The sequence below is a fragment of the Methylobacterium sp. Leaf93 genome (assembly GCF_001422345.1).
In the GTDB taxonomy this organism is placed as follows: Bacteria; Pseudomonadota; Alphaproteobacteria; order Rhizobiales; family Beijerinckiaceae; genus Methylobacterium; species Methylobacterium bullatum.
In genome coordinates this window covers 1-56,089 of record NZ_LMMS01000003.1, presented here as the reverse complement: position 1 = coordinate 56,089, position 56,089 = coordinate 1, and the positions used below count along the sequence as shown (strand labels likewise).

Annotated in this window: 55 protein-coding genes, 1 tRNA gene and 4 pseudogenes (1 of these 60 cut by a window edge); 34 read left to right on the top strand and 26 right to left on the bottom strand. The window is 66.5% G+C overall.

Annotated elements, in window-relative coordinates:
* Together ASF26_RS04660 and ASF26_RS04655 are read right to left on the bottom strand one after the other, a co-directional pair.
* Window positions 1-253, bottom strand: partial view of a branched-chain amino acid ABC transporter substrate-binding protein gene (locus ASF26_RS04660; protein WP_056250252.1) — the 5' portion only. Its footprint begins 839 nt before the window's first position; only the first 253 of its 1,092 coding nucleotides appear in the window; the start codon lies at window positions 251-253; its stop codon lies off the left edge, out of view.
* Window positions 254-530: 277 nt separating this feature from the next.
* Window positions 531-1,700 (bottom strand): polysaccharide biosynthesis/export family protein, encoded by a 1,170-nt coding sequence (locus ASF26_RS04655; RefSeq protein WP_056142397.1) that lies wholly within the window; start codon window positions 1,698-1,700, stop codon window positions 531-533.
* Window positions 1,701-2,071: 371 nt separating this feature from the next.
* Here ASF26_RS04655 and ASF26_RS04650 point away from each other — a divergent pair, with 371 nt between their 5' ends.
* The 8 genes from ASF26_RS04650 to ASF26_RS04615 all read left to right on the top strand — a co-directional run bounded on the left by ASF26_RS04650 (window position 2,072) and on the right by ASF26_RS04615 (window position 9,123).
* Entirely contained in the window at window positions 2,072-3,292 is a 1,221-nt protein-coding gene (locus ASF26_RS04650; RefSeq protein WP_082477512.1) for a hypothetical protein, read from the top strand.
* Window positions 3,293-3,333: 41 nt separating this feature from the next.
* A complete protein-coding gene (locus ASF26_RS04645; protein WP_056250513.1) occupies window positions 3,334-3,846 on the top strand; it encodes a gluconokinase in 513 nt (170 codons plus the stop codon).
* Window positions 3,846-4,670 carry a Cof-type HAD-IIB family hydrolase gene (locus ASF26_RS04640; RefSeq protein ID WP_056250511.1) on the top strand — a complete coding sequence of 275 codons (825 nt, stop codon included), beginning with the start codon at window positions 3,846-3,848 and terminating at the stop codon, window positions 4,668-4,670. Before ASF26_RS04645 ends, ASF26_RS04640 begins: the two co-directional genes overlap by 1 nt.
* A 227-nt stretch (window positions 4,671-4,897) precedes the next feature.
* Entirely contained in the window at window positions 4,898-5,809 is a 912-nt protein-coding gene (locus tag ASF26_RS04635; protein ID WP_018044048.1) for a transglycosylase SLT domain-containing protein, read from the top strand.
* A gap of 434 nt (window positions 5,810-6,243) precedes the next feature.
* The gene (locus ASF26_RS04630) at window positions 6,244-7,200 is read left to right on the top strand and encodes a helix-turn-helix transcriptional regulator (RefSeq protein ID WP_081612664.1); all 957 of its coding nucleotides are present in this window, start codon (window positions 6,244-6,246) and stop codon (window positions 7,198-7,200) included.
* A gap of 217 nt (window positions 7,201-7,417) precedes the next feature.
* A complete protein-coding gene (gene cysE / locus ASF26_RS04625) occupies window positions 7,418-8,278 on the top strand; it encodes a serine O-acetyltransferase (RefSeq protein ID WP_018044046.1) in 861 nt (286 codons plus the stop codon).
* 121 nt (window positions 8,279-8,399) lie between these two features.
* Window positions 8,400-8,612, top strand: a complete 213-nt coding sequence (locus ASF26_RS04620; RefSeq protein ID WP_018044045.1) for a DUF3126 family protein — start codon at window positions 8,400-8,402, stop codon at window positions 8,610-8,612.
* A gap of 184 nt (window positions 8,613-8,796) precedes the next feature.
* Complete coding sequence (locus ASF26_RS04615) at window positions 8,797-9,123, top strand: hypothetical protein (RefSeq protein WP_056250250.1); 327 nt, start codon at window positions 8,797-8,799, stop codon at window positions 9,121-9,123.
* Window positions 9,124-9,226: 103 nt separating this feature from the next.
* Here the strand turns inward: ASF26_RS04615 and ASF26_RS04610 are convergent, their stop codons facing one another.
* The 4 genes from ASF26_RS04610 to ASF26_RS04595 form a co-directional block, all read right to left on the bottom strand.
* Complete coding sequence (locus ASF26_RS04610) at window positions 9,227-9,910, bottom strand: transglutaminase-like cysteine peptidase (RefSeq protein ID WP_018044043.1); 684 nt, start codon at window positions 9,908-9,910, stop codon at window positions 9,227-9,229.
* Between the two features lie 153 nt (window positions 9,911-10,063).
* On the bottom strand, window positions 10,064-10,690 hold the full coding sequence (locus ASF26_RS04605) for a transglutaminase-like cysteine peptidase (protein WP_026175982.1): 627 nt from the start codon (window positions 10,688-10,690) through the stop codon (window positions 10,064-10,066).
* Window positions 10,691-11,080: 390 nt separating this feature from the next.
* Window positions 11,081-11,707, bottom strand: coding sequence for a PilZ domain-containing protein (locus tag ASF26_RS04600; protein ID WP_056250248.1), 627 nt, complete (start codon window positions 11,705-11,707; stop codon window positions 11,081-11,083).
* A 112-nt stretch (window positions 11,708-11,819) separates the two neighbouring features.
* The gene (locus ASF26_RS04595; protein WP_056250246.1) at window positions 11,820-12,437 is read right to left on the bottom strand and encodes a PAS domain-containing protein; all 618 of its coding nucleotides are present in this window, start codon (window positions 12,435-12,437) and stop codon (window positions 11,820-11,822) included.
* A gap of 315 nt (window positions 12,438-12,752) precedes the next feature.
* Here ASF26_RS04595 and ASF26_RS04590 point away from each other — a divergent pair, with 315 nt between their 5' ends.
* Complete coding sequence (locus ASF26_RS04590) at window positions 12,753-13,577, top strand: rhomboid family intramembrane serine protease (protein ID WP_056250244.1); 825 nt, start codon at window positions 12,753-12,755, stop codon at window positions 13,575-13,577.
* A 127-nt stretch (window positions 13,578-13,704) separates the two neighbouring features.
* A complete protein-coding gene (locus ASF26_RS04585) occupies window positions 13,705-14,136 on the top strand; it encodes a CBS domain-containing protein (protein ID WP_026175981.1) in 432 nt (143 codons plus the stop codon).
* A 59-nt stretch (window positions 14,137-14,195) separates the two neighbouring features.
* On the opposite strand, the gene ASF26_RS04580 is transcribed toward ASF26_RS04585, so the two are convergent.
* The 3 genes from ASF26_RS04580 to folE are packed head-to-tail and all read right to left on the bottom strand — an operon-like array spanning window position 14,196 to window position 16,542.
* Complete coding sequence (locus ASF26_RS04580) at window positions 14,196-15,260, bottom strand: patatin-like phospholipase family protein (protein WP_156462863.1); 1,065 nt, start codon at window positions 15,258-15,260, stop codon at window positions 14,196-14,198.
* On the bottom strand, window positions 15,257-15,697 hold the full coding sequence (gene hisI, locus ASF26_RS04575; protein WP_056250243.1) for a phosphoribosyl-AMP cyclohydrolase: 441 nt from the start codon (window positions 15,695-15,697) through the stop codon (window positions 15,257-15,259). The genes ASF26_RS04580 and hisI overlap by 4 nt, the downstream gene beginning before the upstream one ends.
* 17 nt (window positions 15,698-15,714) lie before the next feature.
* Window positions 15,715-16,542, bottom strand: coding sequence for a GTP cyclohydrolase I FolE (gene folE / locus ASF26_RS04570; RefSeq protein WP_056250241.1), 828 nt, complete (start codon window positions 16,540-16,542; stop codon window positions 15,715-15,717).
* Window positions 16,543-16,773: 231 nt separating this feature from the next.
* Between folE and ASF26_RS04565 the strand changes: the two genes are divergently transcribed.
* From ASF26_RS04565 to ASF26_RS04555, 3 genes are read left to right on the top strand one after another with little or no spacing between them, the layout of a single operon-like run.
* A complete protein-coding gene (locus tag ASF26_RS04565) occupies window positions 16,774-17,217 on the top strand; it encodes an iron-sulfur cluster assembly scaffold protein (protein ID WP_056250240.1) in 444 nt (147 codons plus the stop codon).
* A gap of 4 nt (window positions 17,218-17,221) precedes the next feature.
* On the top strand, window positions 17,222-17,554 hold the full coding sequence (gene yidD / locus ASF26_RS04560) for a membrane protein insertion efficiency factor YidD (RefSeq protein WP_056250238.1): 333 nt from the start codon (window positions 17,222-17,224) through the stop codon (window positions 17,552-17,554).
* A gap of 40 nt (window positions 17,555-17,594) precedes the next feature.
* Complete coding sequence (locus tag ASF26_RS04555; RefSeq protein ID WP_056250235.1) at window positions 17,595-18,065, top strand: OsmC family protein; 471 nt, start codon at window positions 17,595-17,597, stop codon at window positions 18,063-18,065.
* Here the strand turns inward: ASF26_RS04555 and ASF26_RS04550 are convergent.
* Window positions 18,052-19,413 (bottom strand): 2-hydroxycarboxylate transporter family protein, encoded by a 1,362-nt coding sequence (locus ASF26_RS04550; protein WP_056250232.1) that lies wholly within the window; start codon window positions 19,411-19,413, stop codon window positions 18,052-18,054. The genes ASF26_RS04555 and ASF26_RS04550 overlap by 14 nt on opposite strands.
* A gap of 350 nt (window positions 19,414-19,763) precedes the next feature.
* Between ASF26_RS04550 and thrS the strand changes: the two genes are divergently transcribed.
* A complete protein-coding gene (thrS, locus tag ASF26_RS04545; RefSeq protein WP_056250230.1) occupies window positions 19,764-21,791 on the top strand; it encodes a threonine--tRNA ligase in 2,028 nt (675 codons plus the stop codon).
* Between the two features lie 295 nt (window positions 21,792-22,086).
* Here thrS and ASF26_RS04540 read toward each other — a convergent pair whose 3' ends face one another.
* From ASF26_RS04540 to ASF26_RS04515, 6 genes are all read right to left on the bottom strand, one after another.
* Window positions 22,087-23,208 carry a branched-chain amino acid ABC transporter substrate-binding protein gene (locus ASF26_RS04540; RefSeq protein ID WP_056142544.1) on the bottom strand — a complete coding sequence of 374 codons (1,122 nt, stop codon included), beginning with the start codon at window positions 23,206-23,208 and terminating at the stop codon, window positions 22,087-22,089.
* 76 nt (window positions 23,209-23,284) lie between these two features.
* Window positions 23,285-23,641 (bottom strand): DUF6867 family protein, encoded by a 357-nt coding sequence (locus ASF26_RS04535; RefSeq protein WP_056250227.1) that lies wholly within the window; start codon window positions 23,639-23,641, stop codon window positions 23,285-23,287.
* Between the two features lie 214 nt (window positions 23,642-23,855).
* Entirely contained in the window at window positions 23,856-24,626 is a 771-nt protein-coding gene (locus ASF26_RS04530; protein ID WP_056250224.1) for an ABC transporter ATP-binding protein, read from the bottom strand.
* On the bottom strand, window positions 24,623-25,435 hold the full coding sequence (locus tag ASF26_RS04525) for an ABC transporter ATP-binding protein (RefSeq protein ID WP_051074405.1): 813 nt from the start codon (window positions 25,433-25,435) through the stop codon (window positions 24,623-24,625). The genes ASF26_RS04530 and ASF26_RS04525 overlap by 4 nt, the downstream gene beginning before the upstream one ends.
* A 104-nt stretch (window positions 25,436-25,539) precedes the next feature.
* The gene (livM, locus tag ASF26_RS04520; protein ID WP_056250503.1) at window positions 25,540-26,868 is read right to left on the bottom strand and encodes a high-affinity branched-chain amino acid ABC transporter permease LivM; all 1,329 of its coding nucleotides are present in this window, start codon (window positions 26,866-26,868) and stop codon (window positions 25,540-25,542) included.
* Window positions 26,869-26,893: 25 nt separating this feature from the next.
* Window positions 26,894-27,811, bottom strand: coding sequence for a branched-chain amino acid ABC transporter permease (locus ASF26_RS04515; protein WP_056142360.1), 918 nt, complete (start codon window positions 27,809-27,811; stop codon window positions 26,894-26,896).
* 314 nt (window positions 27,812-28,125) lie between these two features.
* Between ASF26_RS04515 and ASF26_RS04510 the strand changes: the two genes are divergently transcribed.
* The 3 genes from ASF26_RS04510 to ASF26_RS04500 all read left to right on the top strand — a co-directional run bounded on the left by ASF26_RS04510 (window position 28,126) and on the right by ASF26_RS04500 (window position 29,887).
* Window positions 28,126-28,752, top strand: coding sequence for a GNAT family N-acetyltransferase (locus tag ASF26_RS04510; protein WP_056250222.1), 627 nt, complete (start codon window positions 28,126-28,128; stop codon window positions 28,750-28,752).
* 120 nt (window positions 28,753-28,872) lie between these two features.
* The gene (locus ASF26_RS04505) at window positions 28,873-29,022 is read left to right on the top strand and encodes a hypothetical protein (protein ID WP_244475828.1); all 150 of its coding nucleotides are present in this window, start codon (window positions 28,873-28,875) and stop codon (window positions 29,020-29,022) included.
* Between the two features lie 250 nt (window positions 29,023-29,272).
* Complete coding sequence (locus tag ASF26_RS04500; RefSeq protein WP_056250217.1) at window positions 29,273-29,887, top strand: PRC-barrel domain-containing protein; 615 nt, start codon at window positions 29,273-29,275, stop codon at window positions 29,885-29,887.
* A gap of 270 nt (window positions 29,888-30,157) precedes the next feature.
* Here the strand turns inward: ASF26_RS04500 and ASF26_RS04495 are convergent.
* Both ASF26_RS04495 and ASF26_RS04490 read right to left on the bottom strand, forming a co-directional pair.
* A tRNA-Leu gene (locus ASF26_RS04495) sits at window positions 30,158-30,242 on the bottom strand.
* 115 nt (window positions 30,243-30,357) lie between these two features.
* On the bottom strand, window positions 30,358-30,663 hold the full coding sequence (locus ASF26_RS04490) for a FliM/FliN family flagellar motor switch protein (protein WP_018044018.1): 306 nt from the start codon (window positions 30,661-30,663) through the stop codon (window positions 30,358-30,360).
* A 110-nt stretch (window positions 30,664-30,773) separates the two neighbouring features.
* Between ASF26_RS04490 and lipB the strand changes: the two genes are divergently transcribed.
* Together lipB and ASF26_RS04480 are read left to right on the top strand one after the other, a co-directional pair.
* Entirely contained in the window at window positions 30,774-31,454 is a 681-nt protein-coding gene (gene lipB / locus ASF26_RS04485) for a lipoyl(octanoyl) transferase LipB (RefSeq protein ID WP_056250215.1), read from the top strand.
* Between the two features lie 386 nt (window positions 31,455-31,840).
* Complete coding sequence (locus ASF26_RS04480; RefSeq protein WP_056250213.1) at window positions 31,841-33,001, top strand: PepSY-associated TM helix domain-containing protein; 1,161 nt, start codon at window positions 31,841-31,843, stop codon at window positions 32,999-33,001.
* Window positions 33,002-33,051: 50 nt separating this feature from the next.
* Here ASF26_RS04480 and ASF26_RS21825 read toward each other — a convergent pair.
* The 4 genes from ASF26_RS21825 to ASF26_RS04455 form a co-directional block, all read right to left on the bottom strand.
* A protein-coding gene (locus tag ASF26_RS21825; RefSeq protein ID WP_156462862.1) for an IS5 family transposase occupies window positions 33,052-33,809 on the bottom strand; the annotation gives its coding sequence in 2 pieces (ribosomal slippage) (window positions 33,052-33,473 and window positions 33,473-33,809; 759 coding nt in all).
* Window positions 33,810-34,212: 403 nt separating this feature from the next.
* Entirely contained in the window at window positions 34,213-35,805 is a 1,593-nt protein-coding gene (locus ASF26_RS04465; protein WP_082477511.1) for a tannase/feruloyl esterase family alpha/beta hydrolase, read from the bottom strand.
* Between the two features lie 134 nt (window positions 35,806-35,939).
* On the bottom strand, window positions 35,940-36,692 hold the full coding sequence (locus tag ASF26_RS04460) for an NAD(P)-binding domain-containing protein (RefSeq protein WP_056250206.1): 753 nt from the start codon (window positions 36,690-36,692) through the stop codon (window positions 35,940-35,942).
* Between the two features lie 113 nt (window positions 36,693-36,805).
* Entirely contained in the window at window positions 36,806-38,128 is a 1,323-nt protein-coding gene (locus ASF26_RS04455) for an NtaA/DmoA family FMN-dependent monooxygenase (protein WP_056250204.1), read from the bottom strand.
* A 128-nt stretch (window positions 38,129-38,256) separates the two neighbouring features.
* Between ASF26_RS04455 and ASF26_RS04450 the strand changes: the two genes are divergently transcribed.
* A complete protein-coding gene (locus ASF26_RS04450) occupies window positions 38,257-38,850 on the top strand; it encodes a TetR/AcrR family transcriptional regulator (RefSeq protein ID WP_056250499.1) in 594 nt (197 codons plus the stop codon).
* 233 nt (window positions 38,851-39,083) lie between these two features.
* Here the strand turns inward: ASF26_RS04450 and ASF26_RS22480 are convergent, their stop codons facing one another.
* The gene (locus ASF26_RS22480; protein ID WP_156462861.1) at window positions 39,084-39,356 is read right to left on the bottom strand and encodes a hypothetical protein; all 273 of its coding nucleotides are present in this window, start codon (window positions 39,354-39,356) and stop codon (window positions 39,084-39,086) included.
* A 324-nt stretch (window positions 39,357-39,680) separates the two neighbouring features.
* Window positions 39,681-40,020 (bottom strand): annotated as a pseudogene (locus ASF26_RS21820) (transposase); the annotation flags it as partial.
* Window positions 40,021-40,076: 56 nt separating this feature from the next.
* Between ASF26_RS21820 and ASF26_RS04445 the strand changes: the two are divergent.
* The 14 genes and pseudogenes from ASF26_RS04445 to ASF26_RS04380 form a co-directional block, all read left to right on the top strand.
* Window positions 40,077-40,490: pseudogene (locus tag ASF26_RS04445) on the top strand (IS5 family transposase); the annotation flags it as partial.
* A 759-nt stretch (window positions 40,491-41,249) separates the two neighbouring features.
* Window positions 41,250-43,442, top strand: coding sequence for a hypothetical protein (locus ASF26_RS04440; RefSeq protein ID WP_156462860.1), 2,193 nt, complete (start codon window positions 41,250-41,252; stop codon window positions 43,440-43,442).
* 503 nt (window positions 43,443-43,945) lie between these two features.
* A complete protein-coding gene (gene gspD / locus ASF26_RS04435) occupies window positions 43,946-46,093 on the top strand; it encodes a type II secretion system secretin GspD (protein ID WP_244475827.1) in 2,148 nt (715 codons plus the stop codon).
* Entirely contained in the window at window positions 46,090-46,689 is a 600-nt protein-coding gene (locus ASF26_RS04430; protein ID WP_056250196.1) for a prepilin peptidase, read from the top strand. The genes gspD and ASF26_RS04430 overlap by 4 nt, the downstream gene beginning before the upstream one ends.
* The gene (locus tag ASF26_RS04425; protein WP_056250194.1) at window positions 46,689-47,903 is read left to right on the top strand and encodes a type II secretion system F family protein; all 1,215 of its coding nucleotides are present in this window, start codon (window positions 46,689-46,691) and stop codon (window positions 47,901-47,903) included. Before ASF26_RS04430 ends, ASF26_RS04425 begins: the two co-directional genes overlap by 1 nt.
* Before the next feature lie 9 nt (window positions 47,904-47,912).
* Window positions 47,913-48,392, top strand: a complete 480-nt coding sequence (gspG, locus tag ASF26_RS04420) for a type II secretion system major pseudopilin GspG (protein WP_244475826.1) — start codon at window positions 47,913-47,915, stop codon at window positions 48,390-48,392.
* 5 nt (window positions 48,393-48,397) lie between these two features.
* Entirely contained in the window at window positions 48,398-48,844 is a 447-nt protein-coding gene (locus ASF26_RS04415) for a prepilin-type N-terminal cleavage/methylation domain-containing protein (RefSeq protein ID WP_056250191.1), read from the top strand.
* Complete coding sequence (locus tag ASF26_RS04410; RefSeq protein WP_082477510.1) at window positions 48,834-49,364, top strand: prepilin-type N-terminal cleavage/methylation domain-containing protein; 531 nt, start codon at window positions 48,834-48,836, stop codon at window positions 49,362-49,364. The genes ASF26_RS04415 and ASF26_RS04410 overlap by 11 nt, the downstream gene beginning before the upstream one ends.
* A complete protein-coding gene (locus tag ASF26_RS22925; protein WP_056250186.1) occupies window positions 49,361-50,131 on the top strand; it encodes a hypothetical protein in 771 nt (256 codons plus the stop codon). The genes ASF26_RS04410 and ASF26_RS22925 overlap by 4 nt, the downstream gene beginning before the upstream one ends.
* Window positions 50,131-50,991 (top strand): type II secretion system protein GspK, encoded by an 861-nt coding sequence (locus ASF26_RS22920; protein ID WP_056250184.1) that lies wholly within the window; start codon window positions 50,131-50,133, stop codon window positions 50,989-50,991. Before ASF26_RS22925 ends, ASF26_RS22920 begins: the two co-directional genes overlap by 1 nt.
* Complete coding sequence (locus tag ASF26_RS04395) at window positions 50,988-52,766, top strand: GspE/PulE family protein (RefSeq protein ID WP_244475825.1); 1,779 nt, start codon at window positions 50,988-50,990, stop codon at window positions 52,764-52,766. Before ASF26_RS22920 ends, ASF26_RS04395 begins: the two co-directional genes overlap by 4 nt.
* Complete coding sequence (locus tag ASF26_RS04390; protein ID WP_056250182.1) at window positions 52,753-53,868, top strand: PilN domain-containing protein; 1,116 nt, start codon at window positions 52,753-52,755, stop codon at window positions 53,866-53,868. The genes ASF26_RS04395 and ASF26_RS04390 overlap by 14 nt, the downstream gene beginning before the upstream one ends.
* The gene (gene gspM, locus ASF26_RS04385) at window positions 53,865-54,428 is read left to right on the top strand and encodes a type II secretion system protein GspM (protein ID WP_056250180.1); all 564 of its coding nucleotides are present in this window, start codon (window positions 53,865-53,867) and stop codon (window positions 54,426-54,428) included. The genes ASF26_RS04390 and gspM overlap by 4 nt, the downstream gene beginning before the upstream one ends.
* Entirely contained in the window at window positions 54,425-55,030 is a 606-nt protein-coding gene (locus ASF26_RS04380; protein WP_056250178.1) for a hypothetical protein, read from the top strand. Before gspM ends, ASF26_RS04380 begins: the two co-directional genes overlap by 4 nt.
* 36 nt (window positions 55,031-55,066) lie before the next feature.
* Here the strand turns inward: ASF26_RS04380 and ASF26_RS21810 are convergent.
* Together ASF26_RS21810 and ASF26_RS22475 are read right to left on the bottom strand one after the other, a co-directional pair.
* Window positions 55,067-55,680: pseudogene (locus ASF26_RS21810) on the bottom strand (IS3 family transposase); the annotation flags it as partial.
* A 318-nt stretch (window positions 55,681-55,998) separates the two neighbouring features.
* A pseudogene (locus tag ASF26_RS22475) lies at window positions 55,999-56,089 on the bottom strand (IS5/IS1182 family transposase); the annotation flags it as partial.

The following is a 56,089-nucleotide window of genomic DNA, read 5'->3' as shown; positions in this document are numbered from 1 at the left end:
TCAGGGCGTAGTGCTTGGCCACCGCCACGGCCTTGTTGGAATCGCAGGCATCGTCCTGGACATCGAGCTGGATGGTCTGGCCGGCGAGGCCGCCCTTGGCGTTGGCGTCCCGCACGGCGGCGCGGACCCCGCGAAGGACCTGCTCGCCGACGGCGACATACGCGCCCGATTGCGGCACCGCCACGCCGACCGTGACATCGGCTCGGGCGGAGGAAACGACGGAGAGGACGATCAGGAACCCGGAAGCGAGCATGCTCGGCGCGCCGCCCGTCCGCCCCGGCAGGGACCTCCGAACGCCCCCGCTCGCCGGCCCGAAGAAGCGGGCCACCCGTCTCATCCTCATGTCGCCCCGCCCCAACGCCCGTCCGGCCCACTGAAAGACAAGCGAGCCCCGCGAGTGACCCCAGGCCCCCATGGCATCGCGGATGCCGTGCGGCAAGGCCAGCGAGAACGCAAGTCCCCCGGCCCTTCCGCCCAATCCGGCGGCTCCATCGAAGGGCCTATCCCGATCCGTGAGGATCGGGACGGCTTCAGTCAAACGCGCTGCCCACGCGAACGCCGGTCGTGATCGGCTGAGACGCGGCGGCGAAGACGGACAGGACCTTCTTGATCTCGGTGAACGGCGCGTTCGAGACGTAGATCATGTCGCGGTTGCGCATGCGGAAGGCCTGGGTGAGGAACAGGCTGTTCGGGTCGCGCATGTCGACCCGGTAGACCACGGGGACGAGCGGCGTTCCGAGGAGGGGGCTTCCCGGCTTCAGGCGACGGACCACCGCCGCCGGCTCGAAGCGGAAGATGAAGGTCCCGGTCGGGTCGGCATCAGCATCGCGCTGACCGCGCGCCTTGGCCAGTGCCTGCGCCAGGGTGATGCCCTCGGCCTGGAACGGGATTTCGGTCGCCTGCCCCAGCGCGCCCACCGCCAGGAAGGTCTGGGGATCGCGCACCAGGGTGAGGTTGTCGTTGGGGCGCAGGTAGATGTTTTCCTTGGGGTTCGACACCACGGTGGTCAGCGGAACCGTCGCCGTCGTGCCGCCCCGCGACAGGCGCACGAAGGTCTCGTTGACGGGCGTCTTGACCCCGCCCGCGGTGGCGATGACGTCGAGAATGCGATCGCCCTGGGTGCCGAGCGGGACGCGGGCGCCGCCGATGGATTCCCCACCGACCGTCACCGATTGCGAGACAGGCCGGGTCACGGTGACGATCACCTGAGGCTGGATCGCCTTGCCGGCGAGCTCGGTCTCGATCAGCGACTGGACGTCCTGCGTCCGCCGTCCGGCCACTTGGATCCGGCCGGCATAGGGCACCGAGATCGCGCCGTCGCGCGAGACGATCTGCTCGGGCAGCTGTGCCGCCTTCGAGCCGGCGGAGAACGAATTGACCGTGAGCGGGCCGGAGAACAGGCCGCCCGAACCGGCTTCGAACACCGAAACGGAGACGGCGTCGCCGACGCCGATCACGGATTCGGCCGGAGCGCGACGATCGCCGAAGGATGCGAACAGGCTATCGAGGGAGCGCCCGCGCAGGGCCTCGACCACGGCGGAGTTCATGTCGATGAGTTCGTAGCGGGCGAAGGTTCCTTCGCTCGTCGCCTGATCCGCGCCGTCGACGACGGCCGAGGTCGACGGGCCGGCGGCGGGCAGGAAGGCGCCACATCCCGACACCGAAAGCGTGGTGATAAGGACGATAGGCAGAGTGCGCATGCAGTTTCGCCTGTCGGTTTCTCTCATCCGCTGCCTAAACCAAAGCCTTGTCACTGTCCGTGGCGGGTTGGACACAGTGCCGTCCCGTCGGGACGCGTGCAACGGATCGTCCCCGATACCCACATGCCGACCTTCTGGACTTGCCATTGAGGCTTCGCGACGGACGACGTACGGGGCGAATTGGCCGCATCCGCCTCGTCTTGCTGCCGAAATCGCTCGACGGTGGGCGGATCGGCATGCGAATTTCCCAACCTACGAGCAGGGGGCACCTGCGAGGACAGCCGAGCAGGATGCCTTTGTCTGACACGATTCCCGACCGCCCTCCCGGAGCGCGCGCCGCACGGACCCACGATGACGGCGCACGAGGCCCGGTGCGGCGCCGGCACGTCTTCTATGTGCCGGGCTACGATCCGGAAGGGCGCACCCGCTACCGCATGCTGTTCGTGCGGGAGCTGACGCTTCATGCCAAGAGGTTCGGTGAGCCCAAGCGCCGCCCCGGACGCGCGGTCATGGGAGCGGACGGGCTTTCCCAGCGCTGGACCGTGGCCGCCGAACCGACGGTCGGCGGAGCGGAGACGAGCTACGACGTCCTGCTCTGGGACGACATCGTGCTCAAGGACTTCGCCCGCTGGCGCATCGTCAGCGTCCTCCTGCTGTTCGCCGGCGGCCTCCAGGCCATCGTCTCGGGCATGGCGGTCAAGTTCTACCGGCTGAACTGGAAATACGGCAACGTCATCCTCTATCCGCTCGGCCTCATCCTCCTCCTCACCCTCGTGAGCGGCCTGATCGCGCATCAGATCCATGCTCATCTGGGCGACGGATTCGGGCACAGCCTGCAATGGCCGGCCTGGGTGACGATGCCGCTGGGCCTCGTGGCCGGCCTCGTCTGGATCAAATCCCTCGATGTGCTGCTGGAACGCGCGTTCTTCTGGCAATTGCTCAACGACTGGGTCTTCAACTGGCAGCACGGCCAAGGCTGGCGGCGCGACTACGAAACCCGCGTCGACGCGTTCGCCGCCCTGGTGGTGGACCGCCTCGCGGCATTCCGGGCGGAGGGCACCGAGCTCGACGAAGTGCTCATCCTCGGCCATTCGACGGGCGCGCTCACGGCGGTGGAAGTCGCCGCCCGCGTGCTCGCCGCCGATCCAGTGATCGGCACGGGAACGACGGCCTTCTCCTTGCTGACCCTCGGCTCGGGCCTGCCCATCGTCGCGCTGCAGAAGGAGGCGCGCCGGGTGCAATTGGATATCGCGAGCCTCGTCGTCTCGGAGCGGATCGTCTGGGTCGATTATTATGCTCCCCAGGACTGGATGAACTTCCCCGATTTCGATCCGGTGGAGCGCCTGCCCCTCGACCTCGGCGGTCGCCCCCCGCGCAACCCCCTGGTGCGCTCGGCCAAGTTCCGTGAGATCATCGACCCGGAGACCTACCTCAAGGTGCGATGGCGGCCGTTCCGGATGCATTTCCAGTTTCTCTTCGCCAACGATCGCCGCGGCGAGTACGATTTCTTCGCCATGGCGCTCGGTCCACAGCGCCTGCGGGAGCGGGTGACCGGACCCCGGATCGACACCGGCGCGGCGACCCGGCCTTGAGCGCGGAACCGGAGACGGGTCTGCCCCGAATCGTCATCGTGATGGGGGTCTCGGGCTCGGGCAAGAGCACGGTGGCCGGCTTGCTGGCCGAGCGCCTCGGGTGGGATTTCGTCGATGGCGACGACTTCCACAGCCCGGACCACGTGGCCAGGATGCGGGACGGCCACGCCCTCGACGATGCCGACCGCGCGCCGTGGCTGGCGGCGATGGCGGCCTGGATCGGCACCCGCCTTGAGACCGGCAAGCCGGGCGTTCTCGCCTGCTCGGCCCTTAAGCGGGCCTATCGCGATGCGCTCATCCAGGGCCGGGCGGGCATTCGCATCGTCTATCTCGACGGCGACCGCGACCTGATCGCGGCCCGCATCGCCCGCCGGACCGGCCATTTCATGCCGGCCGCCCTCCTCGACAGCCAATTCGCCACGCTCGAACCGCCGCGTCCGGAGGAGGGAGCACTGACGGTGCCGATCGTCGGCAGCGCGAAGGCCGTCGTGGCAACGATTCTGGACCGGTCGGGTTTGCAGCCTGTCGATCCCATCAGACGGGACACAGCATGATGTCGGGCCCTCCCTCCGGCGATCAGGCGATCGCCTTCGTGATCTCCGACGTGGACGGAACCCTCGTCACCTCCGACAAGAGCCTGACTCAAGGCAGCCGGGACGCCGTCCGGCGGCTCGACGCGGCCGGTATCGGCTTCACCATCGCTTCCGCCCGGCCGCCGATGGGACTCGCCTCGCTGATCGCCGACCTCGGCCTGCGTCATCCGATCGGCGCGTTCAACGGCAGCACCCTGCTCGCCCCGGATGGGCACATCCTGGCCGAACATCTCATCCCGGAAGAGACGGCCCGCCAAGCCGTGCGGCTCCTCGACGGGTTCGGTCTCGATATCTGGGTGTTCGCACGGGGGCGGTGGAACCTGAACGACCCCCATGGGCCCTACACCGATCTCGAACGCAGGACCTTGCAGGCAGAGCCCACCCGCGTCGAGGATCTCGGCCCCCTCCTCGTGGGCGCATCGAAGATCGTCGGCGTCAGCGCCGATACCGATCATCTGGCCGCATGTGAGAGCTGGGTCGCCGAGGCGCTGGGACTGGGGGCCGACGTCCATCGCTCGCAGGCCTATTATCTCGACGTGACCCCGTACGGGTGGGGCAAGGGGACGTTCGTCGACGAGATCGCCCGTCGCCTCGGGATTCCCCACGCGCGGATCGCAACCCTGGGCGATGCCGCCAACGACGTGGCGATGTTCGCGCGCAGCGGGTTCTCGGTGGCCATGGGCAATGCGACGGAGGCCGTGAAACGGGCCGCGTCGGCGGTCACGTCGGGAAATGACGACGACGGGTTCGCAAATGCGGTGGATGAATTTCTCTTGACGCGTTGACGGGCAAATTCCGTCGATCCTCGTCCCGTACGGCCCAGCTCCTTGGCATCGTTCGCGAATCTTTCGGGCCGATGCGCGGGCTCGCGTTCCGCGCCTGTGCCATGTGCGCCACAGCACGCGGAGAAACGGCTCCGCTTCCCCGCAATCATGGCAGTGGAGCCGCCTTCCGGCCTCAATTGGCCTCGACCCTGAGCGTCAGATCAAGAACGACGCCACCGGGTTTCCGAATGAATCAGCGCCTTCTGCTCCTCGCCGTGGTTGCGGCCGTCCTGCCGGGTCCCGTTCTCGGCCAGGGAACCCCGGCCCGCGACAACATCGATGCGCTGATCGAGGAGCAGGCAAAGGCAAACGGCGTCCCGGCGAGCTTCGTCCACCAGGTCGTCAAGCGGGAAAGCAACTACAATCCCAACGCGAAGGGCGGCAGCGCCCTCGGCCTGATGCAGATCAAGCATGCGACCGCACGCGGCATGGGATATCGCGGGGATGCAGCGGGTCTCTACGATCCAAAGATCAATCTCCGCTATGGCATTGCCTATCTGGCCGGCGCCTATCGTACCGCCAAGGGCAACACCCACCAAGCCTATACGTATTACAACCGGGGCTATTACTACGCCGGCAAGCGCCAGGGCACTCTGGTCGCCGGCCTCGAGGACACCACGGCCGCCTCGCCGCAATCGAGCGCGGCCTTCAGCGACGTGTTCACCCGTGGCTTCGGCACGCAGCGCAAGGCGCAGCCCGATGCGAACGTCACCGCTGCCGGAACGGCCCTGGCCTATGCTCCGAGCCTGACCACTCCGCCCGTGCCGACCGAGCTGGTGGAAGTCCCGCTGCCGCCGCGCCGCCCGGCCGCCTTGTCCGGCCTCGCGCCCGCCGTGGCGGAGATCGGCCCCGCCCATGCGCCGGCCATTACCCCCCAGGCCACGGCTTTGGCCGCCCTGTCGGTCAATCCGGCAATGCCGCAGCCCGCCGCCGTTACGGCCGCCGCCGAATTCTCCGTGACGGAGAAAGTGGAAGTGCCGCTGCCGCCGCGTCGTCCCTCGGCCATCGTCCTCGCCTCGGTCGGACGGCCGATCGTGGCCAAGAAGGCGCCGACCCCCGGTACGATCATGGAAGCCTCGGCTCTTCCGCCGAGCCAGTAGGCCCGCAAGGGTCCTCTGCACCCGACGTATCGCCTCACCGGGCCGGTCGATCCTCCCCACTCGAACCGGCTGTGTGTCTCAGACCCAGACAAGCGAATATCGTTTTTCGAAACCACGCCACGCAAAAGCTCCCTCGGCCACGCTGATTGCGGCAAAGCCAACACATGTTTCGCTTGCGTATGACGCAAGCCCACATCACATGGTGCAGTGCGGCATTCAGAGACCACGGTCTTGCAAGATCGGGCTTCCAACGTGAAGCGTGAAGTGCAAGTCTTGGACATCAAGCCCAACGCCGACGATAGTGAAGCGTAGTCGCGAGCCTGATCTTGGTCGAACGACCATGGAACAAAGGACCGCGACCGGCGCTCGGGAGCCCGCTGCAATCGATCTCGCCAGCACGATCTTCGTGCCGAGTGAGGATCGCGTGGCGGGATATGGTGAGGTCATCAGCCTCCGGGACGGTCAGGTCCGGGACGCGAACACGGAAGACGGACGACGGCATGGCCGGCGCGGCTGAACAAGAATCGATTTTCCTGGCCGAACTCGGTCGGCGTGTCAGGCACGCGCGGACGGTGCGTGGCCTTTCACGAAAACTCCTCTCCCAAACCTCGGGGCTGTCGGAGCGCTACATCGCCCAGCTCGAGAGCGGGCAGGGCAACGTCTCGATCATCCTGCTGCGCCGTGTGGCGGATGCGATGGGCGTGCGGCTCGACGACATGATCACCGTGCAGGACACCCCGCCGGACTGGCACGTGATCCGCGATCTCCTCGCAACGGCATCGGCGGAACAGATCACGCTGGCGAAGGGCATCCTGTCCGGCCACGCCACGGCCAACGGCGAGACCCCGATGCCGCGGGTGGCCCTGGTCGGCCTGCGCGGAGCGGGGAAATCGACCCTCGGCCGCCGGGTAGCCGAACGCCTGGGCTGGACCTTCATCGAGCTCAACGCCGAGATCGAGCGCGAGAACGCGCTGTCCGTGAAGGAAATCTTCGCGATCTATGGCCAGGAGGGGTATCGCCGCCTCGAACAGGCCGCCCTGCGACGGCTGACCGAACATCCCGGCCCGATGATCCTCGCCACGAGCGGAGGCATCGTCGCCGAGCCCCTGACATACGACCTCCTCCTCCAGGCCTTCTTCACGGTCTGGCTTCGGGCCAAGCCCGAGGAGCACATGCAGCGCGTGCGCGACCAGGGAAAACTCGCCACCACGGGGGATCATGCCTCGGCCATGCAGGAGCTGCGCGCCGTGCTGCTCAGCCGCGAGCCACTCTATGCCCGTGCCCCGGCGGTGGTGGACACATCCGACGTCGCCTTGGAAGAGATGATCGACCGGCTCGCCGCCGTGATCGACGCGCGTTTCGGATCGGCGGATTACCGGCGCAGTGCCTGACCGGCCTTCGGTACGGGCGGGAACCCCTTGATACCGGGGATGCCTTTCCCCACGCTATGGGGAGAGCCCGAGGGAACGGAGTGCTCCGTCCGCCCTTGACCTCGGGGGAGAGTGTTCTCCCGTATCGGTTCCCGACAAGGCCGTCCGCGCCTGGACGAGGGGATCCAGCCGTCCGGGCCGCGCCGTTCGCCTCAGATTCCGCATTGCGGAGGAGTCCATGTCCGCCAGCCCACTCTCGAATCCCGCGATCGGACACGAATCCATCGCCGGGACCGTCGATCCGGTCTGGTCGCGCCTGCGCGGCGAGGCCGAAGCCGTGGTTCGCGAGGAGCCTCAACTCGCCTCGTTCATCGTGGCGACCATCCTTAACCAGGCGACGCTCGAAGCCGCCGTATCCCACCGCGTCGCCGCGCGTCTCGGCCATCCCTCGCTGCCGGCGGAACTCGTGGCGCATGGCTTCCACGAGGCCATCGCCGCCGATCCACGCATCGGTGACAGCTTCCGCGCCGATATCGGGGCCGTGCTGGATCGCGACCCCGCGGCGGCGCGGGCCATCGAACCCGTCCTGTACTTCAAGGGCTTCCACGCCATCCAGGCCCATCGTCTCGCGCACTGGTACTGGACCAGCGGCCGCCGCGACCTCGCGCTCTACCTGCAGAGTCGCTCGTCCGAGGTCTTTCAGACCGACATTCATCCGGCCGCCCGCATCGGGCGTGGCATCTTCCTCGATCACGCCACCGGCGTCGTCGTCGGCTCCACCGCCGTCATCGAGGACGACGTCTCGATCCTGCATGCCGTCACCCTCGGCGGCACCGGAAAGCAGGGCAGCGACCGCCACCCCAAGATCCGTCGCGGCGTCATGATCGGTGCCGGTGCCAAGATCCTGGGCAACATCGAAGTGGGCGAGTATGCCCGCGTTGCCGCAGGCTCCGTGGTCCTGCGCCCGGTTCCGGCCCATACCACGGTGGTGGGCGTGCCCGCCCGCGTGGTCGGCACCGCCGGCTGCGCCGAACCGGCCCGCGCCATGGACCAGTTCGTCAATATCGACCAGTTCATTCACATGGCCGAAGGCATATGAACCCGTCCGCCCGCGCTTGCCCGGCGCGAAGCGGCATGGCAAGCGGTGCCCATCCCGAGGCGCTGGACCGCTCGAACCGGTCCCGCCTCCACCGACCACCGACGAAGCAAGAGGCGAAAGCGTGAACAAGACCGACATCGCGAAGGTCCAGGATTTTATGCGCCGGACGTTCGCCAACACGAATATCCGCCTCGTGGCCCGCCCCAAGAAGGACGATTCGGCCGAAGTCTATATCGGCGAAGAGTTCCTCGGTGTGGTCTCCGTCGACGACGAGGACGGCGATCGCTCGTTCAACTTCGCCATGGCGATCCTCGACATCGATCTCGAAGACTGAAGCTGCCGGGCCGAGAGGCCTCGCACCTCGATCGCGGGCTCCCTGGAGCCGCGATCCGCATGACGCTGGAATCCGCGTAGTTCTCCTCGTGCGTCGGCCAATCCTGACGCCGGGAAATCCTTAACAACTCGTAAACGCTCTGGCAGAGTGCGTGCTCAATCCGTCGTCAACGGTCGAGCGCGCCATGGACATCAGCCCCTCCGCCATCGAATCGATTCGGACCCTGTGTGTCGGTCTCGCCTTGTCGGGCCTCCTCGCCAGCGCCTTCGAGCTCATCTCCGACCGCCGCGCGAGCTTCAGCCTGCTGGAACGCGGCGGTGTCGGGGCGGTGGCGGCTCTGCCGATCCTGGCCTTCGGTGCTCCCTTCATCATCCTGCGCAACACCGTCCGCGGTCGCCGGATCGAGGGCCGTCCGATCCCCTTCGTCATGATCGCGACGATCATCGCCTGCGGCTGGAGCCTGCTCTCGGGCCGGATCGCCCTCGATCTCGCCCACATGATCACCGGTTGAGCGGAACGAACCGCGCCAGCGGCTCGATGCGAGACGTCGCCGAGCCTCGCGTTTCGTCCGTCCGGGTCAGGACCAGCGAAGGGCGGATCGAGGCCACGATCGATCAGCGGTTGGCAGTGGCCACCGGCGAGGCGACGCCGTTGAGCGAGACCCAGGCCATGCTGTCCTGGCCCTCACGCTTGACGTAGGTGTAGCCGGTGCGGGGCGCGGACAGGATCGCGGTGGTCTTGTTGTCGAGGATGAGATCGCCCTTGTCGGTGCGGACCATCAGGACCGCATGGCCTTCGCCGATATCGTCGATGACGACGGTCATCCGTAGGGCACGACGGGGGAGGCCGCGCTCCACCAGCATCCTGCGCTTGAGAAGCTGGAAATCCTCGCAATCGCCGAAACCGTCATCGGGAAAGTCCCACCGGTCGACGACGCCCCAATGGGCCATGTCGGTGATCGGATGGATACGTGCGTTGACGCGGCGGTTGACGCTGGTGAGCGTGCGCCAGATCGCCGGGTTGAGGGCGATGATCGCTGGCTGTGACGTGTCGACGATGCATTCGGCGGGGTATTTGGCGCAGAACCCGTTCCAGGCCGCCACCGGCCGGGCGCCGCCATTCTCGTTCACGGCCGGCGCATCGGGGAGGGCGGCGACCGGGCGCGCTTGCGTGGCGGCCCCGCCGAGGAGCAGGATGGAGCCCACCAGGGACACCCTGGCCGCACGGCCGACCCGTCTCAACAGCCCGCTTCCCGAGAAGCTTCCGCCGTCGACGCCTCGCAGAATCGCGTGCCGCATTCCGGTCGCCCTGCCATTCGTTGCCGAAGGCAAGAAACTGGCACGCCCGGAGCCGGGGCTCAATCCAAAAGTTAAACCGGAATTAACTTCCCACTGGCTCGGGAGTTCCAGGGCAGAAATGTGATGTTTTCCGGCAACCCCGGAGAATCCGGTTCAGCGGTTCGCGGTGGTCACCGGAGACGTGACGCCGCCCAGGGACACCCAGGCCACTGAATCCTGGCTCTCGCGTTTGATGAAGACGTAACCGGTCCGATACCAGGGCAGGATCTCGCTGGTCTTGTTGTCGAGGATGAATTCGCCACGGTCGGTCAGGAGCGTCAACACGGCATGGCCCTCGCCCTTCTCGTCGATGACCACGGTCATCCGCATGGCGCGGCGGGACAGGCCGGCATCGGCGAGGCGCTTGCGCTTGACGAGCTGGAAATCCTCGCAATCTCCCATTCCGTCCTCGGCGAGGTCCCAGCGGTCGGCTTCGCCCCAATGCTCTGCATCGGTGACGGCGCGCAGACCGGTATTCACCCGACGGTTGACCGAGACGATCAGGCTCCACGTGGCGGGGGTGAGGGCGATACGGGGCGGCTCATTCGCGTCGATGGCGCATTCGGCCGGGTAACGCTGGCAAAACGACACCCAGCCGACGATGGGGCGGGCGGCACCGAGAACATCGGCGGATTGCGAGGGCGAGGGCAGGGCGGCCATGGTCTGGGCCTGTGACGCCCCGGCGCCGAACATCGCCAGCGCCGCGAGCATCCCCAGCAAGAATGTTTTCGTCCGTGCCATCGCGACCACCTCGTCCAACGAGGACCACGATGCCGCCACGCTTCCTGTGCTGCGCTGAAACGGATCGGCGCAATTTTATCGATCCGACCTCGAAGCCGGGCCGCCGGCGGACAAAGCCAACCGGCGGCTGAACCAAGGACTCGCATTGGCGCGATCGCGGCAGGCAAACCGTAACCATGACGACGCGGATGCGATCGGCGAGGATCTCATCCCCACCTTGCCCGGGCGCCGTGGATGTCGGAACGAACGACGAGGAAAGCCGGCACGGCCATCCCAAGCCGGGAGGATCCGACCTGTTGGACCGTATCTCGCCGACGCCAGGACGACCGAACTGTCGGCAGAACCCGAAGAGGCGGCGCTCTCAAGCCGAGGCGAGGCGGGGGGACGCTCTCAGAGCGTCAGGCCCTCATGGAACAGGTCGGGCGAGATCGGGAGCATGAAACCCACGCCGATGCCGCCCTCGAAGTAGCGCACCACGCGACCCGGCGTCCGCCCCACCATGACGCTTGTTCCAATCGGTGGCTGCACCTGGGTCGAGAGGGCGACGCCGGACAGGGAGACGTCGATGATACGGGCGGCAACCTCGCGCCCGCCCTCGATCTTCACCGTCACCCCGGTTTCCTGGGGCGTAAGACGCTCGTGGTTGCGCCCTTCGGGCAGGCCGAGGGCCTCGCGGTTGGAGATCCAGGTGAGCTGGGACGCGATCTTGTCGCGCTTGCGTTGAGTCGCGTTCAGGCGAACCGCGATGCCGCCGCTGGGGAACCGGGCGATGGTCCCCTCGATGCGGCCGATACTCTCGAGATACAGCACGACGCGCTCGTCGAGTTCTCCCAGTACCGCGCAGGTCAGGCGGACGCCGCCCGGTGACATGTCGACGGTCTGGCAGGGAAATTCGCGGCGGTCGGCCAGCATGTAACGGCCGAGGAGGGCGACCTTGACCCGCTGATGACGACGCAGATCCGACGGCCGCAGCAAGCGCACCGGCTTCGCTTCAGTTTGCGCGAAAGCCTCGGTCATCGCGGAATCCGCACTCGGGTTGGATCGTCGTCAGCACACTCGTACAGGTCTCTTGGTTACGAAAATCTTTGCCGGGATAGACGCGTCCCACGCACCGTCCGTCAAAAGCCAATCAGGCCCGCCCGCCGGGATGCACCATCAGGTGGCCGCGACGCACCGGCAGGCTGTCATTGGCGGGTTGCGGCAGGTTCCTGAGATTTGACGCGGCGTCGCTCCTGGCGAGGTCGATGACGTCGTAAGTCGGATCGAGGACGCGAAGCGAGATGGATTCGAGCCGCGTCACGGGCCGAAGCCCCAGCCATTGCGGAACGACTTTGGGGCTGAGCGATCCGAACATGCGGACCTGCGTCTGCCCACGGTGACGCAGGGGAAGAAGCAGGAGTTCGAGGTCGATCTGCTCGTCCCTCTGGGTCATCCCGCGCAAACCCGCGACGATCCCCACCGTATCGACCGCCACCGTCTCCACGAGGCGCCAGGGATCGGCCTGCCCCGCACCCCAGATGTCGCCGAAGGCGCTGCCGCGCAATTCGCGCCCGAACAGGGCGCAGACCCGGGTTCCCGCGAGCCGGACCGTCGCCGCCGACTGCGCCATGTCGAGTTCGAGGATCAGGCTCTCGGAGAGAAGGTTGCGGATATCTCCGGGCTCGATCTCGCTCCTCTCGGGCGCGGCCCGCGTACCACGAAGCCGGTCCCAGTAATGATAGAGCATACGGCTGGTCGGATGCTTCATGGCGTCCCGTCGTGGCACGGTCCCGCGGGGACCTGTTCGAAATCGGCCCGATCCATCCGGCGCTGGACACAGCCCCCGGTTCGGTTAACAAGCCTGCGCACACTCTATGCCCGTCCAAGGCGGCACGCTCGCTTAACCTCCGGTTAGGGTTAACGCTGCGGCGGAGCGAGGCTGCGGGGCAGCCGTCATTGCGATGTCCCGCGTGGTCGGATCGTTCGGCCAGTGCGGCACTGCGCCCGAATCGCGCATCGCTCGCCTGAATTTGCATGGGCCGGGGGCTTGCGGCGGCGGCATCCGCGCCGACATGGTGGCGCCATGGATGCCATGCCCGATCTGCCGCGCCAAAGCCGCGTCCCCGTCTTCAACATGCCCGGCGCGGTGACGGCCTCGATCGCCCTCCTGCTCGGCCTCCATGCGATGCGCGAATTCGTCCTGCCGGACGAATGGGACATCACGCTCCTCCTCAACCTGGCCCTGATCCCGGGGCGCTGGCTCGCCTCTGTGGACCCGGACCGGGCCGCGGAGATCCTGTCGGCCGCCTCCTCGGCCTCGGGCGACACGGATGTGGTCCAGGCCCGCGCGGCCTTCGCCCAGTACGTGGTGGCCAACCCTTCGGCGAGCCCCTGGACCTTCGCCACCTATGCCCTGCTGCACGGCTCGTGGACGCATGTCATCTTCAACGTGGTCTGGCTCGCCGCCTTCGGCTCTCCCGTGGCGCGGCGATGCGGCCCCTGGCGCTATGGCCTTCTCGGATTGATCGGCGCCGTGGCGGGCGGGGTCCTCCACGTGGCGATCGACCCGTTGAGCACGGCCCCGCTGATCGGCGCCTCGGCCGGTGTCTCGGCGCTGATGGCGGCCGCCGCGCGCTTCGTGTTCCAGCCGCCGCCGCCCTTCCATGCCGGGCCGCCCTGGCAGCACCCCGTCCACCCCCCGCTCCAGACCATTCCCGAGCTCCTGCGCAACCGGACGGCGGTGATGTTCCTCGGCATCTGGCTCGTCACCAACTTCGTCTTCGGGATCATCTCGCTGCCGCTGGGCGCGGAATCCTCGACCGTGGCGTGGGACGCCCATCTGGGCGGGTTCCTGGCAGGATTCTTCCTCTTCCCGATTTTCGACGGTGTCGGAGGCGCAAAAGCGTAATTTTTCCGCATGTTTCGGCATCGGAAGGGCGGTCCCGTGGGTTGTCACGTCAGACATGACGTCACACAATTCCGTGATGCGCCGGGATCAACCCGGCCCGCGTAACAGCCTATGGGAGATATTGGTCATGACCGTCGCACGCATCCTGTCCGAAAAGGGCGGCTCCGTCGTCACCGTGGAGCCGAACCGGACCCTGGACGACGCCATCCATCTCCTCGCCGAGAAGCGGATCGGCGCCATCGTCGTGAGCAACGACGAGGGTGCCGTCCTCGGCATCCTGTCGGAGCGGGACATCATCCGGGCGCTGTCCCGCCAGGGAGCGGGGGCCTTCGATGCGCCGATCTCCCAGCACATGACGGCATCGGTGACCACCTGCACCCGGTCGAGCACCGTCGAGGAGGTCATGCAGCTGATGACCGACGGGCGCTTCCGCCACGTGCCGGTGGTCGAGGACGGGCGGCTCGCCGGCCTCGTCTCCATCGGTGACGTGGTCAAGCGCCGGATCGCCGCCGTGGAGGCGGAGCACCAGGCCATGCGCGACTACATCACCATGGCCTGACGCGGGGTCGGTCGCGCCAGCGGCGATCTCTCACGCGAAGCGGATGGGCTCCGGCAGGGTCAGACCCGCTCGGCCGCCAGGGCGACGAGCTCCCTGATGCGCGGCAGAGCGGCCTTGGCCGCTTCCCGCCCGAGGAGGATCGCTTCTTCGGCGCGGTGGAACTCGAACAACCCCATTTCCGCGAGACGCGGGGACAGCATGAGATCCGGCGGGTCCCGCTCCAGTCTCGCCCGCGAGATCCTGTCCTGGGTGATGTTGAACGCGTCGAACATCACCCGCCCCATGCCGGGAGGGCCGGGCTCGCGGGGCGGGGCAGGGCGTGGCGCCGGCCCGCGCCGACCGGTGCCGCGCATGCGGTTCAGCAGGTTCCATCCCCGGCGCGACGTGGTGAGGGGCAGGGCCGATGAGGCGGCCCCGTCGCCGTCAGGCCCGATCACCAGGCCGGGCTCGGCCCGTGGATCGCCGTTGAGGTTCACGCAGATCACCAGCTCGGCCCCGAGCCCGCGCGCGAGCTTGACCGGCACCGGATTCACCAGCGTTCCGTCCATCATCAGGCGGCCGTCGAGACGCACCGGGGGAAACAGGCCGGGGAGGGCGTAGGAGGCCCGGATCGCCTCCACCAGGGAGCCACGCGTCAGCCAGACCTCGTCGCCCGAGCCGAGATCCGTCGCGACGCTGGCGAAGCGGATCGGCAGGTTCTCCACCCGCCGCGTGCCGAGATCGCCTTCGAGGCGGCGCTTCAACCGCTCGCCGGCAATGAGGCCGGACCCCAGGCGCAGGTCGAGGAGCCCCATGACCCGCCGCCTCGTCAGCGACAGGGCGAAATCCTTGAGCAGATCGAGCTTGCCGGCGGCGTAGCAGCCGCCGACGACGGCACCGATGGAGCAGCCAGCCACCATGTCGGGGTGGATGCCAGCCTCTTCGAGCACCTCGATGACGCCGATATGCGCCCAGCCTCGCGCGGAACCGCCGCCCAGAGCCAGACCGATCCGCGGTCGTGGCGGCGGCTGTTCGGCCACGGGCTCGACATTGCCCCGCGGAAAGACCGGCTTCTGCGACAGGTGGGACAGCATGCCCTGGCGGTAGAGGGCGACCCCGCGAAAGGACAGCCCATCCCAGGTCACGGCCCGGCGGGTCCGAGCAGGGCCTCGCCGGATACCGGATCGAGGGAGACGGCGCGGTAGAAGCAGGAGCGTCGCCCGGTATGGCAACAACCGCCGTCGCCCCCGACTTCCACCGAGATCAGGAGCGCGTCCTGGTCGCAATCCACCCGCATCTCAACGACGCGCTGGACCTGTCCGCTCGTGGCGCCCTTGTGCCAGAGCTCGCTCCGCGAGCGCGACCAGTACCAGGCCTCGCCGGTCTCAAGGGTGCGCCGAAGGGATTCGGCGTTCATGTGGGCGAGCATCAGGACCCGGCCGTCATGGGCGTCGACGGCGATGCAGGCGACCAGACCGTTCGCGTCGAAGCGCGGGGTCAGCGTTTCGCCTTCCTCCACATCCTTGCGCGAACCGGGCGGGGAGAACCCACCGGGCGCGGCGGAAGCTTGGCTCACCGTCATCGCGTGGAATGCCCGCGTCAGTTCTTGTTGTTGCGGACGAGGGTCAGGAACCGGACCTGCTCGTTGGCATCGTCCTTGAACACGCCGCGGAACTGCGTGGTCAGGGTGGAGACACCGGCCTTCTGCACGCCGCGCATGGCCATGCAGAGATGCTCGGCCTCCACCATCACGGCGATGCCGCGCGGCTTCAGGATGCTCTCGATCACGTCGGCGATCTGGGCCGTCATGGTCTCCTGCGTCTGCAGGCGGCGGGCGAAGGTGTCGACCACGCGGGCGAGCTTCGACAGGCCGACCACGCCCTTGGTCGGGTAATAGGCGATATGGGCGAGGCCCATGAACGGCACCATGTGGTGCTCGCAATGGGAGTAGAACGGAATGTCGCGCACGAGCACGATGTCGGAATAGCCCTCGACCTCCTCGAAGACGCGCTCGAGCAGGGCATCGGCATCTTGCTCGTAGCCGCCGAAGAGCTGGCCATAGGCCTTCGCCACACGGGCGGGCGTATCTTTGAGGCCCTCGCGATTCGGGTCGTCGCCGGCCCAGCGCAGCAGGGTGCGCACGGCGGCCTCGGCCTCCTCCCGGCTCGGACGGCCGGTGGCCACGGCATCGGGCACGCGCTTGGCCGAAGCCGGCAGGGGGGCGACCTCGGCGGGGGCCTCCACGGGGCGGGAATTGTCGTTGCGCATCCCGTTCAGGGGCGCGGGCACAGCCTTGGCAGTCGGGTCCATTCCCTGATGATCCGTCTCGGTCAGCCGGTAGGAAAGGGATTTGAGCGCGGCATCCATGGCATCTCCCGCCCGCGCGACGCGGGCGTTCATCGTCGAACTATCTGGTTTTGCGTACATCGTCGAACCATCTCGGTCGCGTTTTCAGCCGCGTTGCCGCAGGCCGGCGCCCGAACGATGAGAATTTCCTTGGCCGTGGGCGCGACCCTGGTCGACGAACCGCCTCCTCGCGAAACGGTACGCTGGCGCCTATATCGTCGTTATCGCGCCGCCGCGCAATGCGGGGAATGCGGATCAGACCATCGTGATCGGAAGCCGGCTCGCTGCCGGCGCCCCGACGGGACCTCCCCTATGCTCGACGATATCTACAACCGCCGCATTCTCGAACTCGCCGCCGACATCCCCCGTCTCGGCCGGCTCGACGCGCCGGATGCCAGCGCCACCGCCCATTCGAAGCTCTGCGGCTCCACCGTCACCGTCGATCTCTCGGTGAAGGACGGCACGGTGACGGACTTCGCCCATGAGGTGAAGGCCTGCGCCCTTGGCCAGGCCTCGTCCTCCCTCATGGCCCGCCACGTGGTCGGCGCCAAGGCGGACGAGCTTCGGAGCTTGCGCGACACGGTTCGGCGCATGCTCAAGGAGAACGGGCCGGCACCGCAGGGCGAGTGGGCCGACCTCGCCGTGCTCGAGCCGGTGCGGGACTTCAAGGCGCGTCACGCCTCGACCCTCCTCACCTTCGACGCCGTGGTGAATGCCCTCGATCAGGTCGCCGCCAAGGCTCAGGCCGCCGAATAGAGCCATGGTCCGCCGCGCGGCCCATTGGGCGATCCGGGGCTACCAGCTCACCCTGTCGGGCCTGATCGGCCGGCAATGCCGACACTGGCCGTCCTGTTCGGACTACACCGACGAGGCGATCCGCCGGCACGGCTTCTGGCCGGGCGGCTGGGTCGGGTTCTCGCGCATCTGCCGCTGCGGCCCGTTCGGCACCCACGGGATCGACCTCGTGCCGGACGTCCTGCCGCCGCGATCGGCCTGGTACGCTCCCTGGACCTATGGGCGCTGGCGCGGAGTGAACGCGCCGCTATCGCCGTTTGCGTGCGAAGCGGTGGAAGGCGATGACGGAGGAAGGTAGCGTTGCCCCACCACCGGCGATGCAACGGAAGAAACACCGCATGTCGACCCATATCGCGGATGTCGCCTGGGCCTTGAAGCCCGGGGAGGATTTCGCCGCCGGGCGCTACGGCCGGGGGCACACAATCAGGTTCGATGGCGGCGTGACGCTCGCCGGCACCGCATCGGAGCACGTGGTCGGGAAATGGGCCGCTCGCGAGGCCGTCGACCCGGAGGAGATGCTGGTCGCGGCGCTGTCGAGCTGCCACATGCTGACCTTCCTCCACCTCGCGCGCCTCGCCGGGTTTGGCGTCACCGCCTATCGGGACCATGCCGAGGGCATGCTGGAGGAGACGAGGCCCGGACGTCGCGCGGTGACGCGGGTCACGCTCCGCCCGGAGATCGACTGGGCCGGCGCCGCCCCGGATGCCGAACGACTCGCGGCCCTCCACGAGGCCGCGCATGAGGAATGCTTCGTCGCGAATTCGGTGAGGACGGAGGTCGTCGTGGCCGCTCCCCTCAGCCCCCGCTGAGCCATCGCATCACCACCAGCGTCCCCGTCACCGTCAGCGCGCCGCCGATGCGGGTGGCGATCTGGGCGAAAGGCATCAACGCCATGCGGTTGGCGGCGGTGAGGATCGCCACGTCCCCGGTGCCGCCCTGGCCGCTATGGCAGGCATTCACGATGGCGGTCTCGATCGGGTACATGCCGAGGCGGCGCCCCACCAGGAAACCGGTGCCCATCAGCGTCACCACGGTCGAGACGATGGTGACGAGGTTCGCCAGCGTGAACGCCGCCACCAGCTTGTCCCAGGGGGTCATCGACACGCCGATGGCGAAGAGCAGCGGATAGGTCATGCTGATCTGGACGAACTTGTAGGCGACGAAGCCGCCGGCCTGGAGGCGCGGGGAGACGGCGCTGGCGAGCTTGGCGAGCACCGCGAGGAACAGCATCGCCACGGGGGCGGGGAGCCCGGTGAGGTGGTGCATCATCACGCCGAGGAGGTAGAGCGTCACGGCGGTGAGCACGGCCGCGCCCACCGTCGCCGCGTCCACGGCTGCGTCCTCGACCTTGGCGGCGGTGACGTCGTTGTCCCGGTCCGGCTGCAGGCGGCCCTCGCCGGTGAGATGCGGCAGCCGCTTGCCCACGGCATTGAGGGTGCCGGCCAGCACGATCGCTGTCAGGCTGCCGAGCATGACGGGGGGCAGCACCTGAGCGAACACGTCGCCCTGGCCCTGGCCGAGGATGGCCGCGTAGCCGATGGAGAGCGGGATCGCCCCCTCGCCGACGCCGCCGGCCATGATCGGGACGACGATGAAGAAGAAGGTGTGGTAGGCGCCGAGGCCCAGCAGGGTGCCGACCAGCGTGCCCACGCAGGCCGCCGCCACGGAGCCGGCCGCCAGGGGTACGAAGATCTTCAGGAAGCCCTTGATCAGCACCTCCCGGTCCATGCCTAGGATGCTGCCGACGATGATCGTGGCGATATACAGGTAGAGGAAGTTGGTGAACTTGGTGAAATCCGTAATCGCCTTCACCAGCGGCGTCGGGATCAGCATGTAATAGACCAGGGCCGAGGGGATGAAGGTCGCGAAGATCGCGCCCGCCCCGATATTCTTGAGGACCGGCAGCCGCTTGCCGATCTCGGCGCAGGTGAAGCCGCCGAGCGCCAGCACCGCGATCATCGTCGGCGCATCGGGCTTGATCTCGCCCTCCGAGGTCAGGACGGCGAGGAGGGCGACGAGGATGAGATAGACCGGAAGGGGAATGATGCCGATCTTGATATCGACGATCCGCCACCAGCCCTGCGGCCAGAACCGGCGCGCGGGCGTCTCCGCCGCCGGGACGGGCTCGGCGGCAGCGGCGGAAGCTGGATTCGCCATCGATACTCTCCCTTCGGCCGGTCGCCTTTCGGGCCGGCCTGCTTGATCGGACCTTCTCGGCGAACCGGCACGAGCATCCGCCCGCTGCCGGCCATCCCGGTTCCGTGATGCGTGAATGGGCGGATGGGGCCGGAAGCTTGTCAATCGCAGCTTGTATCAACCGACCCGGATCGTCTCGGAAGTGCGTTCACGTCCGCGAGAGCCCGTAAAAGGCCGGTCGATGGCCCGCGCGGATTTCTTCCTCCTGCGAAACGGTCTAAACCGCGCCCCTCGCGCCGAGCGCGCGCCATCCGAACACCAGCTGCTTACCTGCCTCGTTCGCAGGAGTGAGCGCAAGGAGACCCGATCCGATGCCCATCCTGACATTCCCAGACGGCAACACCCGCAGCTACGACGCCGCGGTGACCGGCCGTACCGTGGTCGAGGGCATCGCCAAGAGCCTCGCCAAGCGCACCGTGGCGATGGCCCTCGACGGGCGCGTCCGCGATCTCGACGACCTGATCGATTCGGACGTGCGCATCGAGTTCCTCGACCGCGCCGACCCGCGCAGCCTGGAACTGATCCGGCACGATTGCGCCCACGTCCTGGCGGAGGCCGTGCAATCCCTGTGGCCGGAGACCCAGGTCACCATCGGCCCGGTGATCGAGAATGGGTTCTACTACGATTTCGCCCGCGACCAGCCGTTCACCCCCGAGGACTTCCCCAAGATCGAGGCGAAGATGCGCGAGCTCATCGCCCGCGACGCCCCCTTCACCAAGGAGGTGTGGAAGCGCGACGACGTGCGGGCGCTGTTCGAGTCGAAAGCCGAACGGTACAAGGTCGAGCTCGTCGACGCGATCCCACCCGGCGAGGACCTGAACATCTATCGCCAGGGGGAGTGGTTCGACCTCTGCCGCGGCCCGCACATGACCTCAACGGGCAAGGTCGGCACCGCCTTCAAGCTGATGAAGGTGGCAGGCGCCTATTGGCGCGGCGATTCCAACAACCCGATGCTGACCCGCATCTACGGCACCGCCTGGGCCACGAAGGAAGACCTCGACGCCTATCTCCACCGGCTCGAGGAGGCCGAGCGCCGCGACCACCGGCGCCTGGGCCGCGAGATGGACCTGTTCCACTTCCAGGAGGAGGGGCCGGGCGTCGTGTTCTGGCACGCCAAGGGCTGGACCATCTTCCAGGAGCTCATCGCCTATATGCGCCGGCGCCTGAAGGGCGATTACGCCGAGGTGAACGCGCCGCAGATCCTCGACAAGTCGCTCTGGGAGACCTCCGGCCACTGGGACTGGTACCGCGAGAACATGTTCGCCGCGCAAAGTGCGGGCGACGAGGCCGAAGACAAGCGCTGGTTCGCGCTCAAACCCATGAACTGCCCCGGCCATGTGATGATCTTCAAGCACGGCCTGAAATCCTACCGCGACCTGCCCCTGCGCATGGCCGAGTTCGGCATCGTCCACCGCTACGAGGCCTCGGGCGCCATGCACGGGCTGATGCGCGTGCGCGGGTTCACCCAGGACGATGCCCACGTCTTCTGCACCGAGGACCAGCTCGCCGACGAATGCCTCAAGATCAACGACCTGATCCTCTCGACCTATAGCGATTTCGGCTTCGGCGACATCGTGGTGAAGCTCTCGACCCGGCCCGAGAAGCGGGTCGGTTCGGATTCCCTGTGGGACCATGCCGAGGAGGTGATGACCCGCGTCCTGGCGCAGATCGAGGAGCAGTCGGGCGGCCGGATCAAGACCGAGATCAGCCCGGGCGAGGGCGCCTTCTACGGGCCGAAATTCGAATACGTGCTCCGCGACGCCATCGGCCGCGATTGGCAATGCGGCACGACCCAGGTGGATTTCAACCTGCCGGAGCGCTTCGGGGCGTTCTACGTCGATGCCGACAGCCAGAAGAAGGCGCCGGTCATGGTGCACCGGGCGATCTGCGGCTCGCTGGAGCGTTTCACCGGCATCCTGATCGAGCATTTCGCCGGCCATTTCCCGCTCTGGCTCGCGCCGGTTCAGGTGGTGGTGGCGACGATCACGCAAGATGCCGACGGCTACGCCCGCGAGGTGGTGGCCGCGCTCAACCGCGCCGGGCTCCGGGTCGAGTCGGACCTGCGCAACGAGAAGATCAACTACAAGGTCCGCGAGCATTCCCTGGCCAAGGTGCCGGTCATGCTCGTGGTCGGCCGCAAGGAAGGCGAGGAGCGCACCGTCTCGATCCGCCGGCTGGGCAGCCAGCAGACCCGCACCGCCGCCCTCGACACGGCTCTGGCCGACCTCCTCGCGGAAGCGACCTCACCGGACATCCGCCGGGCGCAGGCCGTGAACGAGAGCGTGCCCAGCGCCGACGTGGCGCTCGACGGCCAGCACGGGGAAAGCCCGACGCCTTGAGGCAGTCTCGGTGAGCACTGCCTTTCCCCGCATGCGGGGAGAGGCGGAAGACTATGCCCTACGGGTTCTGTTCCGAAAGGCCGGCGCGCACTCCATCTCCCCGCACGCGGGGAGATGGAAGCGACGCCCCTGTCGTCAGCGCGGCGAGGCGGCAGCCGACGGTGAGGGGGCTTGGCTGGAGGAGCCATACCCGGAGTCACCCCCTCACCCTCGCCCTGACGGGCTCACTTCGCCTCCCGACAAGGGGAGGACGAAGTCCTCTCCCCGCCCGGCGGGGAGAGGGGTAAGCGTAGTTCTACGGGACCTCGTTGCCGGCGTAGTTGATGGCGCCGTCGGCGCCCTTCTTCCACATGTACATGACGTAGTCGGGCCGGGTGATGTCGCCCTTCTTGTCGTAGGAGATGTCGCCGATCACGGTGTCGAACGGCTTGCCCTGCTGCATGTAGGTGGCGATCTTCTGCCCGTCGCTCGACTTCGTCGCCTCCATCGCCTGTTTCAGGATCTGCACGGCGGCGTAGGAATAGAGCGTGTAGCCCTCGGGATCGAAGTTCATGGCCTTGAAGGAGTCGATGGTGGCCTTGGCCTTCGGGTTCTTGCGGGCGTCGGGCGAGAAGGTCATCAGGGTGCCGTCCGAACCGGGACCGCCGACCTGAGAGAATTCCCGGTCGGCGATGCCGTCGCCACCCATGAGCGGGGCGGCGAGGCCCTGGTCACGCATCTGGCGGATCAGGAGCCCGGCCTCGGTGTAGAGACCGCCGAAATAGACCACGTCGATACCGGCCTGCTTCAGCTTCGAGACGAGGGAGGAGAAGTCCTTCTCGCCGGGGTTGATGCCCTCGAAGATAACGTTGGTGCCGCCCTTGGCCTTGAGCGCCTTCAGGGTCTCGTCGGCCAGCCCGCGTCCGTAGGGGGTCTTGTCATGGACGAAGGCGATCTTCTTGCCCTTGAACTTGTCGGCGAGGTAGGCGCCCGCCACCGCGCCCTGCTGGTCGTCGCGACCGCAGGTGCGGAACGTGTTCCAGTTGCCGCGCTCGGTATACTTGATCGCCGTCGAGGCGGGGCTGATCTCGATGATGCCGGCTTCCTGCAGCACGTCGGAGACCGGGATCGAGACGCCGGAATTGAACGCGCCGACCACGGCCTTCACGCCCTCGGAAGCGAACTTGTTGGCCACCGACACGCCCTGCTTGGGATCGGAGGCGTCATCGCCCACGGTCATGACGAGCTTCTCGCCGTTGACGCCGCCGGCCTTGTTGATATCGGCGATCGCCTGGGTCGCGCCGGTCTTGATCTGCGCGCCGAAGGCCGCGTTGGGGCCGGTGACCGGGACGACCACGCCGATCTTGATCTCGGCCTGCGCGGCACCCGCCAGCATCAGCGCACCCAGCGCCACGCTCATCGCCATCAGTGTCTTCATGGTCATTTCCCCTCGATCAGCGCGGCGGATTGAACGTGTCCCGCTTGGCGCATGGTTGCACGAAGATGTGTCGGGCTCACGTCCCTTGCCGGTCCCGCCAGGATAGCGGGCCGGTGCGCTCGTAGAGCCAGCGATACTGGGTGGTCATCTGCCGGGTGCGGGTGACCCGGTAGCCGAGCGCGCCGATGGCGAGGATCACCACCGCGTCGAGGGCGTAGCCGGCCGGCGAGAGCAGCGTACCCGAGAACAGGGCGTAATGCAGGAAGCGCGAGACCGCAGCGATGGCGAGCCCTGCCAGCACGCACTGCCAGAACGGACGCCATGCCCTGGCGAAGCTGCTGCCCGCCATCCAGGCAGCGCCCCCTCCCATCGCCAGCGTGACGAGGAGGAAGATGCCGAGATTGGGCGTGTCGAGGGACAGGGTCTCGGTCATGATGCCTTGCCTAACGAGAAGCGCGCGACCGGTCGGCGCCAACCGATGATCCCGTCCGCCGGCCTCATCCTGAGGTGCCGCAGCGAAGCGGAGGCCTCGAAGGAGCCCTCCAGATGCCTCGTTGCTCGATGGAGGCCTCCTTCGAGGCCCGCTGGCGCGGGCACCTCAGGATGAGGGCGCGGGTGGGATTCCCGTTCCACGCCTGCCAACCCGCTCAATGCTGGCCCCCTTCGAGATAGGCTGCCTTCACCTGCGGGTTGTCGAGGAGCTCGCGGCCCGTGCCGCTCATCGTCACCGCGCCCGTCACCATGACGTAGCCGCGATGGGCCAGCTTGAGGGCGTGATAGGCGTTCTGCTCGACGATGAAGACGGTGAGCCCCTCGCGCTCGTTGAGCTCGCGAACGGCCGAGAAGATCTGCTTGACGATGAGCGGGGCGAGGCCGAGCGACGGCTCGTCGAGCATCAGGAGCTTCGGGCGGCTCATCAGGGCGCGGGCGATGGCGAGCATCTGCTGCTCACCGCCGGACATGGTGCCGCCGCGCTGGTCGAGCCGCTCCTTCAGGCGCGGGAACAGGACGCACATGCGCTCGAGATCCTCGGCGAAATAGCGCCCGCCATGCAGGGCCGCGCCCATCTGCAGGTTCTCGCGCACGCTCATGCGGGAGAAGATGCGCCGCCCCTCCGGCGACTGGGCGATGTTGAGGCGCGCGATCTCGTGGGTCGCCATGCGGGTGATGTCGCGGCCCGCATAGGTGATGCTGCCGGTCCGTGCCTGCGGCTGGCCGAAGATCGTCATCATCAGGGTCGACTTGCCGGCCCCGTTGGCGCCGATCAGGGCGACGATCTCGCCCTCGTTCACGTGCAGATCGACGCCCTTCAGGGCCTGGATGCTGCCATAATAGGCAGAGACGCCGCGCACATCGAGGAGCGGCGCCTGAAGCGCGCGGGTCTCCTCCACGAGGACGTTGATGCCGGCGACACTCATGCTTGCGTTCCCGTCAGGCCGACCTCGGCCTCCACCGCCGCCACCTCCTCGTCGTCGACGCCGAGATAGGCGGCGATGACGCGGGTATCGGTGCGGATGTCGTCGGGCGTGCCGTCGGCGATCTTGGTGCCGTAATCGAGCACGACGATCCGGTCGGAGATCTGCATCACCACCGACATGTCGTGTTCGATGAGGAGGACGGAGGTGTCGTACTCGTCCCGGATCAGCCGCAGCAGAGTGTTCAGCTCAGAGGATTCGCGCGGGTTGAGGCCGGCGGCGGGCTCGTCGAGGCAGAGCAGCACCGGATCGGTGCACATGGCCCTGGCGATCTCCAGGCGGCGCTGGTCGCCGTAGGGCAGGTCGCCGGCGGCATCGTCGGCCCGCGCCGTGAGGCCGATCCGGTCGAGCCAGGCGGCGGCCTTCTCGATTCCCGCCTTCTCTGCACTGCGATAGGCCGGCAGGCCGAGAATGCCGAGGATCGAGAAACCCGAGGCGCGCATCAGCGGCTTGTGCATGGCCACCAGCAGGTTCTCCAGCACGGTCATGCGCGGGAACAGGCGGATGTTCTGGAAGGTGCGGGCGACGCGGGCGAGCCGGTTCACGTCATGGCCGGGCAGGCGCTCGAGGAGGTAGGTCTCCCCGCCCTTCTGCACTAGGCGGATCATGCCCTCGCTCGGCTTGTAGAAGCCCGTGATGCAGTTGAAGACCGTGGTCTTGCCCGCGCCGTTGGGGCCGATCAGGGCCGTGATGTCGCCACGCCCGACCTTGAACGAGAGGTCGTTGACGGCGGTGAGGCCGCCGAACCGCATGGTCAGGTGGTCGACGATCAGCACCGGATCGGCGGGGCCACCGGGAATCGCGGCGGGGGGCTCGTCCTGCACAATGGCCAGCCGGTTGATGCCTGTGGCGAGGGTCATCGGCCGCGCTCCGCGATGGTGACGGAGGGCGTTCGCTCGGAGATGAGACCGCGTGGGCGGAACACCATCATCGCCACCATGGCGAGGCCGAACAGCAGAAGGCGGTACTCGTTGGGGTCGAACCCTTCGCCGAACACGGCCTTGAGGAAGCCGAGATTGCGCAGGAGTTCGGGGCCGCCGATCATGACGATGGCGGCGATGGCGACGCCGATCTGGCTGCCCATGCCGCCAAGCACGACGATGGCCAGGATGATGGCGCTCTCCAGGAAGTTGAAGCTCTCCGGCGAGACGAAGGCCTGCCGCACGGCGAAGAACGATCCGGCGAAGCCCGCGAACATCGCCCCCAGGGCGAAGGCGGTGAGCTTGGTGATGGTGGTGTCGATGCCGAGCGAGCGGCAGGCGATCTCGTCCTCGCGTAGCGCTTCCCAGGCCCGCCCGAGGGGCAGGCGTCGCATGCGCAGGGTCACGAGGTTGGTGACGAGCGCCAGGACGAGGATCAGGTAATACAGGAAGACCAGCCGGTGCATGGCGTTGAAGCTGAGCCCGAACGTGGCGGCGAACCCGTTCTCCCCCGCCGTGAAGGGCAGGCCGAAGAAGCTGACGCGCGGGATCGAGGAAATGCCGGCCGCGCCCCCCGAAAAGTCGGTCCAGTTGATGAGGACGAGGCGGATGATCTCGCCGAAGGCCAGGGTCACGATGGCGAGGTAATCGCCCCGGAGCCTGAGGACGGGAAAGCCCAGCAGTACGCCGAAGGCGGCGGCGAACAAGCCAGCGAGCGGCAGGCAGATCCAGAAGGACAGGCCGAACACGGTGGAAAGCAGGGCGTAGGAATAGGCCCCCACCGCGTAGAAGGCGACGTAGCCGAGATCGAGCAGGCCCGCGAGGCCGACCACGATGTTGAGCCCCCATCCGAGCATGACATAGGTCAGGATCAGGATGCCGAGATCGATCCAGTAGCGGCCCTCGCCGAGGGATCCGGTGAGGAGGGCGGCGAGGAGCGGCAGGGTGAGGGCGACCACGAGGGTGATGGGCGCGAGGATCGCGGCGAGGCGGCTCGCCCCTTCCACCACCGGCGCACGGGCGGCCCGCCGCCGCGCCCGCCCGGTGAGGTAGAGCTGCTGCACGAGGCGCAGGACGAAGATGGCGGCGCAGAGGGCGAAGACGGTGCCCCAGCGGCTGGTGATGACGAGGCCGATGCCCTGGCCGAGATCGGTGCGGTAGCTGACGATGGGCACGCACAGGCCCAGCGTCACCAGGGCGAACAGCCCGGCATCCTTGATCAGGCCGGGCAGGAGAGAGGCCTCGGCGCGGGCGGTCGCGGCGATGGGGGTGGTCGAACCGGATGCCACGTCAGACCTTCTCCACTTCGGGCCGGCCGAGGATGCCCGAAGGCTTGAAGATGAGCACGACGATGAGGATCAAGAAAGCGGCCACATCCTTGTACTCGATGGAGAAATAGGCCGACCAGAAGGTCTCGATCAGCCCGATGATGATCCCGCCTATCACGGCGCCGGGAAGCGAGCCGATGCCGCCGAGCACAGCGGCGGTGAAGGCTTTCACGCCGGGCACGAACCCGTCCGAGAACGAGACCACGCCGTAATAGAGCAGGTAGAGCGTGCCCGCGACGGCGGCCAGCGCGGCGCCGAGGACGAAGGTCAGGGAGATGGTGCGGTCGACATTGATGCCAAGCAGCGCCGCCATGCGCCGGTCCTGCTCCACGGCGCGCTGGGCGCGGCCGAAGGGCGTCTTCTGTACGAGGTACCAGAAGCCCGCGAGAAGCACGGCCGTGGTGATCATGATGATCGCCTGCTTGTAGGACAGGGTCACCGTGTACTGCTCGTTCTGGTAGAGCACGACCACGTCGCGCACGAGGGGCGGCACCGGCTTGTTGCGGGCGCCCTGCACCACCTGGACGAAATTCGACAGGAAGATCGACACGCCGATCGCCGAGATCAGCGGTGCGAGGCGGAACGAGCCGCGCAGGGGCCGGTAGGCCACCCGTTCGATCGCCCATCCCCACAGGGCGGTCAGCGCCATGGCGATGACGAGGACGATGAGGAAGACCAGCGCCACGGACGAGAGGCCGAGCCAGGTGGTGAGGATGAGGAACGCGATGAGCGCGATGAAGGCCGAGACCATGAAGACGTCGCCGTGGGCGAAATTCACCATGCCGATGATGCCGAAGACCATCGTGTAGCCGATGGCGATCAGGCCGTAGATCGACCCGAGGGTCAGGCCGTTGATGAATTGCTGGGCGAAGAATTCCATCGATGGGCTTTCGCGAATGGCATGCCAGATGGCCGCCCGGGGCTGTCCCGAAGCGGCCCACCGCCAGGATCGAGCGTGTTCGGCGGGGGCGAGTGTCTGCAAGAACGCTTCGGGGTCAATGCGGAAATCGCCACGGTCCGAAGGGATTGTCAGCCCTCGTCACGAAGCCGGCCCCGGGAAACGACGGCGCGAGGAGACGAATACGCTCCGCCAGCACCCTGGCGTGGAGCATCTTGCCATCGACCCTACGGTTTCCCGTAGTACGCAGCGTCTCCCTGCACTGCCAGACATGCTCCGAAGATGGAGAGGCTGGCATGATCCACATCGTTACCCCCGCCAACGAGACCCTGTATCGCGACGAGATGGAACAGGCTTGGCGCCTGCGCCACGACATCTTCGTGACCGAGAAGGGCTGGACGGACCTCGCCAAGCCGGATCGTCGCGAGATCGACCAGTTCGATACGCCGCATGCCATCCATTTTCTGGCGATCGAGGATGGCAGAGTCATCGGCTATAGCCGGCTTCTCCCGACGACACGCCCGCACCTGCTGTCGGACATCATGCCCCAACTGTGCGAAGGCGAGCTACCGCGCGGCAGCGATTGCTGGGAATGGACGCGGCAGGCGGTGGCACGCTCGCACCGGGCGCGGGGCAAGGCGGTCAACCCGGTTTCCCTCGCGCTTCTCACCGGCATCGTCGAATGGGGGATGCATCACGGCGTGAACCGGCTCATGCTGCAGATGCCGACGCTTTACCTGCTGCATGTGGTGCAGCTGCATTTCCGCGCCCGCCCGCTCGGCCTGCCCCACGCGATCAGCGGCGAGGACATCATCGCGGCGACCGCGGAATTCGACGAGCGCACCCTGGCGCGCCTGCGCAACGTCAGCGGCAATCCGGATTCGGTGCTCGCGCCGGCTTCCTACGCCTACCTCGCCGCCTGAGCGAAGGCCGCTCGCCGAACCATCCAGACCATTTCGAAGAGGGGGCTCTTCGACAAGAGAAGAACAAGGGCTGACATCATGTACGCATCGGTGATCGAGAGAGACGAAAGTCTCGACTCGTTGGCAGAACATTGCATCGCGGCACGGGACATCATCGAGGCTTCGGGCACATCGGTGATGCGCCAATTGATCGACCTTCTGCTCTTCGAGATCGGCGTGGCCATGGCGAAGGCGACGGAGACCGAACAACAGTCGACACGGAGCAACTGACGCGGTGGAGGGTGCGATCCCACTCGGACTCGTGCCGTCTCGTTCCGGGTACCTCGAGAGAGGCTGGAGGACGCACCGCCTCCAAAGCCCGCTCGACGGGTCGGCTATTAGCCGAGCGAGAACGACCGCATTTCTGCCGGCAAAGGCGAGGACGCCATCGTTGGGTGCAGGGCCGCAGCGGGATGAACCAGTATCCGTCCGCGCGTGTTGAGCCCCGGTAGATCGCTCTAGATCGCATGGAAGAACTCACATGCCGACAATGGCCCGCACCCTTGCGCTCATCCTCGCCGTCTCTGCGGCGCCGGCACTCGCGCAGGAGGGGCAGGCGGCCAAGCCTGCCTTCCTCACGCAGGCTCCGCTGGGTAGCGTCAAGGTGTCCAGGATCATCGGCCTGCGCGTGGTCGGCCAGGATCACGTCAAGGTCGGCACGATCGAGGACGTGATGGTGGACGGCAGCGGCCGCATTCAGGCCGTGGTGATCGATGTCGGCGGCTTCCTCGGGGTCGGTGGCAAGAAGGTGGCGGTGCCCTTCGACCAATTGGTTTGGAACACCCACGCGAAGGCGGGGCAGGCCCCCGACCCCTCCATCGTCAAGCCGAAGGACGCGCCATCCGAGGCCCGGGCGGCCGAGGTGACGCCGGAGACCATGCCCGGCGCAAAGTCCGGCAACGCCGTCCTCAACGCGGAGACCACCGGCGACACCAATCAGGCCACCGGCCCAGCCGGCGCCGCCGTCACGACCGATGCCACGAAGGACCGGGCGACGGTTCAGATCGGAGAGCCGGTCGAGGCAGAGATCCGCCGCACGAAGGCGGAGCTGGAGGCAGCACCGGCCTTCACCTATCCGACGCAGACGGCGCCATGATGCGTGGTTCGTGAATGGCCTCGACGATGTGGGCCGGTGGCTAAGGCAGCCTTTTGAGGCGCAACCGCGTAGCCTCGCGTGAGTCGCGGCCTGGCGCCATGCGCGTCAGACCGCCAGTAGCCTCGCGCGAAGCGCGACCACCATCATCGGCCCCTAGCCGGGATCGAGGCAGCGCAGCGATATTCAGAACGATTTCGATAAGACGATCCCGGAGGCACTTGAGCCTTCATCGGGGATCAGACGCTTCGGGGTACATCAACTCAAAAGAGTTGGTGCGGCCAAGAGGACTCGAACCTCCACCCCTTGCAGGACTAGCACCTCAAGCTAGCGCGTCTACCAATTCCGCCATGGCCGCATCGGTACCACCCGCTCCGCCACGCTCTCCGCCGGAGGGCGGTGCGGGGCGTTTCGTGTGGCGCGGCGCAGCGGATAACAGATCGAATCTGCTACGACAAGCGCCGTCATGCGTCTCAGATGAGATCCACCGGTCCATCAAGGATCTGGACCGCCCCGTCGCCGATGGTCACGCCGGGCGTGCGGACCACTTCCGCCTTGCGGATCAGTTCGGTGATCTCCACTGAAATCCGGTTTCCCGTCACGACGATCTGGCCGCGCGCGATCGGGTGGTCGTTGGCGAGAATCTCGACCATATCGGTTTCCGTGGATTCGAGTTCGATCACGGCGCCGCGTCCCATGCGCAGCAGCATGTGGAGCGGCATGTGGCTGCGCCCGAGCACCACCGAGAGATCGACCTTCAGGTCTTCGAAAACTGCCACGCGCCACGAACTCCATCGGCCCGTATCGGGCCTCGCTCGGCGGAGTGTTCCTGAGATATGGTGAAGCCTTGGTAAACGATGCCCCCCGCAGCGCCCGGCTTTCCGCCTCAATGGCCGATTTTCGACCGCGATCCGGCATGAAGCCGGTCCTGTGGCGGATCAGCGACACCCTTGTCCCCTACGATGAGGCGGTGGCGGCAATGGAAGCACAGGCCGGGCGGATCGCGAGCGGGGAGGCGGCTGAGATGGTCTGGCTGCTCGAACACCCGCCGCTCTACACCGCCGGAACCTCAGCAAGGATCGGGGACCTTGTCGAGCCCGACCGGTTCCCGGTCCACGCCACCGGGCGGGGTGGCCAATACACCTATCACGGGCCGGGGCAGCGGGTGGCCTATGTGATGCTCGACCTCAACCGGCGCAGACCGGACCTGCGCGCCTACGTGTCCGCCTTGGAAGCCTGGATCATCGCCACCCTCGGCGCCTTCAACGTGCGCGGCGAACGGCGTGAGGACCGCGTCGGCGTCTGGGTGCGCCGGCCCGAGAAAGGGGAGGGGGTGGAGGACAAGATCGCAGCGATCGGTATCCGCGTGCGGCGCTGGGTGAGTTTCCACGGCATCAGCCTCAATGTGGAGCCCGACCTGTCGCATTTCACCGGCATCGTCCCCTGCGGCATCAGCGGCCACGGCGTGACCAGCCTCGTCGATCTCGGCCAGATCGTCACCCTGCCCGAAGTGGACATGGCGCTACGTGCCTCGTTCGAAGCGATATTCGGAGAGACGCAAGACGGATAAGGACGTGTGCAACACGGACACAGGATGCGAAATTAAATCGACGACGATTGCGAGATACTGTTCATCCCCGATTTAACACCCCGTCGATTCCGCAAAAATATTGAATTATAACTCATTATGTCAGACCATCGCCGACAAACGCTGCAGAGAATGACCGTCTTCGCCTGGTTCGACACGATAAGACCATTCTAAATCAAGCATCGACTCGCTCTGACTTGACGATGGACAATTGACAGGCCCGTGGTCGCGTTTGTAGCTCGTGACTGAGCGTGGTCAGGCAGAGCGGCGATCCGTCTCGCGTAGCGCCGCCCGGCTCCGGTCGCGAGCGGTGGGCGATCCGTTCCACGCGATCGTGACCGCACGGCTGTTCTGGTAGGCGCCCGCTCATGACGATCCGCACCGTTCTGTTCCGCCTGCATTGGCTGCTCGGCCTCACGGCCGGACTGGTCCTCGCCCTCGTTGGCGTGACCGGCGCGATGCTGAGCTATGAAGAAGCCCTGACGGAGTGGGTGAACGGCGACCGCGCCTTCGTCGCCGCGAGCGATGCGCCCCGCCTCTTGCCCGCCGCCCTCAAGGCGAGGATCGAGGCGCAGCGGCTAGGCCTCACGGTGAGTTCCCTGACCCTTTGGGGCGATCCGGAGCGAAGCCCGCGCATCCGGTTCGTCAACGACGCCAAGCTAGGCGCACGGCCGCCGACACTCTATCTCGACCCCGTCGACGGCCGCGAACTCGGCGAGATGCGGCTGGAGGGCGCCTTCGCGACGATCCGCAAGCTGCATCGCTGGCTGCTCCTGCCAGGGGACGGGAAGGGCTGGGGCCGCAGCATCACCGGCATCTGCACCATCGCCCTGCTCGTGTTCCTGGTCACGGGGCTCTACCTGCGATGGCCCAGGATCCATTCCTGGAGGATCTGGCTGAAGCCCTCCCTCAAGCGACCCGGCCGGCCGCGCTGGTGGTCGCTGCACAGCATTGTCGGAACCTGGCTCATTCCGTTCTACGCCGCCATCGCCCTGACCGGGCTATGGTGGTCCTATGACGGCTATAGAAACGCCGCGACTTGGCTGCTCACCGGCGAAACCCGAGCCGCACGGGCGCCGCGCAGTCCGGGCGCGCCCCCGCAGGTCCCCGGGTCGGCCCTGGATATGGCCTGGGCGACCTTCAGCGCCGGGGAGGGGGCGGGCGCTCACATGGCTCTCATCGCACTTCCCGGGCCGGAACTGGCGACGATCCGCATCCGCTTCCTCGCCACTCCCTCGGATCTGCCGAAGGCGCGCGACGAAGCGACGTTCGATCCCGTCACCGGCGCCCGCCTCTCTCAGACCCGATTCTCCGATAAGCCCTTGGGCCAACAGATAGCCGAGAACATGCTGGAGGTGCATCGCGGGCGTTTCTTCGGCGGCATCGTCGCCTTCCTGTTCTTTACCGCGGCCCTGGCGATGCCGCTCTTCGCGGTCACCGGCCTGGTCCTCTACGTCCTGCGCCGCGGCGCCCGGCGCCGCAGATCAATGGCCGCGGCACCTGCCGGCGCAACGACGAGTCGCGCCTGAGTTGATGGCTGGGCCCGGCGCAATGGCTTGCAGCTAGGATCTGCACTCAATCAGCACCAGAAGGCGATGATAGCAGTGAGCGCGACGGCAGAGGCATAGTTGCGGGCGAGTTTGTCGTAGCGGGTGGCGAGACGACGGAAGTCTTTGAGGCGGCAGAAGGTGGCCTCGACGCGCCAGCGCTCGCGAGAGCGTCGCTTGTCGTGGCGGATCTTCCGTTTGCGGCTGCGTTTACCGGGAATGATGGGGGTGATGCCCTTCTCCCGCAGATCGGCGCGCAGCCAGTCGGCGTCGTAGCCCTTGTCGGCGGTCAGGCGACGGATACGGCCTGGGGCCTTGGCCAGCGCGTCCGGGACGGTACGGACGTCGCTGGCGTTGCCGGACGTCAGCAGGAGGACGCCGGGGCGGCCGAGCACATCGGTGAGGGCATGGATCTTGGTCGTCTGGCCACCACGCGACGGGCCGATGGCCTGCGCTTTGCCTCCCCTTTACCGCCGTGGGCGAAGCGATGTGCTTTGACGTAAGTGCTGTCGATGGCTGCCGCTTCGCCCGACCACCCCGCCTTGGCCAAGGCGGCCAGCATGGCCCGCCAGAAGCCACGCCGGGACCACCGGTTGAAGCGATTGTAGACCGTGGTGCGCGGACCGTACTCCGCCGGGCAATCTCGCCAGCGGCAGCCCGAGGTGAGCACATGCAGGGTGCCCGAAATGAGCTTCCGGTCGTCCTTGCGCTCGGGGCCGGGTTGGTTGACCGGCATGAACGCCCCGATCACCGTCCACTGCTCATCCGAAAGCCAGAACAGGTCCGCCATCAGCGCCTCCATGCTGAAAACGGCGAACGTGAATCACAAAACTGCAGCGTCAGCAATATCTTGGTTCGGTTCAGGCCCTAGGCCTTGCGGCCAAGGGCAAAGACCCTGCGAAGGTCAAATGTTCTGATCGAGCAGCTCTAACAATTGCCGAACTCGCCGATCGCTTTCTCGGTGAGCACATCGAAGCCAAAAACAAGGCAAGCACATACTCAGAGTACCAGCGGCAAGTGGAACGCCTTGTGAAGCCGGTCTCGATGGGTATGAACCGCCCGTCGCCATTGTCCCATTCGCGCAGGAGGGACGGCGTCAGCTCTTAGCGAACGCCGCTGTCCCCCGAAAGAAGCTGTCGGTCTCCACCCGCAAATGAGCGCGACATAGGATCACGAACGGGCGCTGCCAGGCCCTATTCAGGTCTGCGGCAGGAGAAGCTAGCCGCGGCATCGACATTGCCCTTGCCGTCGTAGCGGGCCACCTGCGGGAAGGGGCAGAGCGGACGCGTGCGAACGGCCTGACCTTCCTTGTTGAACTTTGATGCGATCACCGCCGTTGGCGCGATCCCCTTTTCCACCCAGTCCTGCACCGGCTTGAGCATGTTGAACACATCAGGGCCATGGCCGCCTGAGCAATGGCCTACCCCCGGAACGACGTAGTAGCGCACGAACTCATCTGCCGACGCCTGCCCCATGGTCTTGACGACATCCTGATAATATTCAGTCGCCGCGACAGGCGAAAGCAGCGGATCAGCCTCACCCATATACATGATGAGCTTGCCCCCGGCACGTTTGAGCGGCGAGAGATCGGCATTCTGATAGCTGAGCGCCCAGCTCAGCTTCTTCATGGCATAGTCGTAGCCCTGTTCCAGATCGAGTGACTTGCCGGGATCGAAGGTCGGATCTTCGTAGACAAATCCCGACCAGAATTCGGCATTTGCGGATGTTCCCCAAGCCCCCCCTGGCGCAAAGCTCGCCGCCCCCAGGAACATGAATTCCTTCTCGGCACCCGGCATCAGGGGATCGGCGAGCCGGTCGCCATTTTTTTTGTGCACACCCGTGTAAATCTCGTCGAGGGCATTCGCTTGCCCTTTGGTCAGGCAGTCGTCCCGGTCAGCGTCCGTACAGAGAAGCTTTTTCGTATCGACACGACACTGATCGGCCTGGCTGATAAGACCATCCTTCAGACCGTCCCTTGCATCGCACTGTTGCATCACCGCGGCGTGAATGAACGGAATTTTCGTCTGCGGGATGCGCGCCGCCGAATCGCGTACCTGCCGCAGGATATAGGCGGATCCCGATGTGAGCCCACGGATCCAATCGCGGGCCGCGTTGCCCGAGACGATCCCGTCATAATCCTCATACCAACGCTGGGCATTGACCATGCCCATCGCGCCGCCGCGCGAACATCCGTTCCAGTAGGAGTAGTTCGGCTGCTTGCCGTAGAAAGACGTTGCGATCCGCTTGGCCCCGGTAGTCGAGACATGAACCGCCCGGTAGCCGAAATCCGCAAGCTTCTGTGGCTGTCCAGCCGCCCACATCAACGAAGCGGGGGCGGAGCGGTGGCCATAATCCGTCGCCATCGCGGCATAGCCTTGATCCATCGCCTTCGACAGGCCGCTGAGCGATATGGCGCCGCCGAAACCCCCGGCACCTACTCCGTAGAAGCGACCGTTCCAGTTCGCCCGTATCGGCAGCCACGCCTCGTAATGGATTTCGGATTGGTCAGGCTTGGCAAGCACCTCGACCCGGCAAAACGGCTTTGTGGTGGGCGGCGGCGGTGTCATCTCTCCGCTCCCATAATCGGGTTCGGTAATCTCGAATGGGGTTTGAACCAAAGTCGCGTTTAGAATGCTTATGTCTGGCCCAAGATCGACACTCTTGAGCGCTGCGCAACGGACGGCGTCGCTGTCTCGCCCATTGGGCGTGGCAGCTTGCACCGGGACTGCGGCAGCAGCCATCAAGGTCAATCCGCCGAAATAAAGACCGATGCGTTTCCTCGACATATCGATTCCCTGGCAAAGTGTACGGCTAGTATTGGTAGGAAGGCTTTGAGCTTCGACGTATCATGCCATTTTTCGCTGCAGGGCGGGTCTCCGTATAGGCACCCACTCGCCTGCATGACGGCTGGCTCAGCGACCTACATGTAGATGAGACGGTTGAGCGCGACGAGGAAATCAGTATCGGAATTGTTTATCTTCGCAGCGCCGAAGCGTTCCAGAATAATCGCGGACACCAAGTCCCGGCGTTTCGGAAGACGCTCTTTCTCGGCCGCAGCAAGCGCCGCCGCCATCTCCTCATTTTTGAGATTCGTACCATATGCCGGTGAACCCGGCTGTTGACGCCATGAATCCCCGAGGGTGCCGGCGTCGAACGCGTCAAATCCGGTCTCGTCGACCAAGCGCATCGCCACGTCACGATCCACCGTTCGATCGGCAGCTACAGGAATCGCGATGCGGTCCGGGCTGCCTGGCGAGATACCCAGTTCGGCGAAGGCGCGTGCGCCTATGGCGTTCCACGCCTTGGCGATCGGTCGGCCCAGTTGGTCGACCACCCACAGGCTCTCCACCTGGCCGGCCTCAATGGCGTCGATCTTTCCGTCTCGCGCCACCGGATAATAGTTTGCCGTATCGATCAGGACGGTTTCCTCCGGAACGCCCGCGAGGAGAGGTCCGACCGTGGAGTGTCTTGCAAAAGGAATCGAGAGTATAATGACGTTCACGTCCTTTACGGTGTTCTGAGCGGTTGCCGCCTGGGCACCGTAGGTCAATATCTGCTGATCGATCGTCTCGGGGCCGCGTGAGTTTGCGACTTTGATCTCGTGGCCGGACTTGGCCAATTTGCGGGCAAGTGTCGTTCCGATGTTGCCCGCACCCAAAATTCCTATCTTCATGATTTTATTCTTCTCGACTTAGAAGCGGACGCTGTGGTTCGTATCGTACCCGCGAAGCGGTGACTTGATTATCGAGCGCTGCGACCTGCTAGCCTGACCGGACGAGCCGGCCTTCAATTCGAAAGGCGCGGATCGATGCCATACTGTACGGGCGCGCCGAGATGGTCCCGCAGGGTCGACCCTTCATAGTCCCGGTGGAACAGCCCGCGATCCTGTAGGATCGGCACGACACCATCGACGAAGGCGTCGATCCCGTCGTCATAGACATCAGGAGAAATCCAGAAGCCGTCGGCCGCACCGGCTTCGAACCATCGCTGCATATGATCGGCGGCCTCGACGGCAGGCCCGGCGATCACGGGATGATAGTCGATCACGCCATGGGCGAGTACATCGCTCAGCGACCAGCCCTGGCGCGCGATCGTCAGCGCGTGCAGCGAGCGGGGATCGCCCGGCGATGGCCGCGCCAACGCCAGTTGCTCTGAAGATAATGGTTTATCAAGCTGTGCCGGGTCGAGGCGTAGGCCAAGCATCTGGCCAAGATATGCAACGCGCTGCGGGAACAGACGCCCGTTCAGCGCAGTCCGGCGATCGAGGCCGGCGCGTCGGTCGCCAGCGATCGTAGTGATGAGGCCGGGAAAGAACTTTACCTCGTCGGGATCGCGACCGACACGCCGGGCAGCGTCCCGGAGCGCCGAGCGCTGCGCGCGGGCGTCGTCAATGGTATAGGTCGAACCAAGCACGGCGCTGGCATGACGGGCGGCTACCTCCAGCCCGTTGCCTCCGCCTCCGGCCTGGAAGATTACCGGCTGACCTTGCACCGATGGCGGAAGCGGCAAGGGGCCACTCGAGCCGACGTGGCGGCCCCGCAAATTGATCGGGCGGATCTTGGACGAGTCCGCGAAGCGACCGGATCCCTGGTCGTGTATCCAGGCGTCTTGCCCCCAGCTTCCCCACAACGCCTGCACGATCTGGACGAATTCGTGCAGCCGTTCATACCTTTCCGTGCGGGGCGGAAGTTCGCGGCCATAGTTGGCGGCGGCGGCCGGATCACTGGTCGGCACCGCGTTCCATCCGGCGCGGCCGTTGCTCATGATATCGAGAGCTTTGAACTGGCGGGCGAGGTTATACGGCTCGTTGAATGTCGTGGAGCCGGTGGCGACCATCCCGATGCGCTCGGTTTCACGCGCGACCGCTGCAAGTACCATCATCGGATCGATGGTGATCATCGGAGCCTCGGTTTCGACATCGCCCATCAATGCCGGAAAATCTGGCACGAACAGAAAATGGAACTTGCCCCGTTCTGCAGCCTGGGCATGGCGCACCATCGCATCGAAGTCGCTATAGGCCGTCGGCGAAACTCCGGGCATCCGCCATGCGCCCGGCTGTGATCCATAGCCATTCCCGAAATGCATGCCGATCTTCATCTGTCTGATCATCAAATTTTCGCTTCGCTGGGCGAAGGCGCGCCATTGGTGGACAACACCGTCAGATCTTATATGGAGAATGCCTCCGGTTGCGTCTCAATATGGAGAGTGTCTCCACTATTCAAGGGCTAAGAATCGAAATGTTTCAGACGTCGACCGTTCGCGAGCCGCGCAAGGACGCCCAGCGGAACCGAATGCTCATCCTACATGCGGCGCGACAGGCGTTTGCCAGCGAAGGCGTGGAGGTATCGATGGATGCGATCGCGAAAAAGGCAGGCGTCGGACCAGGAACGTTGTATCGAAATTTTCCAAGCAAGGACGCGCTTCTGGCGGCGTTGCTTGCTCTTCATCATGCGAAACTGGATGAACAGCGTGCGGTCATCGCGGCGGAAGAAAGCGATACCGGGCGAGCCCTGGAGCGGTGGATCGACGCCCTGGGCGACTGGATGCTGGCCTATCAAGGGCTGCCCGAGCCGTTGCGGGCTGCATGCCAAGGCGATTCCGCTTTGACTCCAACCTGCCTTAACGTGATCGAGACGACCGAAATCATCCTCCGGGCAGCACAGAATGATGGTCATGCACGCCGGACGTTGGAAGGGCGGGACATCTTCCTTGGGGCTCTGGCAATAGCCTGGGCGAGGGGTATGACGGCTGCCGATGAAAGAACACGAACCGCTCAGGGTGACCTGTTGAAGAAAGGATGGTCAGCGGTTGACGTAATGGCGGACAATTGACCGCCCAATAGGTTGACCCGCGTGAAGACGTTCCAAAAGGGAAGCGTCAATACCTGACGGAAGCGACGATTGGGGCCTGCTTCGCTTTCGGCGCCTGCGTCCACCGACATTGCAGTTCAACTGACGCAACACTATTTTCACGCCGATTATCCGATTTGTCCCGCTAGGGCCGCCGATTTGCGGACAGAGTACGCCGAAGATTTTGCCTGTTCAGGCCGTGAACTCCGCACGGTTCAGTGTATCAAATAAGCGGCGACGATCAGAACGAGCGTTCCGAATATACGGGTGAGCAGGTTCTGGCTGTCCGACATTTCCTGCGGTAAGATCGTCAGTACGCCGTACTCGGCATAGTCGGGCTGATCTCGCCGGGGATCTCTGCAGGCGCGTCGGTCATCGAACCAGCGCCCTGCGAGTTCGCGTAGGTATTGTGCCTGAGGATCACGATAGACGAGCCCAAACGACGCCTCGGGATCGACACCAGGGCAAAGCACATTGAATGCCGTCATGATCTAGCCCTCACCGGATACTGTTGAGCCGTCGAGCCACACACCACTGGTGACGTCGCGGTAGAGCATTTTTCGATGCTCATCGACATGGATGTCCGATGCAGCATTGCGCAGCCGATCCAATAGCCCACAGCGCCGGCCGTCCACGACTACCTGCCGTGCCCAACAGTTTGCCGAAGCCTTGAGCGTTGCGTTTGACTCCGACAAGCACGACTTCAATTGCTCGGCCTGATCTTGCCCCCAATAGCCGTCGCAAAACGCGCGGTGCTCCCGTGGGCCAGACCGGAACTCGCCCGATGCCGTGCTTGTGCTGCTGTCGTAGGCCACACGCAGGCGACCGGCCACCTCGCGGCGAGAGGCGGGCTTCACCACTTCGCTTGAGCGCTTCCTGCAGCATGGAGTTGTCCAGCGTTAGGTCGGCGACCAGCCGTTTCAGCTTGCTGTTCTTGTCTTCCAGCTGCTTAAGCCGTCGAATCTCCGGCACACCCATGCCGACGAACTGCTTCTTCCAGCGGTAGAAGGTCGGCTCAGAGACACCCATGTTCCGGCAGACCTCATCCACCGTTGCGCCGTTCTCCACCTGCCGTAGGGCGAAGGCGATCCGTTCGTTAGTTCGTTCGTTCGTTCGTTCGTGAAACGCTTGCGAGCCATGCCCCCCCTTCAGGGTTCAGGATGCCCGAAAAACTTGCGCTCAGCGCGGACCAGTTTGCTGGGTCAGGATCACAGGCCATCGGCCCGTCGCGTGGTGGCCAGACGACCAAGATCCATGCCCTCACCGATGTGCTCGGCCGTCCCGGCGTCCTCCTGCTGACGCCCGGCGACGCCAACGACGTGCGCACGGCCCCGGAGGTCCCAGCCGAGGCCCCAGGCCGTATCCGTCGTCTGACCGCCGACAAGGGCTACCACGCCGACTGGCTGCGCGCCGATCTGCGGGAGAAGGGCATCACCCCCATCATTCCCGGTAAACGCAGCCGCAAACGGAAGATCCGCCACGACAAGCGCCGCTCTCGCGTGCGCTGACGCGTCGAGGCCACCTTCTGCCGCCTCAAAGACTTCCGTCGTCTCGCCACCCGCTTCGACAAACTCGCCCGCAACTATGCCTCCGCCGTCGCGCTTGCCGCCGTCATCGCCTTCGCGACTGCGCTCCCCGGACTTCGAACCCTGACTTCGGGGCCGGTGAGCATGCCGCGCGGCTGCCCGACATCGCGATAGTAGAATTCGCAGTTGTCCAGCGACAATGAGCGTCTTTACGATCGACCTTGCGGCCCCGGCACGTTTTACGCTGCCTCTCTTCCCGCCTGGAAGAAGACTTGGCGTCTCCATCAGGTCCATATTCATTTGCTCGGATCCGTCGGCATCTCCGAGGTGCTATCCCGCCACAACCGGTTTTGCAAAACAGGAGCGGATCGGAGGCTCCAAATACGCCCGCATTACATCTAACATTAAGCAAATACACAGGGATATAACTTTACCTTTTATTTAATAAAAAAGGCAAAATACGCAAAATAATTGACCTGTAAATCGCTGGCTCATTGTTTGTTCAAACAATAGGCCGCATGAACATCATTTAATCGAAAGTGTGTGTTTTATAGACTTTTTAGTTCGGCCATTTTGCCAATAAATCGGGCTGCAGGAACGCTTAAGACAGTGCAAAGGCTGAAACAGCCAGCTCCTGAGAAAAATTAGACCTGCACACGAGGCAGACAATCCAATGCAGCGGTCGGCGCTCCACAGCACTCTTTCCGCAACGTTGCCTACTGCTCTGCCGAGTGACGCGTTCCACCAGGAGAATGCTGCGCAAATGTTTCAACTAGAACGTTTCATCGAAAGCATAAAACGCCACTTGTCCTGCTCGCCATCTCTGTCGCTTTCTCGTCGTTTGGAGATTAATCCGTGTCGTTGAAGTCCTTGCTGCGATCCGCAGTCTTTACTCTTGCGTCGGTATGTACCGCGCTTCCATCGGCCGTGCAGGCCGAGGGCGGTCCTTTCGCGGTCACTACGGGGTCGTACCGTTTCGCCGGTCGGGACGAGCCGCTCGTCGCCACCGACCGCAAGGTCGATCTCTGGGCCGAGGTCTACAGGCCCACGAACTTGTCCGGCGGGCCGCTCCCGGTCGCGGTGTTCCTCCACGGCAACCACGGCACCTGTGGCATCTTCAGCAAGGAATTTCAGGTCCGTTTCGATAGCGGGAGCTCCTATACGCAGACGGGCAAGTGCGAGGCGGGCGCGGTCGTGGTGCCGAACCACCTGGGCTACGAGTACCTGGCCAAGGAGCTGGCCTCCTGGGGCTACATCGTCGTGTCGATCAACGCCAACCGCGGAATCACGGCGGCCCCTGGCGTGCCGGACGATGTCGGCCTCAACCTGATGCGGGGGCGGCTGATTCTGAGACACCTCGCCCTCCTGTCCGACTGGACCCGGGGGACCGGCCAGATCCCGCCTCCGGCGACGCTCAAGTTCAACCCGCGCGGAACGATGGATCTGTCACAGGTCGGCCTGATGGGCCATAGCCGCGGCGGCGAGGGGACTAGGGCGGCGCTTCAGCAGTTCCGCGACCAAGGCAGCCCCTTCCCGGCGCTGATCGACGGGCTGTCGATCAAGTCGATCTTCGAAATCGGCCCCGTCGACGGTCAGACCTCCCGCGAACTGAACGCGGACGGGGTCGACAGCATGATCCTGCTACCGGCCTGCGACGGCGACGTCTTGAACTTGCAGGGTATGAAGGTTTTCGACCGGGCCCTGCAGGGGAAAGTCCCCGATACGTCGAAGACGTTCCACGGCACCGTCTATGTCTGGGGCGCCAACCACAACGCCTACAACACCGAATGGCAGACGTCCGATGCAGCGGGATGTGGTGGCACTGACCCGATCTTCCAGTCGTTAGGCCGCTCGAAGCCACAGCAGGCCACGGCGATCCAAACCCTGGTCCCGTTCTTCCGCGGCACGGTCGGCGCCAAGGCTGACCGCTCGCTGACGGCCCTGTTCGATCCGGCCAACCCGCTTCCCTCGCCCTTTCTCGACATCGCCATTGCCGACCGGGGCTACATCCCGGCACCGGTGGGCGACACCGTGCAGAAACTCGAGACGTTCTCGCAGCCGACCGGCAAGAGCGATGCCGGCATCAACACCACGTCGAGGAACGTCAAGGTGGTGCATCAGGCCGCCGGCACCGACGACTGGTGGAAAGAGCACGATGACGGAACCCGGGTGGCGAACGTGTCGTGGACGGCGGAAAACACCGGCAGCAAGCTGTTCCAGGTGAACTTCCGTCCGGCCAAGAACATGTCCGAGTTCAAGACCCTGTCGTTCCGCACCGCGTTGCGCTGCTTCGGCGAGATCTGCGACTTCCCCGCCTCGGACAAGGGTGAAATGTCCTACGGCGTGCGGCTGCTCGACGGCAACGGCCAGGCATCGACACTCTACCTGACCGACAAGGACGTGCGCATCAGCCGGCCGATCGGACTGCCGTCACAAACCTTCACGATCCCTGATTTCCCCCCCTTCACGATCCCGGGGAACCTTCACTCCGTGCTGTACACGGTCCAGATCCCGCTTTCCGCTCTGGCCGGCGTGGATCTCAGCCAGATCACGGCGCTGCGGTTCACCTTCCACAACCAGAGCGTCGGCAGCGTCGACATCGGTGATATCATGCTGTCCAAATCCGACCCCGTGGCAGATCCCAACCCGCGGGTCGCGTCGAGAGCTCCATCGGCCATGATGGCCGCCAAGGTCCAGATGGCCTCCATGGTCCGCCACGATCCCGCCTCCGACGGCAACTCCCTGACGATCGTCCGCAAGCCCGCTGCCGCGCGGTCGACCGGCGCCGCTACTGCGGAGACGGGCAAGCCGACGGTCGATATGGTCGTCACCTCGAAGCGGCCCTTCCCCGTCACCGACGCCTTCCCGACTTTGAAAGTGGGCAACAAGACAATCCGTGCGGACGGCAGCACGATCGGGCCCGACGGCAAGACGATGACGATCAGCGTTCCGGAGGCGACATTCAACGCTCTGCCCGCCGGCGCCGACGTCTCGCTCCTCCTCTTGGCAAGCTCGCCTCCGTGGAGGTTTGGCCCCCTGCCGAAATAACCCGCGCCTGCCTTTCGACAGAAAGGCGAGCGTAGACACTCACGACGCAATACCCGGGAATACGATCCCGGGTATTGCGCTGTCTAAATATTTACTCGAATGATCCTCCACCGATAAACAAACACCTCAACATAAGTCTCGTCTACTAAGCGATAGAACACCTGGCGCGGAAATTGCCAGACTGGGTCGCAGGGTCGTGGCTAACGCGGAGAATGGCGCCGTCTTACAAGACCTTTCCGTCGCGGTCGGCGGTCCGACTTGGAAAGACCATGAAACGCCGCACGTCGCACCGTAATGGCGATCTGACGGATGTGTAGAAGGATTGTTGTGTGCGTCTGACAGTTGTTGCCGCGATCGGGTTTGGAGTGATGGCGCTGTCCGGCTGCGTTGCCTCCGACCCCCTCGGCCAATCGGGATTCGGCCCATCGGGAGCCGCTGCATCTCGTTCCGGATTTTCCGATGCGAGCTTGGTGGACCTGACGGCGCGTGGCCCCAAGGGAAAGATGGCCGGCAGGACGGCATCAAGGGGTCTGCTGGCCGCGAACGGAGAGCCCGGACGCAGCTTCAACTTCGGAACCGAGTTGGCCGAGAGCGGCGCGGCGGAGCGCTCGACCGCCTCTGTGCCGGGGGAGGGCAATCCGTTCAGGCCGGTCGCCCTGCGCAATGCCGCCGAGGGGCAGCCGTCCGGTGGCCTCTACAGGATGAATTTCGAGGATGCCGACATCAAGGAGGTGCTCCAGTCGGTGCTCGGCACCATACTGGGCGTCACCTACACGGTTGCGCCGAATGTCAGCGGTCGCATCACCCTCTCATCGACATCCCAGATGACCCGGATCGAAGTGCTGTCGACCCTCGAGACGGTGCTCGCCGCCCAGAATATCTCCCTGACCAAGATCGGATCGACCTATCGGGTCGCGCCCATGGCCGTGGGCGGCGGCGTCGTGGACGCGGGCGAGGCGCTGTCGGGCAACGGCGTGTCGGTGGTGCCGCTGCGCTTCACCTCCGTGGCGACCATGACCAAGCTGCTCTCCGGCTTCATCGCCGAGTCGGACGGGCTGCGCATCGATCCGGGCCGCAACGCGATTCTGGTCCGAGGCCCAGCTCCCAACCGCGAAGAAGTGGTACGCGCCATTGAATCCTTCGACACGGACTGGATGCAGAATCAGTCCGTAAGCCTCTTCGAGGTCCGGCGCGCCCGCGTCGATGCCGTCGTGGCGGAACTGACGCGGATCTTCGACAACGAGACCAACGGTAGTGGGTCGGGCCTGATCCAGTTCAAGCCGATTTCGCGGCTGCGGGCCATTCTGGCCGTGTCGAAGAATCCGGCCCTGATCCGCCGCGCGGAAACCTGGATCCGGCGGCTGGACCAAGAGAGCGACCGGGCTGCGGACAACGTCTTCGTCTATCGCCCGCGCCACCGCGACGCCAAGGAACTGGCGCGCCTCGTCGGCGGCTTGTTCAAAGGCGGCGGCACGGGCCCGTCCGATGCCGCGGGCGGGGCGGGTCCCGGCGGAAGCCTGTCGACCACGCCCTTCGGCGGAGGGTCGCAGGATCGGGGCGGGGAGGGCGGTTCGACGAATCCGGGGGGGATGCAGGCATCCCTGACCCAGCCGGCCAGTACCACGCGCACAGGCGGCTTCCCCACCGCGCCCGTCTCGGCGGAGGCCTTCACCCCCGACGCCGCTCCGGGGGAGAGCGAACCCGGCCGCGGCGGTCAGAGCCGCCGGCTCTCCTTGTCGGTGAATGCCGACCCGGCCAACAACACCGTCGTTTCCTACACCGACGGCGAGACCTATCAGAAGGTCCTCGCCGTCATGCGCAGCCTCGACATCCCCCCCGTCCAAGTGGCGATCAACGTGATGATCGCCGAGGTCCAGCTCAACGACGCCCTCAAGTACGGCATCCAGTTCTACCTCCGCAGCAATCGGGTGGGGCTGGGGGAGAACAGAGGTTCCATCGGCCTCGTCGACACGGCCGAGCAGGTTCTGAAGAGCAAGCTGCCGGGCTTCAACTTCGTCGGCGGCGGCAACAGCCCCGACGTGGTGATCTCGGCCCTCGACAGCATCTCGAAGGTGCAGGTGCTGTCATCGCCCTCCCTCGTGGTGATGGAGAACAAGCCGGCGGTGCTCCAGGTCGGCGATCAGGTGCCGATCACCACCCGGCAGGGGCAGAGCGTCGTCAATGTCGATGCACCCATTCTGAACCAAGTAGAGTTCAAGGATACTGGCATCATCCTGAAGCTGATCCCCCGCGTGGGACAGAGCGACACCGTCACCCTCGACGTGGAGCAGGAAATCTCCAACGTCTCGGCGGGCGCGGACACGCTCACGCCGACCATCTCCCGGCGTCGCGTGTCGAGTTCGCTGACCATCAACAACGGCCAGACCGTGCTCCTGGCCGGCATGATCAGCGAGAGCCGCCGCACCATGAAGGACGGCATTCCCTACCTCGCCCGCACGCTGATCGGCGACCTGTTCGGCTCCACCGACAAGGGGTTCGACCGCAAGGAACTCGTCATGTTCATCCGCCCGGTCGTGGTGCGCAACGGCGAGGACGCCGCCTCGGTGGCCGAGGAATTCCGCTCGCGCCTGAAGTTCTCCGACAGGCCAAGGGCCGATGCCCCGGCACGGACCGCCGTCCATAAGCCATGATCGCCCGGGTCCTCATTCCGAAATCCGATGGAGCGGCTGTCGCCGTCAGCCTCGTCGCAGCGCTTCCGCTCGCGGCACTACCGGGAGAAATCCTGCCCCAAACGATCGCCGCCGTGGTGGTCGCCTGCCTCGCCGCATGGATCGCCTGGCAGGACGCCACGACCTTCACCATCCCCGACGGGGGCGTCGCCGGCCTCGTCCTGGTGGGAGCGGCCTTGCGCCTCGGCGAGGGGCTGGACGCCCTGCACGAGGCCCGGTTCGTCCTCATGGGTCTGGCAGTCGACGCTGGTCTCTGCGCCGGAACCCTGCTCCTCTTGCGCGAGCTGTTCTACCGTCGGCGCGGCTATGACGGATTGGGCTTCGGGGACGTCAAGCTCGGCCTGGCGGGAGGTGTGCTTCTGGGCGCCCAGGGCTTCGCCTGGGCGACCTGCGCGGCCTGCGCCCTGGCCCTCGCCGTGGTTCTGGCCCGCAGGATCGCGGGCCGGCCGATGGGGCTCAGGGACCGCATCCCCCTGGGGGCCTTCCTGGCGCCCGCGATCCTGCTCGCCTGGGCGGTGGTGCGGATCATCCCCTCGCTCGACGCGACGAGGATGTGATGCCGAGCTTCGCGTATCGGGCGATCGATCCTGGCGGACGAATCCATTCCGGCGTGATGGACGGCGGTTCTCCGGCCGAGATCCTGGAGGAACTCGACCGTGCCGGCCTGGTGCCGATTGCCGCCCTCACCTCTGCGGGGGCGCGCGCCGGCCGGAACTGGCGCCAATGGATGACGCCGCAGCCGCGGAGCGAGGAGATCACCGCCCTCACCCTCGACATCGTCATGCTGCTCAAGGGCGGCGTCACCCTGAGCCAATCCCTGATGCTACTGACCCAGATGGGCGCGGGCCGCTGGCAGAAGCAGGTGCTGCGCGAACTCCATGCGGCCCTCGCCAGCGGCAACAGCTTCTCGCAGGCCCTGGCCGAACATCCGCGGCTGTTCCCGCCGATCTACGTCAAGATGGTGGAGGTCGCCGAGGCCACCGGCCGGCTCGAAGAGGCCCTGACCACGCTGGCCGAGGAACGCCAGCGCACCGAGCGCCTGCGCAAGCGGTTGGTGGGGGCGATCAGCTATCCGGTCTTCCTCATCCTGGCGGCGCTCGCAGCGATGATCTTCATCTTCGTCTACGTGATCCCGCAATTCGAGACCGCCCTCGAAGGCTTCAAGGACAAGCTCGACCCCTCTGCCCTCCTCGTCTTCGATGCCTCGGCGTTCCTGCGCAACAACGGCGAGGCGATCCTCGTCGCGCTGGCCGCCCTCGTGCTGGGTCTGTTCGTCGCCGGCCGCATGACCGCCCGGCACCGCCTCGGCCTGCGGCTGGCCTTCCGGGTACCGGTGCTGCGCACCCTCTTCCTCTACGAGGGAACGCTCACCTTCTGCCGGACCCTTGCGGTTCTGGTCTCGAACGGTATCGACATCTCCACCACCCTGCGCCTGCTGCGCGACGTCGTGCGCCTCCCGACGCTGTCCCGGGAGATCGATGCCGTGATCGCGGACGTCCGCAAAGGCCAGCGGCTGTCGCAATCCCTGGCCACGCGCGGCGTTCTGCCGGCCCATGTCGTGCAGGTGCTCCGGGTAGGCGAAGAGGCCGGTGATCTCGCCGACAGCGCCCGCCGCGTTGCTGGCTTCTACGAGATGCGCCTCGATGCTGCCCTGGGGCGCGCCATCGCGATCATCGGCCCCGCCACCATGATGGTCGTCAGCGTGATGATCGCATGGCTGATCATCTCGGTGATGACGGCGCTGATGAGCGTCAACGATATCCTGAAGTAAGAGGCCCGGATGTTCCTCCAGACGATCTCGAACGCCAAGATGATTCTGAACAGTAAGACGATCGCAAATAGAAGGTCCGAGGCTCGCGGACGGCGCGACCGCGACGGCGGGTTCACCCTCGTCGAACTTCTCGTCGTGCTCGTGATCCTGGGGCTGGTGATGGGCCTCGCCGGCCCGAGGGTGCTCGGCTATCTCGGTAGTTCGCGCGAGAAGGCGGCCAAGCTCCAAGTCGAGGCCTTCTCCGCCGCCCTCGATCTCTACTATCTGGATTTCGGCCGCTACCCCACCGCCAACGAGGGGCTGGCCGCCCTGGTGACGCGCCCGGCCGGCGCCGAGCGCTGGGCGGGGCCCTATCTCAAGCAATCGACCCTGCCGGCGGATCCTTGGGGCAGAGCCTACGAATATCGTGTGCCGGGCAAGAACGCGCCCTACACCATCGTCTCCCTCGGCCCGAACGGCCGCGGCGCCGATGCCGCGAAGGAGGAGTGAGCCGTATGACCCACCCACGGCGGGGCGGCCCGGCTGCCCGGCGGGCGGGATTCACTCTCATCGAGACGATCGCGGCGCTCCTGTTGATCAGCCTGCTCGCCGGTGTGGCTGTGCCGTTTCTGCGCGGGGGGCCGGGACCGGCAGCCCTCCGGGCTGCCGCTTATCAGGTCTCGGCGCTCCTGCGCGGGGAGCGCAACGCCGCCTTCGCCTCCGGCCGCCCGAGCGCAACACTGGTCGATGCCCGAGCCGGGATCGTACGCTCGGAGCGGGGCGGGACCGGCTTCTCCGCGGGGCCAGGCATGCGCCTCGACCTCAGTGCGCCGCTGTCCGACGCGATCCGCTTCTTTCCCGACGGCCGGTCCACCGGGGGTGACCTCAGCCTGTCGGCGGCCGGGCGCCGGATCGGCCTGCGGGTGAGCCGCGACACGGGAGCGATCGCCATTGTCCAGTGATCGCCCCCGTCCGAAACCGGTGCGCCGCGCTGGTGCCCGTGCCGGATTCACCCTGATCGAGGTTCTCGTGGCCCTCACCGTGCTGGCCGCCGTCTCGCCCGCCCTGTTCCGCATGGCGGTGCTGCTGCGCAGCGGGACCGAGGTGATCGACGATCGGACCCGCAGCGAGATCGTCGCCCGCTCCCTGCTGGAAGCCGCCCTGGGACAGCGCGACGCCGCGCAATACAGCCTGTCGGGCCGCACCGACGGGCGGGGCTGGAGCGTGGAAGCACGCCCCCTCGAAGGCGCGACGGGACGCATCGCCGCCGGAGCCGGGCGAGGCCCCGGCACCGCCCCGAAACCCGACCGGGATGCCCCGACGATGGCGGCGCCGCCGGGAGAGGGTAACCGGCAGGCCGATCGAAAGGCCGACGAGGAGGAGATGCTCTGGATGCCCGTCGGCGTCACCATCCTGGTGGAGACCGCCGGCAGCCCCCTGCGGATCGACACCATCGCTCTGGCCCGGAAGGCCCCGTCGTGAGCGGCTCATCCCGCACCCGCAGGCGGCTTGGCGGAAGCGAGGGCACGCTTCTCGTGGAGGCGTTGACGACCTTCGCGCTCAGCGCCCTCGTCCTGGCCGGTCTCGTCGCCACGTCGGGGCTGTTCCTGCGGATCCTCGACCGCAGCGTCGCTCATGCCCACGAGGTGGAATCCCTCGACCGGGCGATGACCGCGATCGGGCGCGACCTGCGCCATCTGGTGCGGGCGCGCTGGGAGGGTCCGGCGCCGCGCTCCTTCATCTTCGAGGGCCATCCGACGCGCCTCGTCTTCGCCCTGGCGGACGGGGGCATGGGGGGCGAGCGGCAAGTCGGCGAGCGGATCGTCTCCCTCTCCAGTCGGGTGAGCCCGCAGGGCGGGCGCATCCTGCGAAGCGAAGCCCCCTTGCGTCCCGGGGCGACCGGTCCGAAGGGCGTCGCCTTCGGGGCTGCGCAGGAATTGCACGCCGGGCGTACCCGCCTGCGTTTCGCTTTCGTGGCGCCCTCGAAACAAGGACAGCCCGTCCCGCCGCCGCTGCCGGATTGGCCGGCCGGCTCCCTGCTTCCAGAGGCCGTCCTGGTCGAGATGGTCGATCCCGAGACCGGGCGCGTCGTCCTGTCCGCCCGCACGCGGCTGATGGTCGACGCCGATATCGGCTGCCTGCAGGGCGGCCAGGGTCCCTGCGGCCTGCCCGGCCGACAGGATCAGCAGGATCCGAACGAGTCCGCCACCGTGGCAGCCCGGTCGTCCTTCGGGGAGGGCCGGTTGTGATGCATCGCGCGGACCGGCAGGGCTTCGTCCTCGTGGCGGTGATCGGGATACTCTCCCTCATCGCCGCGCTGACCGGGAGCGCCCTCCTCGCCCTGCGCTCCTCCGTGGAGAGCGTCGCCCTTGCGGACGAGGAGGTGGCGCTGAGCGGGCTGGCCCATGCGGGCATGTCGCTGACCGCCTATCGGCTGTTGCTGGAGCAGAAGCCGGCCGAGACCTTGAGCGGCCAGAGCCTGCCGCTTCCGGGCGGTCGGTTCGTCGCCTCGATCCGCGACGAGGCAGGCCTCGTCGATCTCAACGGGTCGAAGCCCGAACTCCTTGCCTCGGTCTACCAAGCGAGCGGCGCCTCCGGCATGTCGCCCGACACCTTCGTCGCCCGCCTCGTGGCCTGGCGCGACGAGGCCAAGGGGCAGGAAGAGGCGGGCAAGGGAGGGTCCGAACGCGGCGGGAAGAGGCCGGCTTCCGGCCGCCCCCTGCGCTCCCTCGACGAGGCGGCCTCCATCCTCGGCCTGACCCCGCGCGACGTCCGGGCCCTCGCCCATTTCGTCACCGTCTACAACCCGGACGGCAAGGTGAACGTCCTGAGCGCGAGCCGCGCCGTTCTCGAAGCCCTGCCGGGTATCGCCCGGCCGACTTTGGAGGACATCCTGGCGCGGCGCAGGAACCCGGCGCCCGGGGATGTCGCCGCCCTGAAATCCTATCTGGGCGCCCTCGGCGACGGCATCAAGACGGAGCCCGGCCCGGCTTATCGCGTCGGGATCACCGCCCGCGGCCGTACCGCTCGCGCCAAGAGCGTGAGCGCGGTGATCGCCTCCGGGAATGCCGAACTGGCGCCCTTCCACATCCTGGAATGGTCGGAATGACGAATCCCGTGAACGCCGGCGCCCCGGCGGATGAGCCTGCGCCGAGTGAGCAGGGCACGCCCTCCGGCGACATCCTCGATCACATGCGCGGCCGAGGCGTGGCGGTCCCGCCGGCCCTCAACGGCGCGCGCCGCGACGTCCGCGGCGAGACCGGGCTGCTCGAAAGCCTGTGGCGCGGCGGGCATGCCAATGCCACTGATCTCGCCGTCATCGCGGCCGAGTTTCACGGGCTTCCCCTGGCCCGGCCGGCGGAGGTGGCGGCCGGGGCAACCGTCAGCGCCGACCTCTCCCTGCGCTTCCTGCGCGAGACTTTCATCCTTCCCTTTGTCGGCGAGCACGGCCTGTGCCTCGCCATCGCCGATCCCGGCTCCGGCGAGGAGATCGACGCGGTGCGGCTCGCCCTGCCGGGGGCCGACACGCTGGCGATCCTGCCCTTCGACGCCTTCGAGCGTCTGTTCGCCGAGATCGGCAAGAACCAGACCGGAAACGAGGGGGCAGGCAAGGACGAGCAGGGGGGGCAGGCCGCCCGGGCCGACGGGGCGGACGCCGCCCTGGAAGGGCTCGACCTCGCCCTTGGGGACGATCCCGAGGCGCTGCAGGATCTGGCGCGTGGCGCACCGATCGTCCGGGCGGTGGACCAGGTGCTGGAACGGGCCCTGGAGGCGGGCGCCACCGACATCCATTTCGAGACCGGGCGGGAGGCCCTGCGCATCCGCCTGCGGGTGGACGGCATCCTGCGCCTCGACCAGTCGCTGCCCAAACGCCTCGCCCCGGCGGTGATCTCCCGCATCAAGATCCTGGCGGGTCTCGACATCGCCGAGCGGCGCCTGCCCCAGGACGGGCGCGCCAACATCCGCATCGGCCATGCGGAGGCGGATCTGCGCATCGCGGTGATGCCCACCCTGTACGGCGAGACGGCGGTGGCGCGCATCCTGCTCAAGGACGCGCGGCTGCTGGATTTCGCCCGGATCGGCATGGATGTGGTCAACCGGACAGCGTTCGAGCGTCTGCTCGCCGAGCCCCACGGCATCATCATCGTCACCGGCCCCACGGGCAGCGGAAAGACCACCACCCTCGCCACGGCGGTGTCGCTGCTCAATGAGCCCACCCGCAAGATCGTCACGGTGGAAGACCCGATCGAGTATCAGATCGCCGGTATCCACCAGACCCAGATCAAACCCTCCATCGGCCTCGGCTTCGCCCAGGCTCTGCGGGCCTTCCTGCGCCACGACCCCGACGTGATGATGGTGGGCGAGATGCGCGACGGCGAGACCGCCAGCATCGGCATCCAGGCCGCGCTCACCGGCCACCTCGTGCTCACGACCCTGCACACCAACTCGGCCACCGATGCTGTGGTCCGCCTCGCCGATATGGGCGTGGAACCCTACCTCATCGCCGCGAGCCTGCGCGGCGTCCTCGGCCAGCGCCTCGTCCGGCGCCTGTGCGAGCGGTGCCGCCGGCCGGCTCCCGAGCGCGCCGCCGAGGTGCGCGACCTGTGTCGCGCCCGCGGGCTGACCGCGCCGGAGGGGACCGACTTTCACCGCGCGGTGGGGTGCCCCACCTGCGGCGGCAGCGGCTTCCACGGCCGCGTCGGCGTCTTCGAGGTGTTCGCGGCGACCCAGGAGATCCGAGCGCTGATCCGCGAGCGGCCCGACCCGCAGCGCCTCGTGGCGGCCGCTCGCCTCGACGGGATGACCACCATGCTGGAGGACGGCCTGATCAAGGCCGCCCAGGGCTTCACCTGCATCGACGAGGTGTTCCGTGCTGTGGGCTGAATCCGTAACCTTCCGGCACCTGCGCGAGATCCTCGCCCGCGCGCAGCCCATGTTCGCCCCCTTCCGGGGCGTATTCGCGGCCTTGCTCGACAGTTTCCTCGACATGGTCCAGCCCCTCTGCGCCCGCTGGATGCCGACCCGGCGGCTCGTCTTCCTCCTGGACGGCACAGGTACTCTGCAGGTGCGCCGGATCTCGGGTGAGGTCGTCGAGGACCTCGGCCTCCTGACGGCCCTGAGCGAGGCCGCGCGCGCCGACCTCCTCGCCGAGTCCTGGTCCGCAGTTGAGCTTCACCTTCCGCCCGAGGCGGTACTGCGGCGCAGCCTCAAGCTTCCGGCCACGGCGCGCCTCTATCTCGGCCCGATCCTGGCGCACCGCCTGGAACGCCTGACGCCGTGGCGCCCCGACCGGATCCTGTACGGTCACCGCGTGGTCTACGAGGAGGCCGAGACGATCGGCGTCGAGTTCGCGGCCGTGCCGAATCACATCGCCGCCGGCCCTCGATCCGCCATCGAGGCCCTCGGCTTCAGCCTGACTGGGCTCGGGCCGAGGCCGGACGAGGCCGCGCAGGCCCTGCCCGTCGATCTGGGCAGCGGCGGCGCTCGATCCGCCCCCCATCGCCTGAGGCGGCAGATTCTGCTGGCCTGGAGCGGCGCCACGGCGGGCCTCACCGCCTTCGCCCTCGGCAGCCTGATCTGGGCATCCGTGGTCGAGGCGCGGTTCGAAGACGTCTCCCTCGACCTGGCCAAGGCCCGCAGGACGCTGCGCGGCATGGTGGGGCCGGGGGGCGCTCCGGGGGAGGCCATCCTCGCGGGCAAGACAGGCGAGGCCTCGGTGATGCTCCTGATCGACCGCGTGGCCGCGAGCCTGCCGGACGAAAGTCACTTGCGCGAGCTGCAGATCGGCCCCCGCACCATCAGGCTCGCCGGCCGGTCCCGCGACGCGGGCAGGCTGATCGGCATCCTCGAAGCCTCGGGCCTGGCGAACGTGCGCTTCTCCGCCCCCGTCACCCGTGAGGAGGACGACATCGACAGTTTCGAAATCGTCGCCGACCGCGGAGCACCCCCCTCTGCGGATGCGCAGGCAGCGGAGACACGCAGATGAGCGATGCCGTCCCGCGCGGCCTCGCCCGGCCCGACATCCGGCGGGCGGCAGCCCTTCTCGTCTTCCTCGGCCTGCCGGTCCTCTTCGGCGGCATCGCCGTGACGGCGCTGGTCCAGGCCCGGACCCAGTCCGGGGAGACGACGGCCAAGGCCGACCTCCTGGCCCAGATACGAGCGCAGATGAAGGCGCGCCTGTCGGGCCGGGCGGCCCTACGCGACCCCGCGCCCCTCTATCTGGCAAGCCCCAGCGCCAGCCTGGCACGGGCGGAACTCCTGAGCCTGCTGGGCCGTCTCATCGACGAGGCGGAGGGTCGGCTCGTCGAGACCCAGATGGCCCCGGAGGAGGGCAACGGGCCCTCCGAGCGCATCGCTCTCCAGACCACCCTCGACATCGGCAATGACGGCCTTGCCGACCTGCTCCATGCGATCGAGACCGGGCTCCCGGTTCTCAACGTGGATGAGGTCACCGTGGTGCGGGCGATGCGGGCGGAGCGGTCAGACCCGGTGACGCTACGCGTCACCCTCGTGATTCACGGCTACTGGAAGGCGAAGGCCATATGAGCCGCGGAACGCGACATCCCGCAGGGCGGCTCCTGTGGACGGCACTGGCGGTCTCGTACCTGGCCGGCACCGCCGCGCGGGCCGAGCCGGGCGAGGACGCCGCACGGGACCCCGCCCTCAACCCGCTCCATTCCATAGCCCCGCAATCGCTCACCGCCTTTCGCGACAGGCCCCTGTTCGAGGCGTCCCGTCGGCGCTACGTCGCCCCCCGGCCCACGCCGGTGGCGGAGCCCGTGGCCAGGGCTCCGGCCGCGCCCGTCCCGCCGCCCCCGAACCTGCGGTTGCTGGGCCTCCTGCAGCTCGGCCACGAGGATCTCGCCATCGTGCGTGATCTCGCCGACCGGAAGATCCACCGCCTGCGCACAGGCGACGTCATCCAGGCCTGGACGGTGACCATCGTGTCGCGCGCAGCGATCGAACTCGCGTTGGACAAGGACAGGCAAGAGCTGCGCATGTTCTCGCACCGTGTTGGCCAGGATAAGTCCGATGCCGACGAGACGGAGGACGACGCGCCCCGGGAAGAGCCGTCCCCGGTCAAGGTCCCGGAACTCACCCTGGAAGAATTCAAGAAGCGGAGGCAGCAGACCCCTACCGCAGAGTGAACCGCGCCGGGTTTTCCGGAGGCGATTTGGTTTGGATCATGCGGCCAAGGCCTGTGCCTCGGTTTGGGCATAGTAACGCGCTTCGGCTTCAGCGGGGGGGGGGCACGTTGCCGATCGGTTCGAGCAGCCGACGGTGATTGAACCAATCCACCCATTCGAGGTTGGGGAACGCGACGGCCTCGAACGACCGCCACGCGGGCCACGCCGGTGGATCACCTCGGTCTTGAAAAGGCCGATGATCGTCTCGGCGCGAGCATTATCGTACGCGTTGCCGACGGAGGGGTTCGATACCTGCCTCGGCGAGACGCTCGGTGTCGCGGAGGCTGACGTATTGCGAGCCGCGGTCGGAATGGCAGACGAGACCGCGGCCAGCAAAGGGGCGGCGTTCGTGCAAGGCCTGCTCCAGGGCATCGAGGACGAAGTCCGCCCGCGCCGATCGCGACACGCGCCAGCCCACGATCCGACGAAGACATCGACCGCGAAAGCCGCATAGACGAAGCCGTCCCAAGTGGCGACGTAGGTAAAATCCGCGACCCACCGCCTGTTCGGGCACTCGGCCTTGAATGCTGGTTGACCCGGTCGAGTGGGCACGCCGCGGCCCGATCAGGGATCGTCGTCCGGACTGTCTTGCCTCGGACGACGCCTTGCAGAGTAGCGCGCCCGGCTTGCACCAGCAGCGAAATCGCCGAGATGCCAGACGTCGTCGGCAGCGCCGACGACGTCGTTCTAGCCTCGGATCAGAGCCGATTCAGATCATTCGATGATCCGACTCGGCTCCGCGCTGACGCAGAATGTGAGCATCCCCAAAATGCGTGTCTGCGGTGAAAAAGGTAGCCATGCGGATCCATAGTCGCCGCGTGCCTCAAGCGGTTGCCCGCTGTTCAAACGCATCCTCCTGGCCAGGATCGACCCACCTTACAAAAATGTGGCGTCGTTCGGACTTTGTATGGCCTTGCGCTTAAGAGCGCCTAACAGAACCGTTTGATCTGGTTGAGAGTGATGAGGCTGGTCGCGAGGCTCGTGAAGGCCTCGTAGATGTCTGCACGTCGCTCGTAGCGG

Bases quoted from the DNA above. Each gene is read 5' to 3' on its own strand.
- ASF26_RS04630 (WP_081612664.1), top strand. From the start codon at position 6,244: ATGGTGAGGTCATCAGCCTCCGGGACGGTCAGGTCCGGGACGCGAACA.
- ASF26_RS04645 (WP_056250513.1), top strand. From the start codon at position 3,334: ATGGGGGTCTCGGGCTCGGGCAAGAGCACGGTGGCCGGCTTGCTGGCC.
- ASF26_RS04465 (WP_082477511.1), bottom strand. From the start codon at position 35,805: ATGTCGAGGAAACGCATCGGTCTTTATTTCGGCGGATTGACCTTGATG.
- ASF26_RS04450 (WP_056250499.1), top strand. From the start codon at position 38,257: ATGTTTCAGACGTCGACCGTTCGCGAGCCGCGCAAGGACGCCCAGCGG.
- gspD (WP_244475827.1), top strand. From the start codon at position 43,946: ATGGCCGGCAGGACGGCATCAAGGGGTCTGCTGGCCGCGAACGGAGAG.
- ASF26_RS22920 (WP_056250184.1), top strand. From the start codon at position 50,131: ATGCATCGCGCGGACCGGCAGGGCTTCGTCCTCGTGGCGGTGATCGGG.
- gspG (WP_244475826.1), top strand. From the start codon at position 47,913: ATGTTCCTCCAGACGATCTCGAACGCCAAGATGATTCTGAACAGTAAG.
- hisI (WP_056250243.1), bottom strand. From the start codon at position 15,697: ATGACGGTGAGCCAAGCTTCCGCCGCGCCCGGTGGGTTCTCCCCGCCC.
- cysE (WP_018044046.1), top strand. From the start codon at position 7,418: ATGTCCGCCAGCCCACTCTCGAATCCCGCGATCGGACACGAATCCATC.
- ASF26_RS04415 (WP_056250191.1), top strand. From the start codon at position 48,398: ATGACCCACCCACGGCGGGGCGGCCCGGCTGCCCGGCGGGCGGGATTC.
- ASF26_RS04460 (WP_056250206.1), bottom strand. From the start codon at position 36,692: ATGAAGATAGGAATTTTGGGTGCGGGCAACATCGGAACGACACTTGCC.
- ASF26_RS04530 (WP_056250224.1), bottom strand. From the start codon at position 24,626: ATGAGTGTCGCCGGCATCAACGTCCTCGTGGAGGAGACCCGCGCGCTT.
- ASF26_RS04640 (WP_056250511.1), top strand. From the start codon at position 3,846: ATGTCGGGCCCTCCCTCCGGCGATCAGGCGATCGCCTTCGTGATCTCC.
- ASF26_RS04655 (WP_056142397.1), bottom strand. From the start codon at position 1,700: ATGCGCACTCTGCCTATCGTCCTTATCACCACGCTTTCGGTGTCGGGA.
- ASF26_RS04595 (WP_056250246.1), bottom strand. From the start codon at position 12,437: ATGAAGCATCCGACCAGCCGTATGCTCTATCATTACTGGGACCGGCTT.
- ASF26_RS04590 (WP_056250244.1), top strand. From the start codon at position 12,753: ATGGATGCCATGCCCGATCTGCCGCGCCAAAGCCGCGTCCCCGTCTTC.
- lipB (WP_056250215.1), top strand. From the start codon at position 30,774: ATGGCCGATTTTCGACCGCGATCCGGCATGAAGCCGGTCCTGTGGCGG.
- ASF26_RS04550 (WP_056250232.1), bottom strand. From the start codon at position 19,413: ATGGCGAATCCAGCTTCCGCCGCTGCCGCCGAGCCCGTCCCGGCGGCG.
- ASF26_RS04455 (WP_056250204.1), bottom strand. From the start codon at position 38,128: ATGATCAGACAGATGAAGATCGGCATGCATTTCGGGAATGGCTATGGA.
- thrS (WP_056250230.1), top strand. From the start codon at position 19,764: ATGCCCATCCTGACATTCCCAGACGGCAACACCCGCAGCTACGACGCC.
- ASF26_RS04610 (WP_018044043.1), bottom strand. From the start codon at position 9,910: ATGCGGCACGCGATTCTGCGAGGCGTCGACGGCGGAAGCTTCTCGGGA.
- gspM (WP_056250180.1), top strand. From the start codon at position 53,865: ATGAGCGATGCCGTCCCGCGCGGCCTCGCCCGGCCCGACATCCGGCGG.
- ASF26_RS04425 (WP_056250194.1), top strand. From the start codon at position 46,689: ATGCCGAGCTTCGCGTATCGGGCGATCGATCCTGGCGGACGAATCCAT.
- ASF26_RS04510 (WP_056250222.1), top strand. From the start codon at position 28,126: ATGATCCACATCGTTACCCCCGCCAACGAGACCCTGTATCGCGACGAG.
- ASF26_RS04480 (WP_056250213.1), top strand. From the start codon at position 31,841: ATGACGATCCGCACCGTTCTGTTCCGCCTGCATTGGCTGCTCGGCCTC.
- ASF26_RS04585 (WP_026175981.1), top strand. From the start codon at position 13,705: ATGACCGTCGCACGCATCCTGTCCGAAAAGGGCGGCTCCGTCGTCACC.
- ASF26_RS04500 (WP_056250217.1), top strand. From the start codon at position 29,273: ATGCCGACAATGGCCCGCACCCTTGCGCTCATCCTCGCCGTCTCTGCG.
- ASF26_RS04565 (WP_056250240.1), top strand. From the start codon at position 16,774: ATGCTCGACGATATCTACAACCGCCGCATTCTCGAACTCGCCGCCGAC.
- ASF26_RS04605 (WP_026175982.1), bottom strand. From the start codon at position 10,690: ATGGCACGGACGAAAACATTCTTGCTGGGGATGCTCGCGGCGCTGGCG.
- ASF26_RS04635 (WP_018044048.1), top strand. From the start codon at position 4,898: ATGAATCAGCGCCTTCTGCTCCTCGCCGTGGTTGCGGCCGTCCTGCCG.
- ASF26_RS04430 (WP_056250196.1), top strand. From the start codon at position 46,090: ATGATCGCCCGGGTCCTCATTCCGAAATCCGATGGAGCGGCTGTCGCC.
- ASF26_RS04600 (WP_056250248.1), bottom strand. From the start codon at position 11,707: ATGACCGAGGCTTTCGCGCAAACTGAAGCGAAGCCGGTGCGCTTGCTG.
- ASF26_RS04555 (WP_056250235.1), top strand. From the start codon at position 17,595: ATGTCGACCCATATCGCGGATGTCGCCTGGGCCTTGAAGCCCGGGGAG.
- ASF26_RS04395 (WP_244475825.1), top strand. From the start codon at position 50,988: ATGACGAATCCCGTGAACGCCGGCGCCCCGGCGGATGAGCCTGCGCCG.
- ASF26_RS04535 (WP_056250227.1), bottom strand. From the start codon at position 23,641: ATGACCGAGACCCTGTCCCTCGACACGCCCAATCTCGGCATCTTCCTC.
- ASF26_RS04515 (WP_056142360.1), bottom strand. From the start codon at position 27,811: ATGGAATTCTTCGCCCAGCAATTCATCAACGGCCTGACCCTCGGGTCG.
- folE (WP_056250241.1), bottom strand. From the start codon at position 16,542: ATGTACGCAAAACCAGATAGTTCGACGATGAACGCCCGCGTCGCGCGG.
- ASF26_RS04380 (WP_056250178.1), top strand. From the start codon at position 54,425: ATGAGCCGCGGAACGCGACATCCCGCAGGGCGGCTCCTGTGGACGGCA.
- ASF26_RS04525 (WP_051074405.1), bottom strand. From the start codon at position 25,435: ATGCGGTTCGGCGGCCTCACCGCCGTCAACGACCTCTCGTTCAAGGTC.
- yidD (WP_056250238.1), top strand. From the start codon at position 17,222: ATGGTCCGCCGCGCGGCCCATTGGGCGATCCGGGGCTACCAGCTCACC.
- ASF26_RS04540 (WP_056142544.1), bottom strand. From the start codon at position 23,208: ATGAAGACACTGATGGCGATGAGCGTGGCGCTGGGTGCGCTGATGCTG.
- ASF26_RS22480 (WP_156462861.1), bottom strand. From the start codon at position 39,356: ATGACGGCATTCAATGTGCTTTGCCCTGGTGTCGATCCCGAGGCGTCG.
- ASF26_RS04615 (WP_056250250.1), top strand. From the start codon at position 8,797: ATGGACATCAGCCCCTCCGCCATCGAATCGATTCGGACCCTGTGTGTC.